Genomic DNA, 53,238 nt, shown 5'->3' with positions numbered 1-53,238 from the left:
AAGCTGTTCGACTTCGCTGCGCTCAATGAGACCCTCAGCACAAGGCAAGATATTTCCGATGACATTTGACGACACCGCGATCGACTGGCTGGCCGGCATTCTGGCCGAGGCGGCGCTGACCGAGATCATGCCGCGCTTTCGCCGGCTTGGTGAGGGCGACATCCGCCAGAAGACGTCGGCTGCCGACCTTGTGACCGAAGCCGACGTCAATGCCGAGCGGCTGATCGCCGCGCGGCTGCGCGAGCGCTATCCCCAGGCGATGATCGTCGGCGAGGAGGCCTGTTCCGACAATCCGGCACTGCTCGATGGTCTGGGCGATGCCGATCTGGCCTTCGTCATCGATCCGGTCGACGGCACTTTCAACTTCGCCTCCGGCGTGCCGCTGTTCGGCGTCATGCTGGCGGTCGTGGTCCAGGGCGAGACGGTTGCCGGCATCATCCACGATCCCGTCGGCAAGGACTGGCTGATCAGTGCCAGGGGCGCTGGCAGCCATATCCGGCATGCGCATGGCAGCCTGGAGAAGGTGCATGTCGCGGCACCTGCGCCGATCGCGCAGATGACCGGCTCCGTCTCCTGGCAATATATGGCCGAGCCGGAGCGGTCGCGGCTGGCGCGCAACCAGACGAAGATCCTGTCGCAATTCGCCTATCGCTGCGCCGCGCACGAATACCGCCTGTTGGCGAGCGGCCATGCCCACTTCGTCGTCTACAACAAGCTGATGCCGTGGGATCATCTGGCCGGCGTGCTGATCCATGCCGAGGCCGGCGGCCACGCGGCGCGCTTCGACGGCAGCACCTATCTGCCCTCGCATCTCGGCGGCGGCCTGCTTGTCGCGCCCGATCGCGAAAGCTGGGACGAATTGCGCCGCGAACTCTGGGCGCAATAGGATTAATTGCTGCGTTAGCCGAAGGAGCGATGCTATCTTACGCAAATCCGGAGGCTCTCGAATGAAACCTCGGTTCGCATTTGTCGCCACGGCTCTTGCCGCCGTCTTGTTTGCCAGTTCCCAGGAAGCAACATCGCAAGAGCGCAGCTGTCGCAGTCCGGATCCCGTCGATACGATAAAGGAGATGTCGGACGCGATCTATGCCTGCTGGAAGCCGCCACCCGGAACCGCGGGCATGTCCCTCACGTTGCGGTTCTCGCTTCGCCGCGACGGCACATTGATCGGCAAGCCTCGCGCCACATATTCCGATCTGGGCGCCGATGCCCAGCTCAGCCGGGCCTTCGTGGCCTCAATCCTCAAGGCACTGGATGAAGCTCTGCCATTGCCCTTTTCGCACAGCATGGGTGGAGCAATCGCGGGGCGCATGCTTGCTCCTCGATTCACGGCAGCTCTTGAAGGTGCCTCCTAATGCAAGTCGGTGATGTGCCCTGAAACGGGCGGGTTCTGTGGCTGGAACATCTTGCCGCGCTCGGCGATGAAGATCATCAGCAGCGCCGCGACCGAGACGCTGCAGAAGCCGGCGGCCAGCGGCGTCACCGTGCCGTTGAAGGCCTGGCCGATCAGCGTGCCGAGAATGCCGCCGAGAAACGTCTGCATGAAACCGAGGATCGACGACGCCGTGCCGGCCAGTTGGCCGAGCGGCTCCATGGCCAGCGCGTTGAAGTTCGCGCCGAGCGCACCGAACGGAAGCATGGCACAGGCAAAGAAGGTGATGAACAGCCAGAGCGGCATCTTCATTTCCAGCGAAACGACCAGCCAGGCAAGGCTGATGACCAGGAACAGCAGCAGCGCGCTCTGCGACAGGCGGCGCATGCCGATGCGGCCGACAAGGCGCGAATTCAGAAAGTTGGAGAAGGCGAGCACGCCCGCAACCCCGGCGAAGATGACCGGGAACATCTCGCCGACATGGAAGATGTCCACATAGATCTGCTGCGCCGAAGCGATGAAGCCGAACATGGCGCCGAAGATGAAGGTGCTGGCGAAGGCATAGCAGATCGCAATGCGGTTGGTGAGCACGATGCGAAACCCACCGACAATGGAGTTCACGGTCAGCGGCCGGCGATGTTCGGGATGCAGCGTTTCAGGCAGGCGCAGCAGCGACCAGGCCGAGACGAGGAGCGCACCGACGGCCATGGTGACAAAGATCCAATGCCAGGTCGCGAACAGCATGATGAACTGGCCGATGCCGGGAGCAATGACCGGTATCGCCATGAACACCATGAAGATCAGCGACATCACCTCGGCCATGCGCCGGCCGTCGAACGTATCGCGCACGATGGAGACGGCGATGACGCGGGTGGCGGCCGCACCGATGCCTTGCACGGCTCGGCACAGCAGAAGTGTTTCAAAGCTTGGCGCAATGGCGGCAGCCGCCGCCGCGGCGACATAAATCACCAGCCCGGCGACCAGCGGTGCGCGACGCCCGAAGCGATCCGAGATCGGCCCGAAGAACAACTGTCCGCCGCCGAAGCCCAGAATGTAGGCCGTTATGACGTACTGCCGGTGGTTTTCATTTTCGACGCCGAGCGAGGCGCCGATCTGCTGCAGCGCGGGCAGCATGATATCGATGGCCAGCGAGTTCAGCGCCATGAGCGCCGCGCACAGGGCTATGAACTCCCAGCGCGGAATGGGCAGTTTGCTTGCCGATTGCGGCTCTGGTTTTGACTGGTCCACGGCAAGTCCGATCTTTCAAACGAAAATGCGCCGGCGGGCCGGCGCATTGGCTCGTCTTGGTCCTGGGTTCAGGACATGAAAATTGCCGAGGTGGGCTGCTCCCGGCGCCTTTGTGCATGACCCCGAAAATCAAAATCAACCTTCGGATGGCAATATGCACAAACAGAAATCAGGCGGCGCCTTTGACGCTGACGCCCTTCTCGACGAGGAACGTCTGCAACTCACCGGCCTGGAACATCTCGCGGATGATATCGCAGCCGCCGACGAATTCGCCCTTGACGTAGAGCTGAGGGATCGTCGGCCAGTTGGAGTATTCCTTGATGCCCTGGCGCAGTTCAGCCGAGTCCAGAACGTTCACGCCTTTGTAGTCGGCGCCGATATAGTCGAGGATCTGGACGACCTGGCCGGAAAATCCGCATTGCGGGAAACCGGGCGTGCCTTTCATGAAAAGGACGACGTCGTTGCCCTTCACTTCATTGTCGATGTAGTCGTTGATACCGCTCATGGAATATCCTTTCCTGCCTGTGGGAGTCAGGCTCGAAACATATCCCTTCAAATAAACCCAACGATTGCTCGAAACAAGACGTTAGCCGTGCCGTGGCTGAAATGGCGCAAAGGATGAGCCGTGTTGGGCCAAGCGGTTCTCTCGACCCTGATCCGCGTGGTTGCGGTTGTTCCGGTGCGGCTCAGTCAGGAACGCTGGTCTGCAGCGCCAGTGCGTGCAGCACGCCACCCATATTTCCTTTCAGCGCGTCATAGACCATCTGGTGCTGCTGCACGCGGCTTTTCCCTCGAAAGCTCTCGGCCACCACCTCGGCCGCATAATGGTCGCCGTCGCCGGCGAGATCGCGGATCGTCACCTTGGCGTCCGGAATGCCGTCCTTGATCAGTTTTTCGATGTCGTGGGCATCCATTGCCATGGCAAAATCCTGTTTCGAGCGGCCGGCAGCCGGCCATAAGATGAGAGTCGGGCGAGCCTAAAGCCTTTCCGGTCCGGATTGAAGCCGTTCTGTGCCACCAACGGCAAGACGGTTCGATGGCTTCAGAGAAAGACTAGGCCGGTGGGCTTGCTTCATCCTCGGCAACGTCGTCACGTGTCGAGAAAGCACGGCCAAGGCTGAAGGCAAGTACATAGAGCGGCAAGTTGAGCACGAGGCTGACAATGGGAAGATAGCTCGTCATTTGCCAAGCCGGCGAGAAGAACGCCTGGCCGTAGCCGTCGCAGGTCAACGACGAGCCGTACTCCCACAACGCGCCTACGACCACCGCGCTGGCAAAAAGCTTGATGCAGGTGACAATGTGCCTTGCCCGTGCCGGATCCGGCGCCAGGCGGTCCCACAGAACCAGGCAGACGATCGGGACCGCGTAGATGAGATTCTGCGCGATGAGCATGGGGATGGCGCCATTGGCCGCGGCAAGGAACTCCGCGCGCGTTTCCAGCCGCATGCACACCTCGCTTGAGGTTGTCGACAGCAGGAAAAAGACGAACGGTCCCAGGAACCAGAAGAAGAACAACGACGGCCAGAAGACGACTGCAAGCAGCGCCCGGGCAGCCAGTTTCCTGTGATTGATCATGAGTTTCCCGAAAACCGTTCCCACTTTCGGGATCATGCTCTCGTCAACTGGCCTGGTCCATGAAGCGGGGGAACCAGCCTTCGTGCGCCGCGGAGAGTTCGCTGACCGGGATTGCCCTGGCGTCGCCAAGCTTCAGCGCGCTGCCCCCGGTCGAGCCGATCCACGGCGCGAAGATGCCGAGTTCGCCCTGCTGCTTGCGAATGGCGTCCCATTCGTCACCATGCGGATCGATCGACAGCGTCAGGAGATAACGGCCCTGATCCTCGCCGAACCAGACCGGGATCGGATCGGTGCCGACAAGCCCGGGAACGGCGGCGCCAATTCCGGACGCCATCGCCATCTCGGCAAGTGCAACGGCGACACCGCCATCGGAAACGTCGTGCGCCGCCGTGACGACACCGGATGCGATGAGCGCGCGCACATGGTCGCCGACGCGCTTTTCGTGATCGAGGTCGACCGGCGGCGGCGGGCCATCCGTGCGGCCGTGTATGTCCCTGAAATAGACCGATTGACCGAGATGCGTTCCCCAGGAGGCCGGCGCGCCGACCAGCAGGATCATCTGGCCCTCGGCCGCAAAGCCGGTCCGTACCATCTTCGACCAGTCGGCGATCAGCCCGACGCCGCCGATAGTCGGGGTTGGCAGGATGCCCTGGCCGTTGGTCTCGTTGTAGAGCGAGACATTGCCGGAGACGATCGGGAAGCCAAGCGCACGGCAGGCGTCGCCTATGCCTTTCACCGCGCCGACCAACTGGCCCATGATCTCGGGCCGTTCCGGATTGCCGAAATTGAGGTTGTCGGTGGCGGCCAGCGGCAGAGCGCCGGTGGCGGTCAAGTTGCGCCAGCATTCGGCCACCGCCTGCTTGCCGCCTTCATAAGGGTCGGCCTCGCAATAGCGCGGCGTCACGTCGGACGAGAAGGCGAGCGCCTTGGTCGCATGGCCTTCGACCCGGACCACGCCGGCATCGCCGCCTGGAAGCTGCAGCGAATTGCCCTGGATCAACGTGTCATACTGTTCCCACACCCAGCGCCGCGAAGACAGGTCGGGCCCGCCGAGCAGCTTCAGCAGCGCGTCGGCAACGTCGGCTTGCGGAATGTCATTGGCGGCCAGCGGCGCCGGCTTCTTCGGTTCGGTCCACGGCCGATCATATTCCGGAGCCTTGTCGCCAAGATCCTTGATCGGCAGGTTGGCGACCTCGTCGCCCTGGTGCAGAACGCGGAAGCGCAGATCGTCGGTGGTCTTGCCGACGATGGCGAAATCGAGCCCCCATTTGTGGAAGATCGCCTCGGCTTCCTTTTCCTTTTCCGGGCGCAGCACCATCAGCATGCGCTCCTGGCTTTCCGAAAGCATCATCTCGTAGGCGCTCATGCGCTCTTCGCGCACAGGAACCTTGTCGAGATCGAGCTCGATGCCGAGGTCGCCCTTGGCGCCCATTTCGACCGCCGAGCAGGTGAGGCCGGCGGCACCCATGTCCTGGATGGCGATGACGGCGCCCGAGGCCATCAGTTCGAGGCTGGCTTCCAGCAGGCACTTTTCGGTGAAGGGATCGCCGACCTGCACTGTCGGGCGCTTCTCATCGATCTTGTCGTCGAATTCAGCCGACGCCATGGTGGCGCCACCGACGCCGTCGCGGCCAGTCTTGGCGCCGAGATAGACGACCGGCAGGCCGACGCCCTTGGCTTCCGACAGGAAGATCGCATCGGTCTTGGCAAGGCCCGCCGCAAAGGCGTTGACCAGGATGTTGCCATTGTAGCGGGCGTCGAAATTGACCTCGCCACCGACTGTCGGCACGCCGAAGGCGTTGCCATAGCCGCCGACGCCGGAAACCACGCCTGAAACGAGGTGCCGGGTCTTGGGATGGTCAGGCGAGCCGAAGCGCAGCGCATTCATCGCCGCGATCGGCCGCGCGCCCATGGTGAAGACGTCGCGCAATATGCCGCCGACACCGGTCGCCGCGCCCTGGTAGGGCTCGATATAGGACGGGTGGTTGTGGCTCTCCATCTTGAAGACGACGCAGTCGCCGTCGCCGATGTCGACCACGCCGGCATTCTCGCCCGGCCCCTGGATGACTTGCGGACCGGTGGTCGGCAGCGTGCGCAGCCACTTCTTCGAGGATTTGTAGGAGCAGTGCTCATTCCACATCGCCGAGAAGATGCCGAGTTCGGTGAAGCTCGGTTCGCGCCCGACAAGATCGAGGATGCGCTGATACTCGTCGGGCTTGAGCCCGTGTGAGGCAATGAGCTCAGGGGTGATCGGCACGGAATTGGAAATGGTCATGGGCGGCGATTTATATCCGGGACGTTGGGATTTTGAGTCCCGTCTTATCGCAAGCCTCGCGGCCGATACACCCATGGATTGAGGAAAAACGACGGAAAACCGGACAAAGCCACGCAGTGTCAGGAGAAGCTGTCGTAGCCGGCGCGGCCTTCATCGAGAAGTCGCCGGATCGCCGCGACGCCTTCGGCTATGTCCTCGCGCTGTCTCGGCTGCGAAACGCCAAAGCGGACGCCATGGAAAACCTGCTCGGAGCGGCCGGCCTTGAACTCGTCCTCATCGTCGATCAGCACGCCGTGCTCAAGGCAGGCGTTCTTGAAGGTGCCGGAAAGCCAGGGGTCGGGCAGGGTCAGCCAGACAAAGGGCACCCTGTCATGCGACTTGAACGCGAAGCCGGCCAAAGTCTCGCGCACGATGGCGATGCGGGCGCCGATTTCGGCGATGCTGCGCTTGCGTATCTCATCCGCCTGACCTGACAGCACCAGCCTTGTATTCACCTCCGCCAGCAGGAAGGGCATGCCGCCGGTCATCATCTTGTGGGCGACACGGATGCGGTGGCGGTAGGCGGGCGGGCAAGAAAGCCAGCCGCCGCGTACACCGGCTGCGACCGACTTCGACAGGCCGCCCGCGACAATGGTGCGTTCAGGCGCATACTCGGCCAGCAATGGTGTCGGATCATCGGTCAGATTGCCATAGAGGTCGTCCTCGATGAGGACGACGTTGTATTCGCGTGCGACATGGGCGATCGCCTCGCGGCGCGCCGCCGACAAGGTGGCCAGCGTCGGATTCTGCGCAGTCGGCATCAGGAAGATCATCTTGGGATGCTTTTGCGCGCAGACGCGCTCGAAATCCTGCGGATCGATGCCTTCCTCGTCCGATGCCACCAGCGCGGTGCGCCTGCCGATCAGGCCGGCACTGCGGGAAATCTGCGAGTAGGTGAGGTGCTCGAAGGCAACATAGTCGCCAGGCATGGTGAGCGCCGCGATTGCCGCCATCACCGCCGCATGGGTGCCGAGCGTGGGAACGACGGTGTCGGCACTCGGACGAAACGAATTGCGCGCCAACCAGCGGGCGCCGGCTTCGTACCAGCGGTCGGGAAAATCCCGCGTGTAGCTTGAAATCTCATGTGGATGGTCCTGCGCCGTGCGCGACAGGACACCGGCGACGATGTCGCCCTGGCCGATATCGGGTGCTGCGGTGCTGTCGAAACGCAACTTGCCTTTAGGCGCATCGATATAGCGTGTGCCTTCGCCGCCGACGTCCGGAGCCGGAAAATCCGGCTTCGCGCGCTGGCCGAGCACATAGGTTCCACGCCCGACTTCGCCGCTCACCAGCCCACGCTCGCGCAGCAATTGATAGGCCCGGCCGACCGTGCCGACGGTGGTGCCGATGTCGTAGGCGAGGTCGCGTTGCGGCGGCAGCTTTGCGCCGGCATCGATCACGCCGCGATCGATGTCCGTCTCGATGGAATCCGCCAGCCGCTGATACAGCGGGCCGGAGCCGGCAGTGAGATCTGGAAGCCAATTTGTCATGGTGACAATTTTCTATATTGCACCGGCACATGAGTCAATACATATCAATCGCGTGCAAAAAAGGGTACAATTTAGACCATCGGCAGAAAGAAAATGAATACAATCGCGACAATACGTCATTCGAGCGCTGCATTATCAGGCCAATCGATACGCCCGTCGGTTCAGCGCGGCTTTGTCAGCCGCCTTGTGCGCGTGCTGAGGTCGCTGGCAAGATGGATCGACAACCTGCTGGATCGCCGCCGCAGCCGGTTGGCGCTGCTGGAGATGACCGACGACCAGCTCAAGGATATCGGCATCTCGCGCTGCGATGCCCACCGCGAGGGCATCAGGCCGTTCTGGGACTGACCGTGATCCCAAAAGTGGGAACCGGTTTTTGGGAAAGATAATGGTCCCTGGAAATGCGGACAGGACGTCCGCACAGTTCTAACGGACGCTCGATGCCCTGGTGCGAGCAATGCCATGGTCCGCAAGGACGGCGACCACGCACAGCACGAGGAAAAGTCCGGTGATGGCTGCGACCGAGATGACGACGCTGGTCGCGCCGTTCTTGGCGATGTCCAGGAAAGGGTAGGGCACCTCGCCGGCAAACGGCGCCCGCACCAGCGCATAGACCAGATAAGCGATGGGATAGATCACCCACCAGGAAATGTCGCTCCACCGCGTCCTGCCGTCAGCGCCCGATATCAACCACCACAGCACGAAGAGCACCGGCGTCACATAATGCAGCAGGACGTCGCAGAGCAGGAACAGCCCCTGCGGCTGCCAGAGTTGTGCCAGGACCGTTGCATAGATGATAAAAACCAGCGCGATCGAAGCGGCAACGCCGGCCCGCATCCGCGCGCCTGCAAAGGCCGGCAGCCAGCCATATCCGGTGGGTGACAGCAGCGACGTGTACACCAGCACCGCGCCGATGTTGGTCAAGATGGTGAAGAAGCTGAAGACGAAAATGACGGAGCCAAGCAGGCTGCGGCCTGCTTCCATCGATGCCGGAATGCTGATGCAGAACTGCAGGATGAGCCCGGCCAGACCGATGACCAGCCCCACAATCTGCAGAAAGCGGCCCATGGGCTAGGCCGTCGCGGCGCAGGCCGGATTGCCGGTCTGCCAACGAGCGATGTCCGAGCCGATGCGGGCGCCGAGCGGATCGTTCATCAGCGGTCCGAAGACGTCGACACGGCTAGAATTGCCTTGCGCCTGCACGACCAGCAGTGGTTTGCCGCCATAGTGCTTGGCCGGCACCAGCAGGAAACGCGGCGTGCCGCTGAACGAGTTCAGTTCATTGGCCATCTGATATGACTTGAAGGCCGGGTCCTTGCTGGCGATCCAGCATTTGTGGGCAGCGATCGCCACTTGTTCCATGGCCAGCAGCGCAGCACTTTTGCCTGAGGGAACAGGCGTGCTCTTTGGCGTCGACTGGCAGGATGCCAGCACAAAGCCCGCCGCGGCGACCAGCGCGATCGTCTTCGACTTGATCAAGCGGCACCCATCTCAAGCTCGGAAAGAAAAATCTTCAAACCATCGGTCATCTCGCCCCACACCCGCGACAATGCCGGGTGTTGCGAGGCGATCTGCTGGTAGGCGTCGAATTTCGGATAGGCGTCGAGCAGGTCGTGGCGTCCCGTCATAACGCGAAAATTGTTGAAGATGAACCGCGTCGGCGTCAGCCAGGCATCGGCGAAACTAATGTCGTCGCCGAGTGCGAAGGGCCCTTGCGCCATGCGGGCCTCGATCGCCGCCAGTCCATGATGTAGGCGGGCGAACTGGGCGTCGATCTCGGCATTGTTTCGCTTCGGCACGGAATGAAGCTCGAAAAGCTTCATCATCGGTGTCAGCACATCGAGATCGGTGATGCGGGCGAACATACGCACCAGCGCGCGGTCCTTGGAATCGGGCGGCAGCAGCGCCGGTTCCGGGAACCGTTCCTCGAGATATTCGGCGATGACCACCGATTCGACGATGGTTTCGCCCGAGCCGGTGATCAGAACCGGAATCCGGTTCATCGGTGAGATGGCGCGAAACTCTTCCGGGATGGGGAAACCGGGCGGCGGCGCGATGATCTTGAGTGGTACGTCCTTGACGTAGGCCAGTGCCCGCACGATCGACGAGTAGGGCGACAACGGCCGCGAATAGAGTTTCATGACCGTCTCTCTCCCCAATGAACCAGACTTGCTCCAAAGAGACAGGAATGTCCGGCTGTTTTCAAGCTGTTCGCTTCGATATCGTCAGGCGGCGATGCCGAGGGCGCTCTCGAACAGTCCGCGGCCGTCGGTGCCGCCATGGGCTGCTTCGATCAGGTTTTCCGGGTGCGGCATCAGCCCGAGCACATTGCCTTGGCTGTTGACGATGCCGGCAATGTCGTTGATCGAGCCGTTGGGGTTGGTGCCCTCGGCATAGCGGAACACCACCTGGCCTTCGCCTTCGAGACGGGCAAGCGTGTCGGCGTCGGCGAAATAATTGCCGTCATGATGCGCGACCGGCGAGCGGATGATCTGGCCCGGCTGATAGCGGCGGGTGAACATGGTGTTGGCATTGGTGATCTCGAGCTTCACCTGCCGGCAGACGAATTTCAGCGAGGTGTTGCGCATCAAGGCGCCCGGCAACAGGCCGGCCTCGACCAGGATCTGGAAACCGTTGCAGACGCCGATGACCGTAACGCCGGCGGCCGCTTTTTCGGCCACAGCCCGCATGACCGGCATGCGCGCCGCGATCGCGCCGCAGCGCAGATAGTCGCCGAAGGAAAAGCCGCCCGGAATGGCGATCAGGTCGACATCGGGGATTTCGGTGTCGGTCTGCCAGACGGTGACTGGCGGTGTTCCCGAAATCTTGGTCAACGCCGCGATCATGTCGCGGTCGCGGTTGAGGCCGGGCAGGAGGACGACGGCTGCTTTCAATTTAGGCAATCTCCACCGCGTAATTCTCAATCACCGTATTCGCCAGCAGCTTGTCGCACATGGCCTTGAGGTCGGCCTCGGCCTTGGCCTTGTCACTTTCGGCCAGTTCGACGTCGAAAACCTTGCCCTGCCGCACCGCGCCGACGCCGCCGAAGCCAAGGCCCGACAATGCGTGTTCTATCGCTTTGCCCTGCGGGTCGAGCACGCCGTTCTTGAGGGTGACGGTAATGCGGGCCTTGATCACGCTGGACATGCTCCTGTTCTGACTATCAGTTCGCAAGCCGCGATCAGTGCGGCTTGCCTTTGAGGCCGTCGGTCGAGGCGACGAGCACCGGGCCGGTCGGGCGCGGCGGCTCGTTCTCGTTCATGATGCCGAGGCGGCGGGCAACTTCCTGGTAGGCCTCGACGAGGCCGCCCATGTCGCGGCGGAAACGATCCTTGTCGAGCTTGTCCTGCGTCGCCACGTCCCACAGGCGACAGGAATCCGGCGAGATCTCGTCGGCGACGACAATGCGCATCATGTCGCCCTCGAACAGCCGGCCGCATTCGATCTTGAAGTCGACGAGCTGGATGCCGACGCCCATGAACAGGCCGGAGAGGAAGTCGTTGACGCGGATGGCCAGCGCCATGACGTCGTCGATCTCCTGCGGGCTCGCCCAGCCGAACGCAGTGATGTGCTCTTCCGACACCATCGGATCGTCAAGCGCGTCGGCCTTGTAATAGAATTCAATGATCGAGCGCGGCAGAACGGTGCCTTCCTCGATGCCGAGCCGCTTGGACAGCGAACCGGCGGCGACATTGCGCACCACCACTTCGAGCGGAATAATCTCGACTTCCTTGATCAACTGCTCGCGCATGTTCAGCCGGCGGATGAAATGGGTCGGGATCCCCATGCGGTTCAAATGGTTGAAGATGTACTCGGAAATGCGGTTGTTGAGGACGCCCTTGCCGTCGATGACTTCATGCTTCTTCTTGTTGAACGCGGTGGCGTCATCCTTGAAGAACTGGATAAGCGTGCCCGGTTCGGGTCCCTCATAGAGTATCTTGGCCTTGCCTTCATAAATGCGGCGGCGATTTTTCATCTGATTTTTCTCTGGGGTTCCGGACAGGCGGTATCAGACCATTTCCTGTCCGTCTGCCTGAAATAGTGCGGCTACGGTAGGGTTCAATGCCGGGTCTATCCCAATCACATCGTTTGCTCAATCGGCAAATCCTTCCAATCAACCGCTTTCGGGACTGAAATGCCGCAGCGCAGCATGCGATGAAGCGTATTGACCGGCCCGCGACCTTTTGGTTTGTGCTTTGGCAACGCACATATTCACCGCCAACGAATCGAATTTGACCGGAGGGACGCCATGAGCAGCATGAAAGACCGCGAAGAGGGCTTTGAGCGTAAATTCGCATTCGACGAGGAGCTTCGGTTCAAGGCCTCGGCACGCCGCAACAAGGCGCTCGGCCTGTGGGCCGCCGAAAAGCTCGGAAAGTCCGGCGCTGATGCCGACGCCTATGCCAAGGAAGTGGTTATCTCCGACATCGAGGAAGCCGGCGACCACGACGTGTTCCGCAAAATCCGCGGGGATTTCGACGCGGCCGGCGTCGAGCAGTCGGACCACCAGATCCGCCGCACCATGGACGAACTGATGGCGCAGGCGATCGAGCAGATCAAGAACACCTGATCCGGGCCATGCGCTGATCCCGGCCATACGCTGGACCAATCGACCGCCCGGCCTATCCGGGCGGTTTTTCTTTGCCTTTGTCACGATTTCCGGCTGAAACTGCCGGAGTTAACAAGGAAAGTACCCATGTCCCTGAAGTCCCGCCTCGCGGCCGACGAAACGTTGTTCACCGCATGGTCCGGCGTGCCGGATGCCTTGACCGTCGAGATCGTCGCCAAGCAGGGCTTTGATGCCGTCACGCTCGACATGCAGCATGGCGGCCATCACGAAGACAGCGTGCTGCGTGGCCTGGTGCCGGTGCTCGCTGCCGGCAAGCCGGCGCTGGTGCGCATTCCCGTTGGCCGTTTCGACATGGCAAGCCGCGCGCTCGATTTCGGCGCCGAGGCGGTCATCGCGCCGATGGTGAATTCGGTTGCCGATGCAAAATTGTTCGCCGCCGCCATGAAATACCCGCCGCTCGGCGAGCGCTCCTGGGGTCCGACCTACGCTTTTCCACGCCACGGCAAGGGCGACCAGGCCGAGTGGCTGCGCGACACCAACCAACGCACCATGGCCTTCGCCATGGTCGAGACGCGTCCGGCCCTCGATGCGCTCGACGGCATCCTCGACACGCCCGGCATCGACGGCATCTTCCTCGGCCCATCGGATTTCTCGATCGCCTGGAGCAATGGTGCGACCGTCAATTCGACGCTGGAAAGCATGATGGAGACGGTGGCATCGGTGGCCGAGCGCACCCGCAAGGCCGGCAAACATGCGGCGATCTACGTTGTCGAGCCGGCAATTGCCGGCCGGGTTGTGTCGATGGGCTATCGCCTGCTGGCCATGGGCTCCGAGCATTCGCTGATCGGGCTTGGCGCAAAAACGCTGATCAAGAGCGTCCGCGATTCGATTGGGTCCTGAAGAAACTCAGGGTTTCAAATCCGTCAGGAATTTGGCGAAGGTCATTGAACCTTCGGGCCACGGCCCGAAGCCTGAATCCGCGTTCAGATGACCGGTCTCGCCGGCATCGATGAATAGTGAGCCCCATGCACCGGCAATGTCTTCGGCGACATCGAAGGCGCAGAACGGATCGTTGCGGCTGGCGATCACGATCGAGGGAAAGGGCAGCGGCTCACGCGGGTAGGGACCGAAGGTCATCAGGTGCCTGGGCCTGATCTCGGGATTGGCGACGTCGGGAGGTGCCACGAAGAAGGCCCCGGCGATCGGCTTGCTGAATTGCGGAATGGCTTGCACCGCAGTGGTGACGCCGAGCGAATGCGCGACCAGGACGACCGGCCGCTCGGCCTCGTTGACCGCCTTGGCGACGCTCGCCGTCCAGTCCTCGCGAACCGGCTTCGACCACTCGGCCTGTTCGACGCGGCGCGCCGTCGACAGTTTCGACTGCCAGCGGCTCTGCCAATGGTCGGGGCCGGAATTGGTGTAGCCCGGCACGATGAGGATATCTGCGTCTCTGACCTTCATGGCGCTGAGATAGCGAGCGGCATCGCTTCGTGCAACCGGCGGGAACGCCACTTTTGATCACAATAGTGAACACCATGTTCGCTTCTTCGCGTCTTGTGTGAACGATGCCGATGGACGATCTGTGGTCAGGAAAAGAAACAGCCGTGCGCGGGAACCCTGACTTTGGAACTGACACGACGTACAATGATCGGCGGAGTGGGGCTTCTCGCTTTGGGAGCTTCATCGCAGGCCGGTCGAACGGAGCATTTGATGAGCGAGTTGCCTTTTGCCGCCACCACCCCAGTCAGCGTTGCCCGCGTCGGGCTGAAGGCGCGCGACGCGGAAAGCCTTGCCGCATATTACCGCGAAATTGTCGGTCTGCAGGAGTTGAGCCGTGCCGATGGTTCGATCACGCTGGGCGCCGCCAACCGTCCCTTGTTGGTGCTTGAGCAGGACGCTTCAGCTAAGCCGGATGATCCGCGCAGCGCCGGGCTGTTCCACACCGCCTTCCTGCTGCCCAGCCGCGCCGATCTCGGCCGCTGGATCAACCACGCTATATCGAACAAGATCGCGATCGAGGGCGCTTCCGACCATCTGGTCAGCGAAGCTCTGTACCTGACCGATCCCGAAGGCAATGGCATCGAGATCTATGCCGACCGCCGCCCGCAGGACTGGAAGTGGAATGGCGACAAGATTGCCATGGCAACGGAGCGGCTGAACATTCCGTCCGTCGTTGCCGAAGTGCCTGCGGGTGACGCCGGCTGGCAGGGCGCGCCGGAAAACAGCATCGTCGGCCATGTCCACCTGCGTGTCGGCAGGCCGGAAGACGCCGAAGCCTGGTGGAACCAGGAATTCGGCTTCGACACGGTGGCGAAATATGGCGGCCAGGCGGTGTTCCTGTCGTCGGGCGGCTATCACCACCACATCGGCGCCAACGCCTGGCAGAGTTCAGGCGCAGGCCGCCGCGATCCCTCCCGGTCAGGTCTGGCCTGGGTCGAGATGCGTTCGGACAAGGCATCCACCGAAACCACGCGGGAAGACCCGTGGGGCACGGTGATCCGCACCGTGCCTGGCGCTGCCGGCTAAGCGCCCGCTGCGCTCTTAAACAGAACTGGCGGCGTAACCGGTCAGCAATCCGTGTGCCCAACTGTCGAAGCCGGCCGCCGTCGCGCGGCTGGATGCTTCGGCCCAGTCATAACTGACCGCGTGATGGCTGAACGACCATTCTCCGCGCTTGTGCGTGGCGAGGGCGTAGCGGGCATGCGGGCTGCCGGTCACGGTAAGGCCGGGAAACGCCTGAACACCGACGCTGCCGGGATTTAGGATCGTCTGGCGGTCGGAAAGCCGCACGGCGCGCGGCGTATGGGTGTGGCCGCACAAGGTCAGCCCGGCATCGATGCTGCCGAGCTTGTGTCTGATTTCTTTTTGATTGGATGGATAGAAGTGATTGCCGCCGTCTTCCTCGAGCAGGAACGTCTCGTCGTCGCTGGGGCTGCCGTGGCAGAGCAGAATTTCAGGGGCGAGCGTCAGGGCAATCGGCAATGCCAAAAGCCAAGCCAATGACGTCTGGGAGAGGCAATGGTGGGTAAAGGCATCGACGTCTTCCAGCCCGGAAGCCGGCGGCTCGATCAGCACACGGTCGTGATTGCCGCGCACGGTCGGCCAGTTCTGTGCAATCAAATATTGCGCGGTTTCTTCGGCCATAGCGGCCCGGAGAGACAATCACCCAGATTGACGATGATGTCGGGAGAATTGTCCTTGATCCGCGCATGAACCGCTTCAAGCGCGCGCAGATTCCCGTGAATGTCGGAAAGGACAGCCAGTCGCATGGAAATCCTATCCGAACACCCGCTTGAAGATCGTGTCGACATGCTTGGTGTGATAGCCCAGGTCGAATTTCTCGCGGATCTCGGCTTCCGGCAGCGCTGCGGTCACTTCCTTGTCGGACAGTAATTCCTCAAGAAAATCAGCGCCTTGCTCCCACACTCTCATGGCGTTGCGCTGCACCAGCCGGTAGGAGTCTTCGCGCGACAGGCCCGCCTGCGTCAGCGCCAGCATGACGCGCTGCGAATGCACGAGGCCGCGGAACTTGTTCATGTTCTTCAGCATGTTGTCGGGATAGACGAGCAGCTTGTCGATGACGCCGGTCAGCCGTGACAGCGCGAAATCGAGCGTCACGGTGGCGTCCGGGCCGATCATGCGCTCGACCGAGGAGTGCGAGATGTCGCGCTCGTGCCAGAGCGCCACATTCTCCATCGCCGGCAGCGCCATCGAACGCACCATGCGGGCAAGGCCGGTGAGGTTCTCGGTCAGCACCGGGTTGCGCTTGTGCGGCATGGCCGACGAGCCTTTCTGGCCCGGCGAAAAATACTCTTCCGCCTCCAGCACCTCGGTGCGCTGCAGATGCCGGATCTCGATCGACAGCCGCTCGACCGAGGAGGCGATGACGCCGAGCGTGGCAAAGAACATCGCATGGCGGTCGCGCGGGATCACTTGCGTCGACACCGGCTCGGGCTTCAGGCCGAGCTTCGCCGCGACATGCTCCTCGACATAGGGATCGATGTTGGCGAAGGTGCCGACTGCGCCCGAAACGGCGCAGGTGGCGATGTCTTCGCGCGCGTGCACCAGCCGCTCGCGGCAGCGCGAGAACTCGGCATAGGCCTGCGCCAGCTTGACGCCGAAGGTGGTCGGCTCGGCATGGATGCCATGGCTGCGGCCGATGGTGACCGTGTCCTTGTGCTCGAAGGCGCGGCGCTTGAGCGCTGCAAGCAGACCATCGATGTCGGCGAGCAGGATGTCGCTGGCGCGGGTAAGCTGCACCGCAAAGCAGGTGTCGAGAACGTCGGACGAGGTCATGCCCTGATGGATGAAGCGGGCGTCCGGCCCGACGAATTCGGCAAGATGGGTGAGGAAGGCGATCACGTCATGCTTGGTAACGCGCTCGATCTCGTCGATCGCCTCGACATCGAATTTTGCCGCCCCGCCCTTTTCCCAGATGGTTTTTGCCGCTTCCCTGGGGATGACGCCGAGTTCGGCCAGCGCGTCGCATGCATAGGCTTCGATCTCGAACCAGATGCGGAACCGGGTTTCTGGCGACCAGATGGCGACCATTTCCGGCCGGGAATAGCGAGGGATCATCGGTCAGTCCTGACATATCGAGAAGTTTGCCCGCGTCCTAACAGAGGCGAGCAAAATGCTCAACGCCGCTGGCGCGCAAACCAGACGCCCGCGGCAAACAGAGCGATGAAACCAACTGGAAAATAGAGCCGGATGCCCAGCACCACGAACTGATAAAGCGCAATCAACGTCGTGAAGACGAACTGGAGGACCCAGGTGCGGGTGAAAGCAGGCGCATGCCACTCGGCATAGTAGGAGCGGTACTGCAGGGCAAACAGCCCGGCGGTCAGGCCGATCGTCGCCGCGGCTAGGCACACGAAGGCCGCGGCAAAGGCGACTTCCCAGCGTCTTCCCTGCGAAACCAGCCGCGCCGCGAACAGGCCGATAGGAAAGGCCAGCGCAGCTCCCAACGCGAACAGTACGGTGACAATGCGGATTTTCGCCGGCGTCTCCCAGTCGTCCAACAACAGGGTGACGAGCGCACTGGCGCCCATCGTCGTGGCCCATAGCAAGGCGCCATAAAACGCAGTGCGCGGCGTCGGTATAGCGCGGCGAAGGCGGTTCAGCGAACGATCGCGCGGGGCGGGTGGGACAAGCGGTGTCACAGGCGGCCGGTCACCGCGATCCAGCGAAAGTCCGGGCCTTCAAAGCCGTACTGGCGCACCGCGATCAGCACGGCATAGGCGCTGAGACTGTCCATCGAAAAGGTCTGCACGGCGCCGATGCGGTAGCCGTTCGGGCAACCCCGGCTTTTCGGTATCGCCTTATCCTCGTGCAGCAGCTTGGTGGTGCCACCATCCTGCGCCTCGATGCGCAGCAGCCGGAAGCCGTTGATCTCGCCCTGGCTCTCGCAGCCCTTGGTGTTGTTCATGCCGATCTCGTCGAGCCGGAACTCGAGCGGTGGGTCGACCGGCGAAAAGATCGGGCGCGGATTGACCGCCATCCGGTGCGGATCCGCCGAAAGCTCGGTCACCGGGTTGAAACCCGCGGTGATGCCGCGATTGGCGCTCAGCTCGGCCTGACTGACAATGGCTTCGCCTTTTTGCCGGGCCTGAAGGCGCGCCGCATCCAGTTTGGCATTCTCGTCCTCAAGCCGGACCCGGATCGGCGTGCCCTTGAGAAAGCTGTCGGTGCTGGTGTCGATGTAGTAGCGGTTGGCATAGGGAAAACCCGATCCATCCTGCACGCCATATTCCTCGAAAGCAAAGACGCTGCCGTCCTTGGTGAAGCCGAGGATTTCAAGTTCGGCGACATCGCCGGCATGAGCCGCGATCGAGGTGGCAAACTGTGCAAGCAGGCCAACGGCAAACAGAAAGAGCATTCGCATCGGTCTTCACCCCCGTGATCGTCTCAATCCCCTAGCACGCCGAAATCAAAACGTCGTGCGGTGCGAAAGCCGATGCATCCAATCGGCCCGTCATTTGTTATGGTCGGCAGTCCCAATGGAGAACCACCATGACCGACACCAGCAAAATTCGCGAGCATATGGAAGTTGTCGGCGCCGACGGCGTGCATGTCGGCACTGTCGACAAGGTCGATGGCCAGCGCATCAAGCTGACCAAGGCCGATAGCGGCGAGGGCGCTCACAAGGGCCATCATCACTATATTCCCCTGAGCCTGATTGCCGAAGTCGACGGGAAGAAGGTCTGGCTGTCGGCGAATTCCGATGTTGCGGTGACGTTCGAGGAAGAAAAGTCCGATCGGGTCTGATTGATCGCTTCACCTCAGGCGTGACGACCAGACCGGAAACAGATCGTTTTCGGCAGGCGTTGCCGCATAGACGCCGCGACTGATGGCGCGCGCCATGGTGGCGCCGGCGGCGGCGTAGAGATCGATTGCCGCATCGGCGGAGAGTTCGATACCGCTCGTGCCGGTCGCCAGCGCGAATACAAGATCGCCATCGGCCGGTGTGTGCGTCGGCCATATGGCGCGCACGAACCCGTCATGCGCCGATATTGCCAGGCGCTTGGCGGCAGCTTTTGTGAGCACCGCATCGGTGGCAATGACGGCGATGGTGGTGTTGCCGCCGGTCTCCATCGGCCTTCCCATATGCTTGTCGCGGTATTTCAAAAGAATCCTTTTCGCGTCGTCCGGCATCGGCGAGGGATAGCCAAGCCCACCGAATTCGTCGCCGATTTCGAATGGTGCTGCCCAGAAATGGCGGGTTCGGCTGACGGTTACCGAGCCCGTCGGATTGACGGCGGCCAGCGCGCCGATGGTGACGCCACTTTCCAGCAGCGTCGAGGCGGAGCCGAGGCCGCCCTTTAGCCCCGAGGTCAGCGCACCGGTGCCGGCACCGATCGTGCCGAGTTGGAAATCGGCGGTGGCGGTTTGCGCCGCCTCATAGCCAAGCTCACGGTAGGGCGGATAACGGCCCCAATCCTTGTCGCCGCCATTGCGCAGGTCGAACAGGATCGCCGATGGCACGATCGGCACGCGAAACCCACCGACCTCGAGGCCGATGCCGCGTTCGCGCAACGCCGCCTGCACGCCGGATGCCGCGTCGAGGCCGAAAGCCGAACCGCCTGAAAGCACGACGGCGTGCACCACATCGACCGAATTGTGCGGTTCGAGCAGGTCTGTCTCGCGCGTGCCCGGCGCGCCGCCCAGGATCTGAACGCCAGCCACCGTCGGCGCATCGCAAAGCACGGTCGTCACCCCGGATTTCAGCCTGGCGTCGGACGCATTGCCGACGCGCAGGCCGGCAACGTCGGTGATCAGGTTGCGTGGGCCGGTGCGAAACATCAGTTGCTTTCCAAGGGCGCAAAGCGCGTGCCGTCGAAACGGAAGACGCGGTAGGGGCTCTGGCTGAGGTCGCCTTTTGCATCAAAGCGGATCGGCCCGATCGCCGTGGTGAAATCCTGCCCGGTCAGGGCTTCAGCCAATGGCTTGCCCGAGCTTTCGGACAAGCTTGATGCCGCCTTGGCGATTTCGACCGCGGCGTAGGCGGGCAGCGCATAGCCGTCGGGCACGATCTTCCTAGCGTCAAATGCCGCCAGCACTTTTGGATCGGCGACATCGGCCCATTCAGGCGGTGCGATCATCAGCGTGCCCACGGCATAGGGCACGTCGCCCGGCGGTGTGCGGAGATTTTCGCCGCCGGCAAAGACGATGCCAGCCTGAAGCTGTGCGGCATCGCGGCCCATGATGGCGATGTCGTCGCCGTCGCCGCCAGCAAAGACATGCGTCGCGCCGGCCTTCTTCAGCCGGCCGATCATGCCGATCTGGTTGTCGAGCTGTGGCCGGAACGTGTCTGTGAATACCGGCCTCAGCGCTGCCTGTTCGGCCGCTGCCCGCAACGTCTCGGCGATCTCACGGCCGTAGATGGTGCCGTCGTCGATAATGGCGAACAGCTCGTTCTGCCACAGATGGGTGAGGGCAGAAGCGACGGTGTTGCGCTCATCGTCGCCGCGTAGTCCGAGGCGATAGACCGGCCAGCCAGTCTTGGCGCGGCGGTCGGTTAGGCTTTCGGTCCGCACGCCAACGGTGATGACCGGAATGCCGGCGTCCTTCAGGATCGGCATCGCCGCCTCGATCGCCTCGGTGCAGAGGAAGCCGACCACGATATTGACCTTGGCGGCGGCAAATTCCCTGGCCGCGGCAGCGCCGCCATCGGCGGTGCAGGCATCATCCACCGTCTTGAGTTCGATGCCGTTCGCCTCGGCGGCCAGACCGGTGCCGGCCTCGATCTGCTTGCCGAGAATGGCCGATGGTCCCGACAGGGGCGCTGAGACGCCGACGAGCAGCGTCTGGGCATCCGCGGCACTGGCCAGAAACAGCCAGAACAGCGCCGCTATTGTTCTTGTCCTGGGTCGCATTCGAGCGATGGGTCCCTCCGTGCCGGCTCTATGCTCCCGGCACTATTACCGCCAAGACCTAAAGGCTGCCCGGCCTTGGTGCAACACGCGAATTTCGGGATATGGCTCAGGCACTTCGCTTGTGGCGGGCTATGTCTGGCCATATATGTCGGTAGGATCCTGACCATGGAAAATTTACGGTGCTGAAGAAGAACGACATTGGGCCGCAGGCCTATCGCGACGCGATGAGCCACTTTGCCGGCCACGTCCATGTGGTCACCACCGACGGGCCGGCCGGCAAGCGCGGCACGACGGTGATCGCCGCCTGTTCGGTGTCGGACACGCCGCCGACCATCCTGGTCTGTCTCAACCGCGAAAATGCCAAGAATGAGCTGTTCGTGAAAAACGGCAGGTTTGCCCTGAACACGCTGGCCTCGCACCAGGAGCCACTGTCGGTCGGCTTTTCCGGCATCACCGGCCTGCCGGTCGAGGAACGTTTCGCGCTTGGCGAATGGGATGTGATCTCTACCGGCGCACCGACGCTGAAAGGCGCGCTCGCCGTGTTCGACTGTGAATTGATCGACACCAAGGATCTGGCCACCCATCGTGTGCTTTTTGGCAAGGTGACAGGTCTGCGTATGGGCGATAATTTGCGGCCGCTGATCTACCACGCCCGCGGCTACCACGTACTGGAAAGCGGAGCGGCGGCGTTCACGGAGAAAGAATGACCGAGCTGAAACCGCGCGCCGCGCCACGGACGATCGACGAGACGCTCGATCTCCTGACCGGTGCGGACTATGTGGCGGACCGGTCGCTGGCGACCGTGCTGTTCCTGTCGTTGCGTATGAAGCGGCCGCTTTTCCTTGAGGGCGAGGCCGGCGTCGGCAAGACCGAGATCGCCAAGGTGTTGGCACAGGCGCTCGGCCGCCGGCTGATCCGCCTGCAGTGCTACGAAGGCCTTGACGTTTCCTCTGCCGTCTACGAGTGGAACTACGCCGCGCAGATGATCGAGATCCGCATGGAGGAGGCGGCCGGCAAGGTCGAGCGCTCCGCCATGGAGCGCAACGTCTTCTCCGAAAAATACCTGATCCGCCGCCCGGTGCTCGATGCGCTGACCGGCAAGACGGGCGCTGCCCCGGTCTTCCTGATCGATGAGCTCGACCGCACCGACGAGGCCTTCGAGGCCTTCCTGCTCGAAATCCTGTCCGATTTCCAGGTGACGGTGCCCGAACTCGGCACCATCAAGGCGGAAGAACCACCGATCGTCATCATCACCACCAATCGCACCCGCGAAATCCACGATGCGCTGAAGCGGCGCTGCCTTTATCACTGGGTCGACTATCCCAATGCCGAGCGCGAGCTGGAGATCGTGCGCCGCAAGGTGCCGCAGGCCAACCAGCGCCTTTCGGCCGAAGTGGTCTCCTTCATCCAGAAGCTGCGCCAGATCGAGCTGTTCAAGGTGCCGGGCGTCGCCGAAACCATCGACTGGGCCGGCGCGCTGACCGAGCTCGACAAGGTGGCGCTCGATCCTGAAACCGTCTCCGACACGATCGGCGTGCTGTTGAAATACCAGGACGACATTGCCCGCATCGAACAGGGCGAAGGCCGGCGCATCCTCAACGAGGTGAAGGCCGAGCTTTCGGCGGCGGAGTAGGCGATGCTGCGCCCCGAGCCAAAAGAGGCCATGCCGCACGGGCGAATCGCCGACAACATCGTCTATTTTGCCCGCACCTTGCGCAAGGCGGGCATGCGGGTCGGGCCGGCCTCGGTCAAGGACGCCATCGAGGCGGTGCTGGTCGCCGGCATCGGCTCGCGTGACGATTTCTACTGGACGCTGCACGCCGTGCTGGTGTCCAGGCACGAGGATCACGCCATTTTCGATGAAGCCTTCCGGCTATTCTGGAAATCGCGCGAGCTGATCGAAAAGATGTTGGCGATGTTTTCGCCGGTCGCACCTGACAACAGGGAAAAGCAGAAGCCCCGTGCTGCCGAGAACCGCGTCAGCCAGGCGATGTTCGAAGGCCACCAGAAGAACCAGCCGCGCCAGGAAATTCCCGAGATCGAAGTCGACGCCCGTTTCACCTTCTCCGGCAACGAGGTGCTGCGGGCTAAGGACTTTGCCCAGATGAATGCCGCCGAAATGGCCGACGCCAAAAAGGCGATCGCGCAGTTGCGGCTGCCTTTCGACATGGTGCGCACCCGGCGCTTCAAGGCCGATGCGCATGGCCGCCGCATCGATCCGCGCGCCATGATGCGTTCGGCTGCGCGCACCGGCGGTGAACTGATCCTGCCGAAGTTCCGTTCGCCGCGCGAGGTTCACCCGCCGCTGGTGGTGCTGGCCGACATTTCCGGGTCGATGAGCCAGTACACGCGGATTTTCCTGCATTTCTTGCATGCACTGACGGAAAAAAGGCGTCGCGTGCATACCTTCGTCTTCGGCACCCGGCTCACCAACCTGACCCGGCAAATGCGCCATCGCGACCCGGATGCAGCGCTTGCCGACTGTTCGGCGGCGGTCAAGGACTGGTCGGGCGGCACCCGCATCGGCGACACACTTGCCGAGTTCAACCTGATCTGGTCGCGGCGCGTGCTGGGGCAGGGCGCGGTCGTGCTTCTGATCACCGATGGGCTGGAGCGCGACGATGTCGGCGGCCTTTCGGAAGAAATGGAGCGCCTGCACAAATCCTGCCGGCGGCTGATCTGGCTGAACCCGTTGCTGCGTTTCGACGGCTTCCAGGCGCGTGCTCGCGGCGTCAAGGCGATGCTGCCGCATGTCGACGAGTTCCGCTCGGTGCACAATCTCGATGCGCTCGCCGATCTCTGCGCGTCGCTGGACAAGAAGTCGGCACAATCCGTCGATCCCCGCCGATGGCTGGAAGCTGGCGCGAGGCACGCCGCATAACCATATCTTTCCCATCCGGAAAACAGATCCCGAGAAAAACAGACTTCTGGAGAAACGGTCATGGAAAACAGCATTTATCTGGATGAGGCCCGCGACCCGCTGATCATTGCGGAGGGCTGGATGAAGGACGGCAAGGACGTGGCCATCGCGACAGTGGTCGAGACCTGGGGGTCGGCGCCTCGACCTGTAGGCAGCCATCTGGTCATCGACGCCGACGGCAATTTCCACGGCTCCGTCTCGGGCGGCTGCGTCGAAGGCGCTGTGGTCAGCGAGGCCATCGACGTCATCGACAGCGGCAAGGCCAGGATGCTGGAATTCGGCGTTGCCGATGAAACCGCCTGGCAGGTCGGCTTGTCCTGTGGCGGCCGCATCAAGGTGTACGTGGAAAGACTGGGCTAGAGCATGATCCCAAAAAGTGGGACCCGGTTTTTGGACAACGTCATGCTCGGACAAGAGATTTTCTGATGGATACCTACACCTTAAAAACTTTGAACGCCGAACGACGCGCTCGTCGTGCGGCGATCATTGTCACCGATCTCGGTGACGGCCGCGACCGCATCGTACGCGAGGGCGATCAGGTCGCCGGCGATCTCGGCGCCGCGATCGCCAAGGCGTTCCGCACAGGCAACTCCGGTTCGGTCGAAGCAGAGGGGCGAACCTTCTTTCTCAACGCGCATCTGCCGCAGCCGCGTCTGGTCGTGATTGGCGCTGTCCATATCAGCCAGGCGCTGGCGCCGATGGCGAAGATCGCCGGCTATCCCGTGGAGATCATCGACCCCCGCACCGCCTTCGCCACGCCGGACCGCTTTCCCGATGTGGCGCTTCACGCCGAATGGCCGGAGGATGTGCTGAAGCGTCAGCCGCTGGACAGCTACACCGCACTTGCCGCCGTCACCCATGATCCGAAGGTCGATGATTTCGCGCTGAAGGCCGCGCTCGACGCCAACTGCTTCTATGTCGGGGCGCTCGGTAGCAGGAAGACGCATGCCAAGCGGGTCGAACGCCTGCTGGCGCTGGGCGCGAGCGCCGATCAGATCGCCCGTATCCATGCGCCGATCGGGCTCGACATCGGTGCTGCCAGCCCGGGAGAGATCGCCGTTGCAGTGTTGGCCCAGGCGATCCACGCCTTCCGCTCGCGCGGGCTCGATGCCTCCGCATCGGCTCCAAAATCGAAATCGATTTTGGAAAAGCACGATGCGTAGATTCAAAATAGCAGAGCGTCCGTTGCGCGTCCAAAAGGACGCGCGGCGTTCTGCGGGCGCGGCGGCGTGAAATTCGGCCCGATCCCGATTGAGACGGCGGAAGGCGCGGTGCTGGCGCACTCGACCACCGCCGGTGAACGCCGCTTCCGCAAGGCGCACAGGCTCAGCGCCGAAGATGTGGCGCTGCTGCGGGCTGCCGGTGTTTCCGAGGTCGTTGCGGCTGTGCTGGCTGAGGACGACCTCGGCGAGGATGCGGCCGCGCAAACGATTGCCGAGAGCATGGCCTTTCGCGGCATCGAGGCCAGGCCGGCCGCGACCGGGCGGGTCAACCTCCACGCCAAGGCGCCGGGCATCTTCACGGTCGATGCCGCTGTCATCGATGCCATCAATGCCATCGATCCCGCCATCACCATCGCCACGCTGGCGCAGCATGCGCCGGTGGAGAAAGGCCAGATGGTCGCGACCGTGAAGATCATCCCCTTCGCGGTCAGTGCAGCGCTGGTCGGCGCCGCGACAGAAATCTGCGCCGCAGGCGAGATCTTTGCCGTCAATGCCTACCGGCCCGTGCGTGTCGGCGTCATCCAGACGGTTCTACCCGGCATCAAGCCTTCCGTGCTCGACAAGACGCTGCGCGTCACCGAAGCGCGGCTGGCGCGTACGGGCGGCAGATTGACGGCCGAGCGCCGCACGCCGCATGAGATCGCGCCGGTGGCGGAGGCCACGGCTTCGCTGGCACGCGACAATGACATGGTGGTGATCTTCGGCGCCTCGGCGATGAGCGATTTCGCCGATGTCATTCCCGCGGCGATCGAGAGGGCGGGTGGTGCAGTCATCCGCGCGGGCATGCCGGTCGATCCCGGCAATCTGCTGGTGCTGGGCACGCTCGGCGGTAAGCACGTCATCGGCGCGCCCGGCTGCGCCCGCAGCCCCAAGGAGAATGGTTTCGACTGGGTGCTGGACCGGTTGATCGCCGGTATCGACGTGACCGCCAGGGATATTGCCGGCATGGGGGTCGGCGGGCTGTTGATGGAAATCCCGACACGGCCGCAGCCGCGCGAACCGCTGCCGGCCAAATCTCAGCTCAAGGTCGGCATCGTGCTGCTGGCGGCCGGCCGGTCGAGCCGCATGGGCGGGCCGAACAAGCTGCTGGCGCTGTTCGACGGCAAGCCGCTGGTGCGCCGCACCGCTGAGCGGGCGCTTGGCTCGAAGGCGTCCAGCACTGTCGTCGTCACCGGCCACCAGCGCGAGCGGGTGCGCGCGGCACTGGCGGGCCTCGACGTGACCTTCGCCGACAATCCCGATTTTGCCGAGGGCCTGTCCACCTCGCTGAAAGCCGGCATCGCCTATCTGCCGGAAGATTCCGCCGGCGTGATGATCGTTCTCGGTGACATGCCTGATATCACGTCCGACGACCTCGACAGATTGATCGATGCTTTCCGCAAGGCCGGCGGCAATGCGGTGGTCCGCGCCTCGCATGACGGCAAGCGCGGCAATCCGGTGCTGTTGCCGCGTTCGCTGTTTCCCGCGATCGCCCATCTCGAAGGCGACACCGGCGCGCGCCATCTGGTCGAGACCGAAGGGCTCGATGTCATCGATGTCGAGATCGGCGCGGCGGCATCTGTCGATGTCGACACGCGCGAGGCGCTGGAAGGCGCCGGCGGCGTGCTGCAGGATTGACAAACCCAAGCTGAATTACGCATGCCTTGGACATGTCTATTCGCCGCCAAATTTTCTGTGCCTTTGCAGTCGCGACCGCGTTGCTGTCTTCGGCCGCGCAAAGTCAGGCGTTGTCCCTAAAACCCTTCAAGGACGATCTCTTCGCCTATCCAGCCACGCTGTCGTCCGACACCAATGGCGCCTACACGGTCATCGATTACCGCGAGATGCGCGACATCAACCAGCGTGACCAGGTGCCCGAGCGGCGGGTGAACGCCCAATATACCGACGCCAGCGTGCGCAAGGTGCAGCAGGATCTGTTGCTGAAGACCGATGCCGGCGATGTCAGGCATGTCGCCGTCGGCAAGACCGAGGGCGCCGGCATCATCGTGCTTTACCTGCACGGGCAGGGCGGCAGCCGCAAGCAGGGTGTCGACGACTTCACTTTCGGCGGCAATTTCAACCGGCTCAAGAACCTCATGGCCAGCAATGGCGGCCTCTATCTCAGTCCTGATTTCCCCGATTTCGGCGATACGGGAGCGGCGCAGGTGGCGGCGCTGATCGGTCATTATGCCGAACAGTCGCCCGGCGCGAAGATCTTCGTCGCCTGCGGCTCGATGGGCGGCGCGCTGTGCTGGGAGCTGGCCGCGCGCAAGGACACGGGCGGACGCATCAATGGTCTGCTGCTGCTCGGTTCGCTGTGGGATGAGAGCTTTTTCACCAGCCCGGCCTTCAAGCGCCGCGTGCCGGTCTTCTTCGGCCAGGGCAGCCACGACGTGGTCTACCCCGTGGCAAAGCAGGAGGCGTTCTTTCGCTCGATCCTGGCCAAATCGAAGACCTATCCGACCCGCTTCGTCCGTTTCGAGACCGGCACCCATGGCACGCCGATTCGCATGACCGACTGGCGCGGCACACTCAACTGGATGCTGTCGAAGGCGCCCTGATCGATCAGCCTGCAAGCTCGTGTGAGGCTCAGGGCGCGGTGTTGTAGTCGACGACAGTCTCGGGGTTTTGCTCCCCGTCATAGGACGCATCGACGTCGTACTGGACCAGCGAGAAATTGCCGTTGCGAAACAGGTACGTCCCCGCGTCGGACGCATCGCCGATGCCGCGCCACTTGTTGAACGTGGTGATCGTGTGGGCGGCTTCGTCATAGTCGGAATTGACTGCCCAGCCGGACGTCTGGAAACCGACGATGGTCATGCCCAGCAATTTGCCGTTGCTGTCATTGTTCTCGTAGCGGATATCCATTTTGGGTTCGGCGAACTGCAATTGCTGCACGCCCGATGTCTCGTCGGTCATGTAGTAGACCGAGCTTTCATTGTAGGCGGCGGCCGAGCAGGAAAAATGGAACAGTCGCGTTTCCTTGTCGGGATCGCCGGGCTGCGCATCCTTGTCCTTGTATTTGATCGAAAAAACGGTCGGATCATTGGCGAGGAACTGCTTGTCGCACTGGTCGCCATAGGTTGCCAGAAAGGCCTTCTTGGCCTGCTCCAGTGCGGTGTCTTTCTTTGGCGGTGGCGGGCCATCGCCGCAGCTTGGCGGCAGCGCCTCCTCGAAATCGGCAGTGGAGGGCTTCAGTGCCCCTTTCTCGATGTGGATCGGATCGAAGGGTGGCTCCACTTGTGTCTGGGCATTCACCTGGCGCAGCGTGTAGCACCCGGCAAAGACCTTTTTGCCGCCGCTCTTGTCGGTGGCGCGGACGGCGACGGGGACGTTGTAGAAAATGCTGCCGGCCGCACCTTCGTCGGAAACAGCCCCGGTCTGGACTTCGACCTTGTCGGTGCCATCATAGCCCTTGACGAAACTGTCGAAATCCTTTGCCGGCTTTGTATCGCCGAAATAACCCCAGGCGCGGGCGAATTCGTGCCGGCTGATGGCGCTGTACAGCGAACGGACAACCGCATCGGCGCTTGACCGATCGTCGATATAGGGCGCTTCGGAGGCATCGTCGGCAGCCAATACCGTCTGGCCGATCGGTGCCAGGGAGAGAAGGGCAGTCGCTGCGAAAAGGGCGCGTCTCATCGGGAACCTCCGCTCGATAGAGGATTCTACGACGGCGATTGCGGCAACGTGGTGACGCAGCGTCGGCGGTCTTGAAAAATCGTGCGCGAAGGCGCTACGTCGCGTCCGCCGGCGTTCGGCCGGACAGGAGATTTGACGTGACGATATCGATGTATGAGGCATCCGTGCCGGTGTTTGCAGCCAGGCTGAAAGCGCTTTCCAATGTGCTGGCGACCGCCGAACAGAATGCGCTTGACCGCAAGATCGATCCGCAGGTGTTTCTGACGTCGCGGCTGGCGCCAGACATGTTCGCCTTGACCAGGCAGGTGCAGATCGCCACCGATCATGCCAAGGGCGCGCCGTCGCGGCTCGCCGGCCGCGAAGTGCCGAAATACGAAGACAATGAGGCGAGTTTCGCCGATGTCCAGGCTCGCATCACGAAAACCCTGGACCTTCTGGCGTCATTTTCGGCTGCCGAGTTCGACGGCTCCGACGACAAGATCATCGAATTGAAGCTCGGCGGGCGCGAAAGCTCTATGCCCGGCATGCAGTATCTGCTGCATGTGGCCATGCCCAACTTCTATTTCCATCTCACCACGCTAAGGAATTGAGTTTTTTGGAGATGTCCCGGATCGATCCGGGACATCTCCGGAAGTACCTAGCGAATGGACATTTCGCGGGCGATGCGGGGGAAGTCGGCCGGCTTGATCCCGATGTCGGCGCGGTCGGCATTGCTCATCGAATGAAGCAGCGCGAGCGCCGAGCGGTATCTCAGATGTTCCTGCGGCCGAGGCCGGGCGAACATTTCAGTGAAGAAACCCATGATTCAAGCCCCAAATTGGTCCTCCACGCCAGCCAATATAGGTGAATCGTGACAATTGTGCAGTGCAGCATTTGCATACCTGCCATGTCTTGGCGAATTTTTGCCTTGGCGAATCTTTCGCCATTTTCTGCAACCCGGTGAAACTTTTGGCCGACGCGCACCGTAGCCTCGAATGCTGGCTACATGGCCGGTTTTTCCTCGCCACTCCTGGCGAATTCCGGACTGCGTGAAAATGCAGTCCGGCTTTTGTTTTTGGGATTGCGGTGGGTCAAGCGGTAGACGAGGCGAAGGCTAAATTCGTTAAGATCGGTGCCATGCATTTTTAACGAGCCGGTTCTATGCTTTGATACCCGAATGGTCGGGCGAGGGGGAGGCTGACATCGCTACTGGCGCCAAGCGGGATTTCGCTTCGTTGCTCGACGACCTCTTCATCGCCCCCGACAAGAATGGCGAGGGCGAAGAGGCCGGCGCTCGTCCATCCATCCCGTTCGACTATCTTTCGGTGGCCGATGAACTCCATTCCGGCCGCATCAAGGTTTCCGCTGCCGAATATCGCGAGGCGGGCGCGGATCTGGCGACGGAATTCGCCGCCTTGCTCGATCATGCCAGGCTGGCTCTCGCCGGCGAAGAGCCAAAGCCCGAGGAAAAGCTGCCGCCGATCGATCCCGAAGCCATCGCCATGGAACTCGGCCTCAATCAGCCCAAGCAGGTCGCCGACTTCAGCCGCATGCGCCGCAGCTTTGCCTTTGCCAACCATCCCGACCGTGTCGCCCCGCATCTGCGCCAGCGCGCCATGATCCGCATGCAAGTGGCCAACATGCTGATCGACGAGGCCAAGCGCCGTGCACTGGCCGGTGCTCGCCGCTAACCCGGCTGGTTCACGCAAAGGTCGGTCTGGCGAGGCTTGGAGAGCGGCTCTGCTTTGCCTATAGATGCGGCTTCCTCCGCGCAGTCGCGCCAGCCTTCCTCCGGAGCCGAATTTCATGCACAAACGCCGTCTCGGTCGGACCGATCTTCTTGTTACCCAGATCTGCCTGGGCTCCATGACCTGGGGCCAGCAGAACACCGAGGCGGAAGGCCACGCCCAGATGGACCTGGCCTTTTCCCGCGGCGTTAATTTCATCGACACCGCCGAGCTCTACCCGATCCCGCCCAAGGCGGAGACGCAAGGGCGAACCGAAAAGATCATCGGCAGCTGGATAAAGGCCAACCGCAACCGCGACAAGGTGATCCTGGCCTCGAAGGTCGTCGGCCGCACGGCCAACAGCTGGTTTCGCGGCGACAGGCCGTCGCAACTGGTGCGAGCCGATATCTTTGACGCCATCGACAAGTCGCTGGCCAAGCTCGGCACCGACTACATCGACCTCTATCAGATCCACTGGCCGGAGCGGGATATCCCCTGGGGCGCCAACCCGACGCGCGTCGGCGCCGTATCGCCGCGCGCCGATTCTGTCGGCGCACCGGCCGACGAAACATCGATCGCCGAGACGCTTGCCGTGTTCGACGAGTTGGTGAAGGCAGGAAAGATCCGCCATTTCGGCCTATCGAACGAGAGTTCCTGGGGCGTGATGCAGTTCCTTGCCGAAGCCGACAAGGGCATCGGGCCGCGCGTCGCGTCGATCCAGAATGCCTACAATCTCGTCAACCGCACCTTTGAGGTGAACCTCGCCGAGGTCTGCGAGCGCGAGCAAGTGTCGCTGCTGCCCTATTCGCCGCTGGCACAGGGATACCTGACTGGCAAATACGACCATGGCGCGCGGCCTCAGGGCTCGCGCACGCAGCTATTCAACCGCGGCCAGCGCTACGAGACGCCAGGTGCTGCCGAAGCACAACTTGAATACAATGAGCTGGCGCGCTCCTTTGACCTGGAGCCGGCACTGTTTGCCAATGCCTATGTCTCAAGCCGGCCGTTCGTAACCTCCAACATCGTCGGCGCAACGACGCTTTCGCAGCTCGACATGGCGCTGTCTTCCGTCGATGTCGTCTGGACCGAAGAAATGCAGAAGGCGGTGGATGCGATCCATCAGCGGGTCGGTAATCCCTGTCCTTGAACGGGGATTGGCCGCTGGCCGAATCCAATGATTACAATGGGAGAAGGGCAACAATGAATTTTCCGATCGAGCTGGTCCGCGAAAGATTTCCCGCTCTCTCCCTGACCGACAAGGGCCGTCGCCGCATCTATCTCGACAATCCGGCCGGCACGCAGGTGCCGCAAGTCGTCGCAGACGCCGTGTCGCGCTGTCTTTTGACTACCAACGCCAACCTTGGCGGCTATTTCGAAACGACGATTGCCGCGCAGGCCGTCGTCGATGAGGCGCATCGGGCAATGGCCGATTTCCTTGGTGCGGCGAGCCCGGAAGAAATCATCATCGGCGCCAACATGACGACGCTGACCTATCACATGTCGCGCACGCTCGGCCGCACGATGAAGCCCGGCGACGAGATCATCCTCACCCGCATGGACCATGAGGGCAATGTGTCGCCCTGGCTGCAGCTGGCCGAGGATCTCGGCCTCGTCGTGCGCTGGCTGCCGTTCGACGAAAAGAGCTGGCAGGTCGAAGAGGCGACGCTCGCCGGGTTGCTATCCGACAGGACCCGGCTGGTCGCGTTGAACTATGCCAGCAACCTGACTGGTTCCATCAACCGGGTGAAGGCGCTGAGCGCCATCGCCAGGAACGCCGGCGCGCTGGTCTATGTCGATGCCGTGCAGTTCGCCCCGCACGGCCTGATCGACGTTCAGGAGCTCGGCTGCGATTTCTTGATCTGTTCGGCCTACAAATTCTTCGGCCCGCATATGGGCATTTTGTGGGGCCGGCATGATGTCATCGATGATCTGAAACCCTACAAGTGCCGCTGTTCATCCAACGGCCTGCCGGAGCGGTTCGAGCTGGGCACGCCGCAGATCGAACTGATGGCCGGCCTCACGGCCGCGGTCGATTACTTCGCCAACCTTGGCGCGGCAGCGGGCGAGGGTGGATCGCGAAGGCAGAAGATCGCCAAGGCGTTCGCGGTGTCGATCGCCTATGAAAACCCGCTGGCGCAACAGCTGATCGACGGTCTGTCCGATATCGAGGGTCTGACCATCCACGGCATCACCGATCCGAAGCGGATTGGCGAGCGCGTGCCGACGGTGTCCTTCACCGTCGACGGCATCGTGCCGGAGACGATCGTACGGCAGATGAACGCCGAGAACATCTTCCTGTGGTCGGGGCACAACTATGCCTGGGAGATCGTCCATCAACTCGGCATCCCGGCCGAGTATGGCGTCGTGCGCATCGGCATCGCTCACTACAACACATCTGCCGAAATCGACGAGACGCTGGAGAGCGTGCACCGGGTCATCGCCATGCTCAGGCAGCAGCGCTCCTGACACTGGCTTGAGTACTCACCGCATCTTGCCGCCGAAGCCGGTGAGGAACGCGGTGAGATTGTCGCCGAGTTCGTCGCAGAGGTAGCCGCCCTCCTGGACGATGACCGTCGGCAGGTCGAGCTTTGCGATGGCCTCGCCGATGCGCGAGAAACCCGGCGTCGTCACCGAAAGTCCGCCGAACGGATCGCCCTCGAACGCATCGAGCCCGAGCGCCACGACCAGCGCGTCGGGCGAAAAGGCACGGATGCGCTGGAACGCTACCTCGAGCGCTTCGAGAAACGCCGCGTCGGCAGATTTGCGTGGCAGCGGCAGGTTGAAATTGTAGCCGAGGCCTGGCCCTTCGCCGCGCTCGTCGGCATGGCCCCAGAAGAACGGGTAGAAACGCACGGGATCGGCATGCAGCGAGACGGTCAGCACATCCGGTCGTGCATAGAAGATGCCTTGCGTGCCGTTGCCGTGATGCAGGTCGACATCGAGGATCGCCACCCGTGCGGCCTGTTTACGCAGAGCCTGTGCGGCGACGGCCGAATTGTTGATGAAACAGAAGCCGCCGGCGACATCGGCAAAGGCGTGGTGACCGGGCGGGCGGCATAGCGCGTAGGCGGCCGGTACGCCTGACATCACCGCCTCGGCCGCATCGACCGCGCTCCAGACGCTCCACAGCGCGCTTTGCCAAGTCTCGCCCGAGATCGGGCAAGCAGTATCGGCCATGTGGTAGCCGGCCTGCCCGACTGCCGAGGCCGGGTAGGAGCCGTTGCGCGCGATCGGATGGATGTTGGGGATCACTTCGGCCGAAGCGCCCTCGATGCGCTGCCAGCGCGCGTAGATATGCTCGAGGAAATCCAGATATTCGGGCGTATGCACAGCCGCGACCGGGCCGAGCCCATGATCCCGAGACCGCTCGATCGTGCAACCGGCGGATAATGCGCCGGCTAACAATCTTTCGACGCGCTCCGGCTTTTCCGGATTGGGCTGCGCCGCACCGCTTGACAGAAAGGCCTTGGGGTCGTGACGCTTCTGTTCCTCGGCGTAGAAGGCTTTCATTCCTGCTCCTCATTCTCGGCCGTGTCGACGAAGGCAAAGAAGGCATCGCCGATGATCTTCTGGGTCTGTTCGTAGCTCGACCAGGCGATGCCCAGCCTTTCATAAAAGGCCTTGGCGCCCTCATTGTCGGTGTCGACGGATAGCCTCAGATACACGCCGCCTTCTTTCCGGCACTGCGCCGCAACGTGCCTCAGCAGCCGCTCGCCGATCTTGCGGCCGCGAAAACGATCCTCGACATAGAGGTCCTGCACATAGACGCCAGGCCGCCCCATCCAGGTTGAAAAGATCGGAAAATGCAGGCAAAGCCCGGCAAATTCCCCGCCGACTTCGGCGATCAGGGTGGAGAAGGATGGCTTTTCACCAAAGCCGTAGGTGCGCAGATCATCCGCTGTCGAAATGATCTCCTCGGGCGCACCGATATGCGTGCCGAGTTTCAGGATCGCCGTGTGGATGGTTTCGACGTCATCGAGAGTGCCGGGGCGGAGGACGATTTTGGGCGGTTGGTTCACGGCAGGCAGGGCGCCCAGGCACCCCCCTCTGTCCTGCCGGACATCTCCCCCGCAAGGGGGGAGATTGGCAGTTTTGATACTACCGCCCATCCTGCAACGTTGGAAGTTGGCGAAAGCCGAAATGACATCCGATCTCCCCCCTTGCGGGGGAGATGTCCGGCAGGACAGAGGGGGGTGCGAAGGAACGCAATCATTTCAGATTGTCTCCCTTTCAAACGCCAGCATCTCAAAACGCCACCCGGTCGCCGCCCTTGAGCGCCAGCATGTCGCGCGCTTCGGTGGGGGTTGCAACCTCCAGCGACAGCCCATCGAGAATGCCACGGATGCGGCGCACCTGATCGGCATTGGATTTCGCCAGCTGGCGTCCGTCATAGAGACTGTCTTCCAGCCCGACGCGGACATTGCCGCCCATTGCCGCGGCGATCGAAATCAGCGGCATCTGCTGGCGGCCGGCGGCCAGCACCGAGAACTGGTAGCTGTCGCCGAACAATTTGTCGGCGATCCGCTTCATGTGGACGAGATTGTCCGGGTCGGCGCCAATGCCGCCCAGAATGCCCAGCACGAACTGGATGAACAGCGGTCCCGACACCAGTCCCCGGTCGCGGAAATGCGCCAGCGAATAGAGATGGCCGACATCGTAGCATTCGAACTCGAAGCGCGTGCCGCAGCCCTTGCCCAGCCTCTCCAGCACGCCCTCCATGTCCGCGAAGGTGTTCTTGAAGATCGTGTCGCGGGTGGCTTCCAGCAGCTTCGGCTCCCACTCGTGCTGCCATTCCCTCGGCTTGTCGAGCATCGGGAACAGCGCGAAATTCATCGAACCCATGTTGAGCGAGCACATTTCGGGCTCGGCTCTGAGCGGTGCCGCCAGCCGCTGGTCCAGGGTCATCAACGACGAGCCGCCGGTGGTGATGTTGATCACTGCATCGGTCGCCTGTTTGATGCGCGGCAGGAACTGCATGTAGACGTCCGGATCGGCGGTCGGGCGGCCGTCACTCGGATCGCGGGCGTGCAGATGCAGGATCGAAGCACCGGCTTCTGCGGCGGCGATCGCGTCGGCGGCGATCTGGTCCGGCGTCACCGGCAGATAGGGCGACATCGACGGCGTGTGCACCGAGCCGGTGACAGCGCAGGTGATGATGACTTTTCTAGGCGCCATCTTTGTCGCCTCAGCCTTCGACCGGTAGATCGAGTTCGGAGGCCAGAACGTCCAGCGAGTCGCCGATGATGGAGACGATCTCGCCGACCTGCTCCCTGGTGACGATCATCGGCGGCGCGACCATGAAATTGTCGCCGTCGACGCCGCCCTTGACCCTGCGGCCATAGATGATCAGCCCGCGCTGATAGGCGAGGTCGAGCAGCCGTTGCGTGGCTTTCTTGGTCTGGTCGATCGGTCGGAGCGTCTCGGGATCGGCAACCATCTGGGCGCCGGTGAGCAGGCCCTTGCCGCGCACGTCGGCAATGAACGGAAACCGCTTCGCCAGCCCCTTCAGCCCGTCCATCAGCACGTCGCCCATGGCAGCCGCATTGGCGATCAGGTTGAGCCGGTCCATTTCACCGAGCACAGCCAGCCCGGCGGCGCAGGCCAGCGGGTTGCCGGCATAGGTGTGGCCGTGCTGGAAGCCGCCGGCGTCAAGCAGCGGCTGCACCAGCCGCATCGGGGCGGTGAGCGCGCCAAGCGGCGCATAGCCCGAACCCAGCCCCTTCGACAGCGCGACGATGTCGGGCTTGCAGTTCCAATGGTCGCCGCCGAGGAATTTGCCGGTGCGACCGGCCCCGCTCATCACCTCGTCGTGGATGAGCAGGATTCCGTAGCGGTCGCAGATCTCGCGGATGCGCGGATAGTAGCTGTCGGGCGCCACCAGGGCTGAGGTCGCCGCGCCACCGATCGGCTCCATGATGAAGGCCACCACGCTCTCAGGCCCTTCGGCCAGGATCTTTTCTTCCAGCATGTCGGCATAGCGGATGCCGCGCTGTTCCATCGAGAGATTGTCGCGGTCGCGCCAGGCGTTCGGCGCCGGCACGGTCGGCATCACCCGCATCATCGGCTCGAACGTTTCGGCCAGCGCATCGTCGCCGGTGATCGAGAGCGAACCCAGCGTGCCGCCATGATAGGAGGGGAAGCGCGTGATCACCTTCCAGCGGCTGGCCTGTCCGGTGGCAACGGCCCATTGCCGCGCCAGCTTGATGCAGGATTCCGTCGCCTCCGAGCCGCCCGAGACGAAGAAGATGCGGTCCATGCCTTCCGGCAGCTTGCCGGCCAGTTCGCGTGCCAACTCCTCGGCCGGCTCGTTCTCGAAATGCAGCCGATAGGCGAAGGTGGCGCGGTCCATCTGCCGCTTCATGGCATCCAGCACGTTGCGGTTGGAATGGCCGATATTGGCGACCATCGGGCCGCTCGAGCCGTCGATAAAGCGGCGGCCGTCCTGCGTCCACATATAGATGCCCTCGGCACGGTCGATCAGCGGCCGGCGCAGGCTGGACAGATAGAACAGATGCGAGTCTCGCCGGACTTCGGTTTCTTCAACGGCGGATTGGATTTTCGACATATCAGGGCTTTCCGAGGTAACGATCGAGGACATTTTTTGTGACGCGTTCGACCATCGGGTCCTGTCTTAGCAGGCCGGCGACCCATTCGCAGCTTCCGGCGTGGAACACCTCGCCCTTGCCGCGCGGGAAATTGACGATCATGCCATTGCCGCGTTTGACCTTTTCCAGATTGGCGTCGCTCGCCTCTCCGAACAGTGTTTCGGCGGTGAAGCGACCGTCTTCGTCGGTGAGGAACTGATCCTCGATCGGAATGTCGGCGCTTTCCTCGACCTGGGATGCCATGCCGACCGCGAGAACCTGCAGGCCGTCTGGCGCGCCGCTGGTCGCTGTGGGGTAGGGCAGGCCGCCGCGTATCTCGAAGTCGAGCCCATCGACTTCATAGCCATAGACATGGCTGTCGGAGCCCAGCAGGTCACCATAATAGATGCCGGTGCCGGCAAAGGCCCAGTGCTCCGGCCGGTAGACCGGAAAGCCACGCACGCCGCGCGGCGCGCAACCGCCCCAACCGGTATAAACCCCGCGCGTGGCGTTGAGCCCGAAGGTCGCCGAACCCGGCCGGCCGATTTCCGGCGCTTCCCAGGAGTTGGTGGCGCGGGTGATGTCGCCGCCTGGGAGATAGGCGGGGTCTTCGGCACGCGCGCGATATTTGTAGCAGACCTGCCGGCGGGCCTCGTCTTCCAGCCGCGTCTGCCACATGAAATTGCCGGCAAAGCGCGCCGCATGGCCGCCGCGCTCGACATAGGCGTCGACGGCATCGCGCATTTCCCAGGTCCAGTATTCGTCATGGCCGACGAAGACGGCACAGTCGTAGCCGTCGAGAATTTCGGACGAAAAATGCAGATCGTGCTGGCTGATGAGATCGACGCCATAGCCGGCCTGTTCGGCGAAGCGGAAGAAATGGCTGTCATAGCTGGCCCAGCCCGAAGAGGCGTATTTCTTCGAATGGCCTGTGGCGAGCGCCCATTCCATATGCGGATAGCGGGGAATCGTCTTGGGTGGCACGGCGACTTCCAGCGGCACGCGCGGCGCGTCTTTCGGCAGCACGACGAAGCCGCGGCACCAGGGGCGTTGCGTCGACACGATGGGCGAATACTGGTTGCGATCCGGCCCGGTGATGCCCTGGTAGTGGTTGGAGCCGCCCCAGGTGTTGTAGGCCAGCCATGTGCCTGTCGCAGCCACCTGCAGCACACGGCCGGGTTTACGGCCCGGCTGCGGGCTGACGATGAAAAGATGATGGGATTGGATCGGTTTGCCGTCGCGGCCGTCGGCGGTCAGCGTGACCCGATAGGCGCCGGACGGCCAGTCCGCCCCGACGCGAAATTCGAAGGATACGTCCCAGCCGCAGCCTTCAACCGAACACTGGTCAGGTGTGTCCTGCCGGCGTGCCGCGATGCCCGATTTTTCGAACGCTTTGGTCTCGCTGCCGCCATCCCGGGTGATTGTCATGCCGAAGTTCGGAGCTGTCGAACTGACATGCAACGCCACCGTTTCGCCGGCGCGATAGGAAAAGCGGTCGCTGTAGCACCAGATCTCGCCGCGCTCGCCATCCATCCCCGGCCATTCGTAGTAATGGCCACGCACCGCGTGGCGGCGCTGCTCCGGCGTCAGTCCGAAATCGGGGAATTCGGTCGGCAGATGGGTCATGAACACCTGAAAGGTCGAAGGCCGCCATTTCGGCGATCTGCTGTCGTTGCGTCAAATGGAAACGATCGGACCAGCATTCGTTAGCCGCACCCTTGGCCGCCTCCATCAAACGGACTATCTCAGGGCAGGCGGCGTTTCCGCCACGGGGGTCGGAATGCTCAGAGTGCAAAAGGTCAAAGTCGACGAGATCTACGTGCCGACAGCGCGCAAGAAGACGCTGCATCCCGAGACCGTCCGCCATCTGGCCGAGGACATTCTGGAAAACGGCATGAAGACGCCGATCCAGGTCCGCCATGACGGCAAACGCCACATCCTCGTCGAAGGCCTGCACCGGCTGGAAGCGGCAAAGTGGCTCGGCGAGACCGAAATCGAGGCTTATCTGGTGCAAGCCAAGCGCCACTGACACTCCTTCGTTCCCCACGGACCGACGCGGAGCAGGGACGTCATCGCAAAATTTTCGCGGACGATGTCGGTTTGCGGTTCATCGGCTCGTCCTTGGGACGGAAGCAGATCAAACGCAGGACGCCATCATGACCATCAAGCTCGACATCGCCCCCACCAACGACCGTGAACTGGTTCTTGCCCGCATCATCGATGCGCCGCGTGAGAACGTCTATCGCTGCTGGACCGATCCGAAACTGATCACGCGCTGGTTCTCGCCAAAGCCGTGGACGACGCCGCGCGCCGAGATGGATGTGCGCACCGGCGGCTCGAGCCTTGTCGTCATGGCTAGCCCGGACGGCAACGAATTCCCCAACCCGGGAGTCTTCCTCGAAGCCGTTCCCGGCAGGAAGATCGTCTTCACCGACGCCTACACAGAGGCTTGGCAGCCTTCGGAGAAGCCGTTCATGACCGTCGTGCTGACCTTCGAGGACGAGGGCAACGGCAAGACGCGCTACATCGCTCGGGTCAGGCACTGGAGCGTCGCCGACCGCGAACAGCATGAGAAGATGGGTTTCCACGAGGGTTGGGGACAGTGCGCCGACCAGCTCGAAGAACTCGCCAAAACGCTTTGATCCGCATGACGCTCTGATACCGGCAGGACGAGAGGAGATCGATATGTCCAAAACCCTGTTTTTCGCCATTCTTGCTTCGGTTGTAGCGCTCGTTGGCTGCCCAGGCACCACCAATGCGGAGGAGACAAAACCCGCCATGACGACTGAGACGAACGCACTGCCGAAGCCGGAAAAGTCTGGCCTGCTGCCGATCAACGGCCTGAATTATTATTATGCCATCTATGGCAAGGGCGAGCCGCTGCTTCTGCTGCATGGCGGTCTCGGCACCACGGATATGTTCGCGCCGATCCTGCCGAAACTTGCCGAAAACCGCACCGTCATCGGCGTCGACCTGCAGGGTCACGGTCGCACCGCGCTGGGTGACCGACCATTCACCGTGGAAGCGATGGGCGACGACATGGCCGCCATCGTCAAGGCGCTCGGTTACGACCAGGTCGATGTCATGGGCTATTCGCTGGGCGGCGGCGTCGCCTTCCGCATGGCCGTCCAGCATCCCGAAGCGGTGCGCCGCCTCGTCCTGGTATCGACCGGCTACGCCACGGACGGCTTCTATGACGAGATGCGTCCCCAGCAGGCACAGGTGAGCGCGGCTGCGGCTGAGTTCATGAAGGACACGCCGATGTACAAATCCTACGTCGCGGTGGCGCCGCATCCGGAGGAGTTCCCGAAGCTCCTCGATGCGCTGGGCGGCTTCATGCGTCAGAACCGCGACTACTCGGCCGACGTCGCCAAGCTGAAGATGCCTGTCCTGCTGGTCTATGGCGACAGCGATATGTACAAGCCCGAACACGAGATCAAGTTCTATCAGATGCTCGGCGGCGGGCTGAAGGACGCCGGCTGGATGCGCGAGAACCTGTCGCAGAACCGCCTGGCGATCCTGCCCAACCGCACCCACTACGACACTTTCTTCGCCCCCGAACTGACGGCCGCCGCGCTGCCGTTCCTCAACGGCCAGACCAAGGTCAAAACCTGGGACGAGGTCGTGGGCGAAACGGAGTGAAAGCCAAAGCCGCCGGCTGTTGGCAGGCAGCCGGCATTCCATGGCAGCCATGACGGCTTTCGGCGTCATGGCTTCCTCCACTCGCATCAACGTAAGCGATGGCGTTGTATCAAAGGTTTTCAATTGACCCAATCGGCTCCGCCGATACCTTGCGCGCCTATTCTCCCCACCAGTGGATCGATCCAGACAATGGCAAGATATGAGGGCGGATGCCTGTGCAAGGCGGTGCGCTACCGCGCGGACGCGGCCCCCATCAACGAACGCGTCTGCCACTGCCGGGTTTGCCAGAAGGCGATCGGCGCCGCATTCAACGCACGCGTCCTGTTTCGCATCGACGACGTCACGATCGACGGGCCGCTGGCGACGATAAACTCTTCGCCGGATCTCAAGCGCGGCTTTTGCCCGATCGACGCGCTACGCCAGCGAGAAGGAAGAACGCAACCATGGCCAAAATTTAATCCAAATCGACACGAGGTAGCCGGCAAAGCGTCATTGGCGGGCCATCATTGTCTCCCTATTTATGGGTCGCGGGTACGGCATTCGAGGAGACGACGGATGAACGACAGCATCAGCACCCTGGACGAGCTTTTGAGCGATCCGATGGTCCTGCTTGTGATGGAGCGCGATCGTGTGCGCCCCGAACAGGTGCGCATGCTGCTCGAACGGGCTCGCCGGCCTTCGACCGATGAGCCCGAAGTGCCGCCGGCGCATGTGATCGCCAGGACATGCCAGAAACTCTGGCTCTGCCCGTAGTCGCTTTGCGATTTTCCCTGTGTATCTCAAGCCGGCTCCAAGGTGGGCCGGTTTTCGAACGGCGTGCACTTCGGCACGCCAGCTTACAAATCCGTAAATTGATTATCCGGCCCATGACGATAAGGCTTGTCGGGGATTGACCGGTGGTCGGTCCACGCAACTCTGATCTCTCATGCACGGAATTCGATTTTGGCCGACATCTGCACACAAGGCCTGGACACGGGCTTCGTCGGGCTGGGGTTCGCCAAGGTGGCGTTCCTCGGCGTGGTGCAAGGCATCACCGAACTGTTGCCGATTTCCTCGACCGCCCATATGCGCATCGTGCCGGCCGTGCTCGGCTGGCAGGATCCTGGCTCCGCCTTCTCCGCCGCCATGCAACTCGCGGCTCTTGCCGCGGTGGTCAGCTATTTCTGGAGTGATGTCAGGAATATCCTGTTTGGTTCGTTCGACGCTCTGGCGCGACGCGATTTCGCCGACCGGCATTTCAAGCTGGCGCTCTGGATCGTGCTGGCGACGATCCCGATCGTCATCGCCGGCGTGGCGCTGTCGGGCGTGCTCAACGCCTGCAATTCGCCGCTACGCAGCCTAACGGTGATCGGCTGGGCCTGCATCGCAATGGCGATCTTGCTGGCGCTGGCCGAGATCTTTGCCCGTCACCGGCGCAGCATGGGCGGTGCGTCGCTGACCGATGCGCTGCTCGTCGGTGTTGCCCAGATCGGCGCGCTTGTCCCCGGCGTCTCGCGCTCGGGCTCGACCCTGACGGCGGCACTGGGGCTCGGCTTCAAGCGGGCCGAGGCGGCGCGCTTCTCGTTCCTGCTCGGGTTGCCGGCGATTGCACTCGCCGGCCTTAAGGAACTCTGGGAACTGCACAAGGTCCATCTCGACGCCCATGGGTGGTCGGTCCTTGCCGTCGGGCTGGTCGTCGCCTCGATCTCCGCCTTCTTCGCCATATGGGGGCTGATGCACGTGCTGGAGCGTTTCTCGGCCTGGCCGTTCGTCATTTATCGCGGCCTGCTCGGTGTCGTCCTGCTGCTGGGCGTGGCGATGGGATGGCTCGTCTAAGGCAAGTTCCACAGTATCGCTTGAAACGGGCTATATCCGTACCGGACCTCGAACTTCGATTCCGGTACGCACATGGATTTTTTGACCCTCCTGCAATCACTGCCGTTGCTGCTGGCGTTGGCCAAGGGCGCACTGCCGTCGGTGGCGGCATTTGGCCAGTGGGCCGCTTCACTGCCGCCATGCCGGGACTTCACCTTCGAGGCGACCAGCTATCTCGTTTGCGAGGTCGATCCGAAACGATACCAGCTCGAGCTGTTCTGGAAGGATGCGGCGGGCAAGCCGTTTCAGTCGCTGCACAATCTGCATGCCGCGCAACAGGCGATCGGGCGCACGATGGTGTTCGGCATCAATGCCGGCATGTATCACCCTAACCTCGCGCCGGTCGGCCTCTATGTCGAGCGTGGCCAGGAGATGGCCTCGGTGAAAACGGGATCGGGAAGCGGCAATTTTTCCCTGCAGCCGAACGGCATTTTCTACCTGCGCGACGGCAAGGCCGCGGTTCGTGCCACTCGGGATTTCGTGAAAAGGCGCCCGACCGTCGACTATGCGACGCAATCGGGGCCGATGCTGGTGATCGACGGCAAGCTGCATCCAAAATTCCAGGCTGACGGCACTTCGCGGAAAACCCGCGACGGTGTCGGGGTGCGAAAGGACGGCGTCGCGGTCTTTGCGATTTCGAACGGCACAGTGACCTTCCATGCCTTCGCCCGGCTTTTCCGCGACGCGCTTGGCTGCGACAACGCGCTGTTCCTCGACGGCACGATATCAAGCTTGTTTGCGCCTGCCATCGGCCGCAAAGACGACTACTGGAATCTCGGGCCGATGATCGGCGTTTTCAGGAAATCCTAGCCGGTTTTCCACCGCGCTTACCCACACGCGGTATGGGCGAAAAAAATTGATTCAAACTTTATTGGTAATTTCTCATTCATAACTGATCCGGTTTGTCCGTCGGCTGTCGTTTTGCCCTCGGTCTGTTGTGTTTTGAGTACAGGTCCAGATGCGGATTCCGGGCGTCGTCAGTTTTTTGATCGCATCGCTATGCCTTGCCGGCTGCTCTTCAACGGCCGGCGTCGACGCGCTGGATTTGCAGAAACCGTCCAACGAGACCACCAGTTCCGTGATTCGGCCGCCGGCACCGATCGCCGCTGCTCCGGCGGCAAGGGGCAACAGGGCGGCAAGGGCCGAATTGGCCCCCATGTCTGACAACGGTCCGAGGCGCCCGTTTGGTTTGGCGGAGGAGGAAGAGACGGGGGTGTTTGCCGCACCTGATGTGCCTGATCCCCAAGTGCCTGATGTCGGCGGGTTGCCGGTCGAGCCGGCAGCCTTGGTGTCGCCGCCCAAGCTGTTGACCCGCGCGGCACCGGCCATGCTTGCCGGGCCGCTCACCCGTTACGGTTTTCGTGATGCCAAGCCTATCAATTTCGGCAAGGCTTCGCCTCGCCGCCTTGCAGTGCACGGCGTCGACGTCTCGCGTTGGCAAGGCAACGTGAATTGGGACAAGCTGCGCGCCCAGGGCGCCAACTTCGCCTACATCAAGGCGACCGACGGTGGCGACCACCTCGATCCGATGTTCATGAAAAACTGGCGCAACGCCGACGCCGCCGGCTTGAAGCGCGGCGCCTATCATTTCTTCTACTGGTGCCGCACGGCCGGCGAGCAGGCGGACTGGTTCATCCGCAACGTGCCCAGGGTCGAAGGCGCACTGCCGCCGGTGATAGACGTCGAGTGGAACGGCGAGTCCAGCTGCAAGCGCCGGCCGTCGCGCGAAAAGGTGCTGGAAAAGATGCAGGTGTTCATGGACAAGCTGGAGCGCCATTACGGCCAGCGTCCCATCATCTACACCGCGCCCGATTTCTACCGCGACAATCTCAGGGGCGAATTCCTCGACTATCCGTTCTGGCTGCGTGCCGTGGCCCAGCATCCGTCAAAGGTCTATCCCGGCCGCAAATGGCTCTTCTGGCAGTATTCCGGCTCCGGCCTGTCGCACGGCGTCACCGGCCGTATAGACCTCAATGTCTTCCATGGCGACGAACGGCAATGGCGCGCCTGGGCCGGGGGCCGGCAGACGGTAGCCGACGCCAACTGAGACAGTCGTCAGTCCCGGCGCGCTTCGCTCTGCCTGATGCCCGCGGTCTGGGCAAGCGCGATATCGGACTGCTCGATGGACACGCTTCCGCCGGCAGCATTCGCTGAGGAAAGTGTCCGGCTCTTTGACCGACATGGACGCATGGGAGGAAAAGATGGGTGTGTCATCGGAGGCTCTGGCGCAGAGCCGTCAAACGATCAGCGCCTACGAGGATTATGCCGAACAATATGATGCCACCGTGCGCCATGTTCCCAACGAGAGGGAGCAGGCATCGCTGAAGCGCCTGGTGGCAATCGCCGGTGCAGGCGGCCGGATTTTGGAAGTCGGGTCCGGAGCCGGATATGACGCGGATTTTCTGGAGACTTTGGGTGTCAAAGTCCGGCGCACCGACGCAACCAAGCGGTTTCTGGAACTGCAGGCCGCGCGTGGCAAGCATGGCGAGTTGCTCGATCTCATCACCGATGATCTCGGCGGCCCCTACGACGCAGTCCTGGCCCTATGCGTCCTCATCCATGTGCCTCGCGACGAGACCGACCAGGTACTTGCCAAGATAGCCGGGTCGCTGCGGCCGGGCGGCGCCTTCCTCGTCTCGATGCGCAATGGCGACGGCGAGACATCAGGCGAATATCACATGGTCTACTGGCGCAGGGACGACTTCGCGGCCCGTCTCGAAGGCGCCGGGCTCGTCCTCATCAGGGACGATTTCAACGTCGGCCGCGATAGCGAAGAATGGAACACGTTCCTGGCCGTCAAGCCTGCATGACCCGCCGAACGCTGTCGCTGTTTGCGCTGCTCAGCCTTTTCAGATTTCGCGAATAAGCAAGACATTGCCGCAGCCTTGCTGTCTATGTGAAGTTCCTGCACTCCTGGGGGAGACGAGTTGGAACTCAAGATCATGCTTGTCGGCTTTGCCTGCGTGGTCGCGGGCGCGCTGTCGTTCATCACCTTCATGAAATAGCGAGAGGTGAAAGCGCTCAGCCGCTGGCTGCCGGCGCCGGGAAAGATCATTTCCTCGCGCGTCGAGGCACGTGAAGTGAGAAACTCGGGCGTTGGCTCGGACAGCAGCGATACCACCGAAATGCGGAATTTTCCGGCGATCACCTTCGAATACAAGGTCGGCGGCAAGAAATTTCAAAGCTCGCGCCACAGCGTGAAGGAGAATTTGGGGAATTTCGAAGTCGCTGAAACCCTTGCCCAGTTTCCCCGCGGCGCGGAGGTGACTGTCTTCTACAATCCGGCCGATCCGAGCAAAGCGGTGATCGAGCGCACACTGCCGGACGGCGCCTTCAAGTTCATGGTCCAACTTTTGGCAGGATTGGTGATCGGGGCGGTTGTGCTGGTGTTTTCCGTCGGCGGTGTTCTGGAAGCGATCGGGCCGCATTTGCCCAAGCCGCAGAATCTCGGTGCCGCGGCGTTGCTGCTTTTTATGAGCTTGTTCATCCTGCGCATGGGTTTTGCCCAGAAATCGTTGGCCGAACAGGCGGCAAAATGGCCGATCGCGGCCGGCCGCATCGAAACCTCAGGCCTGCAGGCGCTCCGAAACCATTCAGGCTATGGTCGCTGGCGCACCGTCTTCAAATCCCGCATCGTCTACTCCTATGACGTAGCCGGCCAGCGCTACAGCGCCGATCGTGTGACCTTCGGCGGAACCGTAACGGCTTCGTTGCCCGGCCTCGTCGGCGGCCAGGCACGGCAGTATGTCGAAGGCAGCAAGGTCGACGTGCACCATGACCCCGCCAACCCCGGCTCGGCGGTGCTCGAATGCCGGGTACGGGGACTTTGGTTGCTATGGGTCTGCTCTTGCGCCTTTCTCGGCGGCGCTGCCTTTCTGGTCGGGCTGGTATGACACTGGTCAGGCGGATTCGGTCACGGCACCGATCCGCCGGTAGACGAATGATTCTTCTCTGGAAGGAGCTGTGGCAATGCGCTTGGCTTCGTCGATCAGCATCGCCATGCGAGCATGGATCGGTGATTTCGCGCAAGCCGGGTCCGTTGCAGCGGCATCGCCGGCGATCGCCATCGCCTGACAGCGGCAACCGCCCCAGTCGATCTCGCGCCGCTCACAGCTGCGGCACGGCTCCTGCATCCAGTCCGTGCCGCGAAAGGCATTGAACGCCGGCGAATCGGCCCAGATCGAGGACAGTCTGCGTGGTTCGAAACGCTCGAAGCTGAGCGACGGGATCGTCTGTGCGGCATGGCAGGGCAGTACGGTGCCGTCAGGCGTCACCATGAAGGCGTCACGCGCCCAGCCGCCCATGCACGGTTTGGGATAGATCGCGAAATAGTCCGGCGTCACAAAATCGATGTTGATGATGCCGGCCAACCGCTCCTGTGCCTCCGCGACGATCTCCGCCTGCCTGTCGACCGCTTCACGCTCGGGCATCAGTTGATCGCGATTGGTCAACGCCCAGCCGGCATACTGCACATTGGCGATCTCAAGCCTCTCCGCGCCCAGCGAAAGGGCGAGATCGATGAATTCCGGCACTTCCTCGATGTTATGGCGATGGATCGGTGCGTTGATGGTAAGAGGCAGACCGGCAGCGCGCGCGCGGCGTGCCGTTTCCAGCTTCTTTTCGTGAGCGCCCTTGTGGTTACCGATGCGATCGGTGGTCGCCGGCCGCGCGCCCTGAAAGCTCAGTTGCAGATGGTCGAGACCGGCTTCGGCAAATGCCTCGATACGGCCCTCGACGATGCCAACGCCCGCGGTAATCAGATTGGTGTAGACGCCGCGCCCCGCAAGCCCGGCGATCAATTGCTCGAGGTCGCGGCGCAGTGTCGGCTCGCCACCGGACAGATGCACCTGGAGCACTCCGAGATCGGCGGCCTCCGAGAACAGGGCGAGCCAGGTCTCTGTGTCGAGTTCGCGATTGGCCTTCAGCAGTTCGAGCGGATTGGAGCAATAAGGGCATTGCAGCGGGCAGCGATGCGTCAGTTCCGCCAGCATGCCGATTGGAGGGAGGAGGGGCGTGCTCATAGCCTCACCAGCAGCTTGTCCGACCATTCCTGCAGGAAGGCGATGACGTCGGTCGCCACGGCCTCCTGTTCAGCCTCGTAATCCGCGGCAAGGCCGGCAATGATGTCACCTGCCGTTGCCCGTCCATCGCAGCGGCGCAATATGTCGAGACTGACATCGTTCGGCCAGAATATCTTTTCCGGTGAAAGCACGGCGAATGCCTGCCGCACGGAGTCGTATTGTATGCGCACGTGCTTCGGCAGCGAAGGTACCGACCGCAGCGACACCACGGCTCTTTCGCGCAGCGCCATCATAGGGCTGCCTCAGGCTGGAAGGCGCCGGGCGGTATGTTTCCCTGCTCGCCATAGGCGTGTTGAAGCGCGTCAAGCATGGCCCAGAGTATATCGCATTTGAACACCAGTGCATCGATTGCCTGCTGCTGGCGCTCCGCCGTATCGGCGTGGCTGAGCACGTAGGCGAGGGCGAAGTCGGCGTCACGCGAGGCCTGTTCGGGCCGTTGCTTGAAATAGGCCAGCGTATCCTCGGTGATGTAGTCGTATTTGGCCAGCATTGCCGGCACCCGCTCGCCGATGATGAGTGGCGAGAACATCTCGGTCAGCGACGACGCGACCGCCTCGAACAGCGTCCGGTTTGTACAAAAGGAAAGGTAAGCGCCCACCGCGAAGCGCGTCGCCGGCAGCGCCAGCCTTTCGCTCTTCACGGCCTCAGCGTCCAGGCCGAGCGAAGTTGCCAGATGCAGCCAGCGCGCGATACCGCCGCTCCAGCCGTCCTCGCCGTCATGATCCTCGATCCGCTTGCGCCACGCGGCGCGAAACGCTGGATCCTCGGCATGTACGAGTATCATGGCATCCTTGCGTGGGATGACCGCCTGATAACAATAGCGGTTCAGCGCCCAGGCCTTCATCTCGGCCTTCGACAACGCGCCGCTGGTCATCCTGTGGTGAAAGGGATGGCGATTGTGATAGCGCTCGGCGCCAACCTGCCTCAATACGGCTTCGAGAGCGCTCGTGGAGAGTCCGCCTTTGGCTGCATCGCGGAAGTCGCTCAAAATTCCATCTCCATACCGTCGCTTGCGATTTCCCAGCCTGCCGCCTTGACCGCCGCGTGCTCGGCGGAATTCTCGTCAAGGATGGGATTGGTGTTGTTGATGTGGACGAACACACGGCGGCTAACCTTCACATCGGCCAAGCCGGCGATCGAACCCAATTCTCCCGAGATCGCCAGATGCCCCATGCGCGCGCCGGTTTTCTGACCGACGCCGGCGACGATCATCTCGTCGTCGGTATAGACCGTGCCGTCGAACAGAAGACAGGCGGCATCGGCGAGACGCGCGCGTAAGCGCGCATCGATGCGCGCGCAGCCCGGAATATAGAAGACGGAGCCGCGGCTGCCGATGCCGGCGATTCGGACTCCGATCGTATCACCTGCGTCGGAGCTGAAATTGGCATCCGGATGGTCTCTATCCTCCAGATAGAGTGCTATCTTCCCGGGCACCGGAAAGGGCTCGATCATCACGCCGGTCTCGCGGCTTTCTGCATCGCAGATGGCCAATTCTTTCGTCGGCGGCAGGATGCGCCGCGGCACAAGCGCTGGATCGAGAACGTTGAAAATCGAATTCGCCTCCAGCGTCGCCAGAACCTGCGCCGTTGCATAGATGGCGAAAGGCTGCCGTTCGCGCAGGCTGAGCAGTCCGGCGATATGATCGACATCGGCATTGGTCAGCACCACCGCGCGAATAGGCGTCGAGCGCAGCGGCGCATCGCCCGCAGGCTGCAGTTCAGGTGTTGCAGCGATTTGTTGGCGAATGTCGGGCGAGGCATTGAAAAGAACCCAGCCGAACCCGTCCGCAGAGGCGGCGACACTTGACTGGGTTCGTGAATGTACGCCGGCCATGCCGGTGCGAGCCGCACGACTCAGACGGTAGTTGCAGTTCCATTGCGGAAAGCCGCCGCCCGCCGCCGATCCGATGATCTTTAAATGCATGAAAATGCCCGCGCGGCGGCTTCTCTGACCTGCAGGCAATTTGCAGTCACAAAAAACGCTTCGCACGCTTTGCGTGCGTCAAAATCTTTCACGAAAATCCCATGCGGCGAGGGGATGCGCGCCCCTGTCGCCAGGGACGCGCACCTCTGCGGCCTACTTCTTGGGAGTAATTTCAGCAGGCAGATACCGTGAAATTTCGAAGCCAGCGGCAACCTGACACATGGTCGGTTTTTTCCAGTTCTTCTTCATGACATTTCTCCTCTTATACCAGCCCGAAGGGACCGATCCTGTCGTTAGCCAACCATTGCAGGGCACCGACGCAATGGCTCGTCCATCAAGTCTCAAAATGGACAAATGAAACAATAGGTTTTGAAAAATTGAAAACAAACTATCGAGAATAATTGCAGTCCTTACTTCAATTGGTCGTGGCGTAGGGTTTTTTCTCCTCCAGTGGCAGGTTTGCATCTTCCCACCCATCAGCGCCAAGCGGATACCAGATTACTGAACTGTAGCCCCACTCGACGGCGCGTTTCGCCGCATTCCACGACATCCAGCAATTCGTCATGCAGTAGAACAGAATCGCGCGCGACTTGTCCGTCCCGGCCTTGGCCGTGAGGCCTCGGCGAAAATAGCTGGCGGTCTCCTGCGAAATAGCGCCGTATCCCACATTGGCCAGCCATGTGCTGCCTGGAATGTCCTTTCTGACCTTGTCCCTCCATATGGTTCCTGCCGGCAAATTGGCCGGCTTGGGCGTGTCCGGCATCACGTCGAAGAAGATCGCCTTTTTCGCTCGCCACAGCGCTTCCGCTTCCACCGTCGTCACCACCCTCGCGCCTTGCAGCGTCCGCGGCACCGGCGCCCGATAGTCGTCCATCCGGAAACCGCTGGGTTCGACGACATCGCCAGCCCATGTCGGCTCGGTCAGACACAGAAGGCTCGCGGCGACCAGCAAGAAAATAGTCTCCCCTCCATTCATTGGGTAATCAGGTTGTCGTGTTCGTCGATCAGCGGCACGTTATAGCTCAGCAGGATCCTGGTGATCTCCGCCTGGTTTTCCCTGATCACCCGGTTGAGCGTCCGCTTCCATTCCTGGTCGGACGGACGTACGCCCATGGTGATGCGGTAAGACATGCGCGAGCCGGTTTTTTCCTTCACCAGTGGAACGATCGTCACATCAGCTCCGAGTTCCCTTGCATAGTAACCTGCCATCGGTCCCCACAGCACCGCCGCATCGATCTTGTGTGCCAGCATGTCCTTGATCATGACCTCTCCCATGGATGGGGTGACGCGCGTATCCACCGCAAGCGGATAGATCTTGGCGGTCCGCAGAAGCTTGTTGGCGGCCATGTTGGCGGTTGGCGGCGTGCTTTCAACCACGCCGATCGTCTTGCCCATGAGTCTGGGATCCTCGATCGTTTCCACACCTTCCATATCGTGGCTTTTTGGATGCACCAGCACATAGGCGGAGCGATAGTAGGCGTTGGTGTTCTGCACCAGCTCATCGCCTTGGGCATAGCCCATGATGATGTCGCATCGGTTGGCCCCCAACGTATTGCGCACGAAGCCGGTGATCGTGGGAAACCAGGTGTAGGAGACGGACTTGCGCCCGGTTTTCGCGGCAACCAGCTCGGCCAGCTTGTTTTCGAAGCCTTCGCCGCTCTTGTCGGTGAAGGGCATATTCGAGGGATCGGCGCAGACGCGCAGAATGTCGGGATCGACCAGTTCTCCCGCCGCGCCAAGGCCGGCGCTTTGCGCATGCGCGTTCGACGGCAGCAAGGCGAGTGTGCCGAGGATCGGCAGAACGACGCGCAGCTTCAATGCATCGCGGCCAATCATGTCATCCACCCATGCAGGATGCTTCGGCATCCTTCGCCGCCTGGGCCTTGTCTTCGTGCTTGGGCGGCCGTCCGCGGGGCGCCGCGCCATCCGCGCGCGCGCGCAGGTAGATGTAGAGGTCGTCCATGTAGCAATAGACATTCTTGTTGTCGCCAAAGGCAGGCATGACGTTTTCCTTGCCGCCGCCGACATTCTTGCGGCCTTCGGCGACGATCGAGAGGAATGTGGGGTAATCCATGGTTTTCAGGCTGTTGACCAAAGCCGGCGCATAGCTCGAACCTGTCGCGTCCTGTCCGTGGCAGACATGGCAATCGGAGTGATACCGGCGGTAGCCGCTGAACGTGTACCAATCGACGGTTCCGTTTTCGATCTTGTAGGTCGGATTTCCATCCGCATCCAAATACTTGCCGCCTTCTTCCTTTACCGCCTTGGCTTTTTCCATGCTGTCGTCGGCCTGGGCGACGCCTGAGCTTGCCAGAGGCAGCAGAGCCAGGACCAAAGCCGAAATTACAATGCGAACGGACATTCAAACGCTTCCTTCATTTGCCAATGGACACGGTTTTGCTGTCGCGACCGGCCTTGATCGGTGTTTTTGGGTGCGTAACCGAATCGAGAGCCCGGACATGGCTTCCGGATGATCCGGGCTCTCGTTCTTCAAGCCTTTGGTCTCACAAGACCCGAGGCGTGCTCAAGGTTCCCGGCGCATCAATCCGGGAGACCGAAGACGGTGAGCTGACCGCCCAGCGTCGTGTAGTCGGCAAGTGCCGCGTAGCCGCCGACGGCACCAAGACCAGCGGTGCCAACGACCGCGGCCTCGTCGCCTTGGGCACGGCCCTGATCGACGGCGCCATGCCAGGCAGCGGCGTTATCAGGCGAAAGCAGGCCGCCTGCCAGGCCGATACCTGCCCAGCCACCGACGCCGGACAGAACGGCGATGTACTGCTTGCCGCCCTGCTCGTAGGTCGTGATGTTGCCGATGATGCCGGACGGGGTCTTGAACTTGTAGAGTTCCTTGCCGTCCTTATCGACCGCCTTGATGTAGCCTTCGAGTGTACCGTAGAAGACGACGTCGCCATCTGTCGCCAACGCACCCGACCACACCGAGAACTGCTCGGGCTTCGACCAGACGATCTCACCCTTGGCCGCATCCCAGGCAATGAAGTTGCCCATGTTGCCGTCGCCGCCAGGTGCGGGATACATCGACACGGTGGCGCCAACATAAGGCTGACCGGCGGTGTAGCTCACCTTGTAAGGCTCATAGTCCATGCAGACATGGTTGGTCGGGACATAGAACAGCCCGGTCTTCGGCGAATAGGCCGCCGGCTGCTGGTCCTTCGTTCCAAGCGCCGCCGGGCAGATGCCCGTCGAGTTGGTGTCTTCGCCGTTCTGCTGGGTCGAATATTTCGCCACGACCTGCGGGCGACCATATTGTTCGCTCTTGGGGTCCATGACGACTTCCGTCGCCCAGTTCACGGCCGGATCGTATTTCTTGGCGACGAGAAGGTCGCCGGTGGCGCGATCCATGGTGTAGGCAAAACCATTGCGATCGAAATGGACCAGCACGTCGTGCTTGGCGCCGTTGACCTCCATGCCATCGACGAGGATCATCTCGTTGATGCCGTCATAGTCCCATTCGTCATGCGGGGTCATCTGGTAGAGCCATTTGGCAACACCCGTATCCGCATCGCGGGCCATGATCGTCATCGACCAGCGATTGTCGCCGGGGCGTTGTACCGGGTTCCACGTCGAGGGATTGCCGGTGCCATAGTAGACCAGGTTCAGCTTGGGATCATAGGAATACCATCCCCATGTCGTGCCGCCGCCTGTCTTCCACTGCTCGCCTTCCCAGGTGTTCGTGCCGGAATCCTTGCCCACCGGCTTGCCGAGATGCGTGGTCTTCTCGGGAT

The 53,238-nt window shown here is 62.3% G+C and carries 65 protein-coding genes and 1 pseudogene (2 of these 66 cut by a window edge); 29 read left to right on the top strand and 37 right to left on the bottom strand.

The features are described 5' to 3' along the window. From ttcA to NKK51_RS10810, 3 genes are all read left to right on the top strand, one after another. Nucleotides 1–69, top strand: the end of a protein-coding gene (ttcA, locus tag NKK51_RS10820) for a tRNA 2-thiocytidine(32) synthetase TtcA (RefSeq protein WP_352552726.1). The gene continues 816 nt to the left of window position 1, outside the view; only the last 69 of its 885 coding nucleotides appear in the window; its start codon lies beyond the left edge, outside the window; it ends in the stop codon at nucleotides 67–69. After that, entirely contained in the window at nucleotides 59–886 is an 828-nt protein-coding gene (locus NKK51_RS10815) for an inositol monophosphatase family protein (protein WP_023810331.1), read from the top strand. The genes ttcA and NKK51_RS10815 overlap by 11 nt, the downstream gene beginning before the upstream one ends. Nucleotides 887–947: 61 nt before the next feature. Beyond that, nucleotides 948–1,355: a UCP034077 family protein gene (locus tag NKK51_RS10810; RefSeq protein ID WP_023810332.1), complete on the top strand. Its 408-nt coding sequence runs from the start codon at nucleotides 948–950 to the stop codon at nucleotides 1,353–1,355. On the opposite strand, the gene NKK51_RS10805 is transcribed toward NKK51_RS10810, so the two are convergent. The 6 genes from NKK51_RS10805 to NKK51_RS10780 all read right to left on the bottom strand — a co-directional run bounded on the left by NKK51_RS10805 (nucleotide 1,352) and on the right by NKK51_RS10780 (nucleotide 7,999). Further along, nucleotides 1,352–2,536, bottom strand: a complete 1,185-nt coding sequence (locus NKK51_RS10805; protein WP_245486115.1) for a multidrug effflux MFS transporter — start codon at nucleotides 2,534–2,536, stop codon at nucleotides 1,352–1,354. The genes NKK51_RS10810 and NKK51_RS10805 overlap by 4 nt on opposite strands. Before the next feature lie 253 nt (nucleotides 2,537–2,789). Then, entirely contained in the window at nucleotides 2,790–3,125 is a 336-nt protein-coding gene (gene grxD / locus NKK51_RS10800) for a Grx4 family monothiol glutaredoxin (protein ID WP_006332883.1), read from the bottom strand. 181 nt (nucleotides 3,126–3,306) lie between these two features. Next, a complete protein-coding gene (locus NKK51_RS10795) occupies nucleotides 3,307–3,540 on the bottom strand; it encodes a BolA/IbaG family iron-sulfur metabolism protein (RefSeq protein WP_010909092.1) in 234 nt (77 codons plus the stop codon). A gap of 133 nt (nucleotides 3,541–3,673) precedes the next feature. After that, on the bottom strand, nucleotides 3,674–4,195 hold the full coding sequence (locus tag NKK51_RS10790) for a hypothetical protein (protein ID WP_352552724.1): 522 nt from the start codon (nucleotides 4,193–4,195) through the stop codon (nucleotides 3,674–3,676). Between the two features lie 43 nt (nucleotides 4,196–4,238). Then, nucleotides 4,239–6,470, bottom strand: a complete 2,232-nt coding sequence (gene purL, locus NKK51_RS10785; RefSeq protein ID WP_352552722.1) for a phosphoribosylformylglycinamidine synthase subunit PurL — start codon at nucleotides 6,468–6,470, stop codon at nucleotides 4,239–4,241. A 119-nt stretch (nucleotides 6,471–6,589) separates the two neighbouring features. After that, on the bottom strand, nucleotides 6,590–7,999 hold the full coding sequence (locus tag NKK51_RS10780) for an aminotransferase-like domain-containing protein (protein WP_352552720.1): 1,410 nt from the start codon (nucleotides 7,997–7,999) through the stop codon (nucleotides 6,590–6,592). Between the two features lie 93 nt (nucleotides 8,000–8,092). Here NKK51_RS10780 and NKK51_RS10775 point away from each other — a divergent pair, with 93 nt between their 5' ends. Then, complete coding sequence (locus NKK51_RS10775) at nucleotides 8,093–8,344, top strand: DUF1127 domain-containing protein (RefSeq protein WP_128303279.1); 252 nt, start codon at nucleotides 8,093–8,095, stop codon at nucleotides 8,342–8,344. Nucleotides 8,345–8,422: 78 nt separating this feature from the next. Here the strand turns inward: NKK51_RS10775 and NKK51_RS10770 are convergent, their stop codons facing one another. The 6 genes from NKK51_RS10770 to purC form a co-directional block, all read right to left on the bottom strand. After that, nucleotides 8,423–9,064 carry a Pr6Pr family membrane protein gene (locus NKK51_RS10770; RefSeq protein WP_352552718.1) on the bottom strand — a complete coding sequence of 214 codons (642 nt, stop codon included), beginning with the start codon at nucleotides 9,062–9,064 and terminating at the stop codon, nucleotides 8,423–8,425. A 3-nt stretch (nucleotides 9,065–9,067) separates the two neighbouring features. Then, nucleotides 9,068–9,475, bottom strand: a complete 408-nt coding sequence (locus NKK51_RS10765; protein WP_352552716.1) for a hypothetical protein — start codon at nucleotides 9,473–9,475, stop codon at nucleotides 9,068–9,070. Then, nucleotides 9,472–10,137: a glutathione S-transferase family protein gene (locus tag NKK51_RS10760; RefSeq protein WP_352552715.1), complete on the bottom strand. Its 666-nt coding sequence runs from the start codon at nucleotides 10,135–10,137 to the stop codon at nucleotides 9,472–9,474. The genes NKK51_RS10765 and NKK51_RS10760 overlap by 4 nt, the downstream gene beginning before the upstream one ends. 84 nt (nucleotides 10,138–10,221) lie before the next feature. Beyond that, on the bottom strand, nucleotides 10,222–10,890 hold the full coding sequence (gene purQ / locus NKK51_RS10755; protein ID WP_023810341.1) for a phosphoribosylformylglycinamidine synthase subunit PurQ: 669 nt from the start codon (nucleotides 10,888–10,890) through the stop codon (nucleotides 10,222–10,224). A 1-nt stretch (nucleotide 10,891) separates the two neighbouring features. Then, nucleotides 10,892–11,134: a phosphoribosylformylglycinamidine synthase subunit PurS gene (gene purS / locus NKK51_RS10750; RefSeq protein ID WP_023810342.1), complete on the bottom strand. Its 243-nt coding sequence runs from the start codon at nucleotides 11,132–11,134 to the stop codon at nucleotides 10,892–10,894. A 43-nt stretch (nucleotides 11,135–11,177) separates the two neighbouring features. Continuing rightward, nucleotides 11,178–11,972: a phosphoribosylaminoimidazolesuccinocarboxamide synthase gene (gene purC / locus NKK51_RS10745; RefSeq protein WP_013532127.1), complete on the bottom strand. Its 795-nt coding sequence runs from the start codon at nucleotides 11,970–11,972 to the stop codon at nucleotides 11,178–11,180. 273 nt (nucleotides 11,973–12,245) lie between these two features. Between purC and NKK51_RS10740 the strand changes: the two genes are divergently transcribed. Continuing rightward, nucleotides 12,246–12,566 (top strand): DUF1476 domain-containing protein, encoded by a 321-nt coding sequence (locus NKK51_RS10740; RefSeq protein WP_013532126.1) that lies wholly within the window; start codon nucleotides 12,246–12,248, stop codon nucleotides 12,564–12,566. Between the two features lie 126 nt (nucleotides 12,567–12,692). Next, nucleotides 12,693–13,466, top strand: a complete 774-nt coding sequence (locus NKK51_RS10735; RefSeq protein ID WP_023810343.1) for an HpcH/HpaI aldolase family protein — start codon at nucleotides 12,693–12,695, stop codon at nucleotides 13,464–13,466. A gap of 6 nt (nucleotides 13,467–13,472) precedes the next feature. Here NKK51_RS10735 and NKK51_RS10730 read toward each other — a convergent pair whose 3' ends face one another. Continuing rightward, entirely contained in the window at nucleotides 13,473–14,027 is a 555-nt protein-coding gene (locus NKK51_RS10730; protein WP_352552854.1) for an RBBP9/YdeN family alpha/beta hydrolase, read from the bottom strand. A gap of 249 nt (nucleotides 14,028–14,276) precedes the next feature. Here NKK51_RS10730 and NKK51_RS10725 point away from each other — a divergent pair, with 249 nt between their 5' ends. Further along, on the top strand, nucleotides 14,277–15,092 hold the full coding sequence (locus tag NKK51_RS10725) for a VOC family protein (protein ID WP_023810345.1): 816 nt from the start codon (nucleotides 14,277–14,279) through the stop codon (nucleotides 15,090–15,092). Between the two features lie 15 nt (nucleotides 15,093–15,107). On the opposite strand, the gene NKK51_RS10720 is transcribed toward NKK51_RS10725, so the two are convergent. The 5 genes from NKK51_RS10720 to NKK51_RS10700 form a co-directional block, all read right to left on the bottom strand. Continuing rightward, entirely contained in the window at nucleotides 15,108–15,710 is a 603-nt protein-coding gene (locus NKK51_RS10720) for a metallophosphoesterase family protein (RefSeq protein WP_352552712.1), read from the bottom strand. Further along, a complete protein-coding gene (locus NKK51_RS10715; RefSeq protein ID WP_352552711.1) occupies nucleotides 15,683–15,835 on the bottom strand; it encodes a metallophosphoesterase family protein in 153 nt (50 codons plus the stop codon). The genes NKK51_RS10720 and NKK51_RS10715 overlap by 28 nt, the downstream gene beginning before the upstream one ends. A 7-nt stretch (nucleotides 15,836–15,842) precedes the next feature. Then, on the bottom strand, nucleotides 15,843–17,144 hold the full coding sequence (gene purB, locus NKK51_RS10710; RefSeq protein ID WP_352552709.1) for an adenylosuccinate lyase: 1,302 nt from the start codon (nucleotides 17,142–17,144) through the stop codon (nucleotides 15,843–15,845). A gap of 59 nt (nucleotides 17,145–17,203) precedes the next feature. Then, entirely contained in the window at nucleotides 17,204–17,617 is a 414-nt protein-coding gene (locus NKK51_RS10705; protein ID WP_352552707.1) for a hypothetical protein, read from the bottom strand. Between the two features lie 107 nt (nucleotides 17,618–17,724). After that, the gene (locus NKK51_RS10700) at nucleotides 17,725–18,450 is read right to left on the bottom strand and encodes a DUF2259 domain-containing protein (RefSeq protein WP_128303288.1); all 726 of its coding nucleotides are present in this window, start codon (nucleotides 18,448–18,450) and stop codon (nucleotides 17,725–17,727) included. Between the two features lie 128 nt (nucleotides 18,451–18,578). Here NKK51_RS10700 and NKK51_RS10695 point away from each other — a divergent pair, with 128 nt between their 5' ends. Next, a complete protein-coding gene (locus tag NKK51_RS10695) occupies nucleotides 18,579–18,833 on the top strand; it encodes a DUF2171 domain-containing protein (protein ID WP_127269889.1) in 255 nt (84 codons plus the stop codon). Nucleotides 18,834–18,842: 9 nt separating this feature from the next. On the opposite strand, the gene NKK51_RS10690 is transcribed toward NKK51_RS10695, so the two are convergent. Then, the gene (locus NKK51_RS10690) at nucleotides 18,843–19,868 is read right to left on the bottom strand and encodes a P1 family peptidase (RefSeq protein WP_352440159.1); all 1,026 of its coding nucleotides are present in this window, start codon (nucleotides 19,866–19,868) and stop codon (nucleotides 18,843–18,845) included. Next, a complete protein-coding gene (locus NKK51_RS10685; protein WP_023810352.1) occupies nucleotides 19,868–20,941 on the bottom strand; it encodes a branched-chain amino acid ABC transporter substrate-binding protein in 1,074 nt (357 codons plus the stop codon). The genes NKK51_RS10690 and NKK51_RS10685 overlap by 1 nt, the downstream gene beginning before the upstream one ends. Nucleotides 20,942–21,120: 179 nt before the next feature. On the opposite strand from NKK51_RS10685, the gene NKK51_RS10680 reads away from it, so the two are divergent. The 7 genes from NKK51_RS10680 to NKK51_RS10650 all read left to right on the top strand — a co-directional run bounded on the left by NKK51_RS10680 (nucleotide 21,121) and on the right by NKK51_RS10650 (nucleotide 27,624). Next, nucleotides 21,121–21,648, top strand: coding sequence for a flavin reductase (locus NKK51_RS10680; protein WP_027036962.1), 528 nt, complete (start codon nucleotides 21,121–21,123; stop codon nucleotides 21,646–21,648). Next, nucleotides 21,645–22,574 (top strand): AAA family ATPase, encoded by a 930-nt coding sequence (locus NKK51_RS10675; RefSeq protein ID WP_023810354.1) that lies wholly within the window; start codon nucleotides 21,645–21,647, stop codon nucleotides 22,572–22,574. The genes NKK51_RS10680 and NKK51_RS10675 overlap by 4 nt, the downstream gene beginning before the upstream one ends. A gap of 3 nt (nucleotides 22,575–22,577) precedes the next feature. Then, a complete protein-coding gene (locus NKK51_RS10670) occupies nucleotides 22,578–23,822 on the top strand; it encodes a vWA domain-containing protein (protein ID WP_352552705.1) in 1,245 nt (414 codons plus the stop codon). Between the two features lie 60 nt (nucleotides 23,823–23,882). Next, complete coding sequence (locus tag NKK51_RS10665) at nucleotides 23,883–24,221, top strand: XdhC family protein (protein WP_013532112.1); 339 nt, start codon at nucleotides 23,883–23,885, stop codon at nucleotides 24,219–24,221. A 65-nt stretch (nucleotides 24,222–24,286) separates the two neighbouring features. Next, nucleotides 24,287–25,024 (top strand): XdhC family protein, encoded by a 738-nt coding sequence (locus NKK51_RS10660; protein ID WP_352552703.1) that lies wholly within the window; start codon nucleotides 24,287–24,289, stop codon nucleotides 25,022–25,024. A gap of 66 nt (nucleotides 25,025–25,090) precedes the next feature. After that, on the top strand, nucleotides 25,091–26,701 hold the full coding sequence (locus NKK51_RS10655; RefSeq protein WP_352552701.1) for an NTP transferase domain-containing protein: 1,611 nt from the start codon (nucleotides 25,091–25,093) through the stop codon (nucleotides 26,699–26,701). Nucleotides 26,702–26,733: 32 nt separating this feature from the next. Beyond that, nucleotides 26,734–27,624 (top strand): alpha/beta hydrolase, encoded by an 891-nt coding sequence (locus NKK51_RS10650; protein ID WP_352552699.1) that lies wholly within the window; start codon nucleotides 26,734–26,736, stop codon nucleotides 27,622–27,624. 28 nt (nucleotides 27,625–27,652) lie between these two features. Here the strand turns inward: NKK51_RS10650 and NKK51_RS10645 are convergent, their stop codons facing one another. Next, complete coding sequence (locus NKK51_RS10645; protein WP_352552698.1) at nucleotides 27,653–28,705, bottom strand: DUF1176 domain-containing protein; 1,053 nt, start codon at nucleotides 28,703–28,705, stop codon at nucleotides 27,653–27,655. 137 nt (nucleotides 28,706–28,842) lie between these two features. Here NKK51_RS10645 and NKK51_RS10640 point away from each other — a divergent pair, with 137 nt between their 5' ends. Then, the gene (locus tag NKK51_RS10640) at nucleotides 28,843–29,295 is read left to right on the top strand and encodes a DUF1993 domain-containing protein (protein ID WP_352552696.1); all 453 of its coding nucleotides are present in this window, start codon (nucleotides 28,843–28,845) and stop codon (nucleotides 29,293–29,295) included. A gap of 47 nt (nucleotides 29,296–29,342) precedes the next feature. Here NKK51_RS10640 and NKK51_RS10635 read toward each other — a convergent pair whose 3' ends face one another. Further along, a complete protein-coding gene (locus NKK51_RS10635) occupies nucleotides 29,343–29,507 on the bottom strand; it encodes a hypothetical protein (protein ID WP_023810361.1) in 165 nt (54 codons plus the stop codon). A 412-nt stretch (nucleotides 29,508–29,919) separates the two neighbouring features. Between NKK51_RS10635 and NKK51_RS10630 the strand changes: the two genes are divergently transcribed. From NKK51_RS10630 to NKK51_RS10620, 3 genes are all read left to right on the top strand, one after another. Next, on the top strand, nucleotides 29,920–30,375 hold the full coding sequence (locus NKK51_RS10630; protein WP_352552695.1) for a hypothetical protein: 456 nt from the start codon (nucleotides 29,920–29,922) through the stop codon (nucleotides 30,373–30,375). Nucleotides 30,376–30,490: 115 nt separating this feature from the next. Next, entirely contained in the window at nucleotides 30,491–31,558 is a 1,068-nt protein-coding gene (locus NKK51_RS10625; protein WP_352552694.1) for an aldo/keto reductase, read from the top strand. Between the two features lie 53 nt (nucleotides 31,559–31,611). Next, complete coding sequence (locus tag NKK51_RS10620; protein WP_352552692.1) at nucleotides 31,612–32,877, top strand: cysteine desulfurase-like protein; 1,266 nt, start codon at nucleotides 31,612–31,614, stop codon at nucleotides 32,875–32,877. Nucleotides 32,878–32,892: 15 nt separating this feature from the next. Here NKK51_RS10620 and NKK51_RS10615 read toward each other — a convergent pair whose 3' ends face one another. From NKK51_RS10615 to NKK51_RS10595, 5 genes are all read right to left on the bottom strand, one after another. Next, entirely contained in the window at nucleotides 32,893–33,921 is a 1,029-nt protein-coding gene (locus tag NKK51_RS10615; RefSeq protein ID WP_128303302.1) for a histone deacetylase family protein, read from the bottom strand. Beyond that, nucleotides 33,918–34,430, bottom strand: coding sequence for a GNAT family N-acetyltransferase (locus NKK51_RS10610; protein WP_352552691.1), 513 nt, complete (start codon nucleotides 34,428–34,430; stop codon nucleotides 33,918–33,920). Before NKK51_RS10610 ends, NKK51_RS10615 begins: the two co-directional genes overlap by 4 nt. A gap of 226 nt (nucleotides 34,431–34,656) precedes the next feature. After that, on the bottom strand, nucleotides 34,657–35,586 hold the full coding sequence (gene kce / locus NKK51_RS10605; RefSeq protein WP_352552689.1) for a 3,5-dioxohexanoate:acetyl-CoA acetone transferase: 930 nt from the start codon (nucleotides 35,584–35,586) through the stop codon (nucleotides 34,657–34,659). 10 nt (nucleotides 35,587–35,596) lie between these two features. Continuing rightward, the gene (locus NKK51_RS10600) at nucleotides 35,597–36,976 is read right to left on the bottom strand and encodes an aminotransferase family protein (RefSeq protein ID WP_352552687.1); all 1,380 of its coding nucleotides are present in this window, start codon (nucleotides 36,974–36,976) and stop codon (nucleotides 35,597–35,599) included. A 1-nt stretch (nucleotide 36,977) separates the two neighbouring features. Next, nucleotides 36,978–38,621 (bottom strand): N,N-dimethylformamidase beta subunit family domain-containing protein, encoded by a 1,644-nt coding sequence (locus tag NKK51_RS10595; protein ID WP_023810369.1) that lies wholly within the window; start codon nucleotides 38,619–38,621, stop codon nucleotides 36,978–36,980. A gap of 154 nt (nucleotides 38,622–38,775) precedes the next feature. On the opposite strand from NKK51_RS10595, the gene NKK51_RS10590 reads away from it, so the two are divergent. The 7 genes and pseudogenes from NKK51_RS10590 (at nucleotide 38,776) to NKK51_RS10560 (ending at nucleotide 43,301) form a co-directional block, all read left to right on the top strand. Next, a complete protein-coding gene (locus tag NKK51_RS10590) occupies nucleotides 38,776–39,024 on the top strand; it encodes a ParB N-terminal domain-containing protein (protein WP_013532091.1) in 249 nt (82 codons plus the stop codon). Nucleotides 39,025–39,151: 127 nt separating this feature from the next. Then, the gene (locus NKK51_RS10585; RefSeq protein WP_352552685.1) at nucleotides 39,152–39,637 is read left to right on the top strand and encodes an SRPBCC family protein; all 486 of its coding nucleotides are present in this window, start codon (nucleotides 39,152–39,154) and stop codon (nucleotides 39,635–39,637) included. Nucleotides 39,638–39,680: 43 nt separating this feature from the next. Beyond that, nucleotides 39,681–40,637, top strand: coding sequence for an alpha/beta fold hydrolase (locus tag NKK51_RS10580; RefSeq protein WP_352552684.1), 957 nt, complete (start codon nucleotides 39,681–39,683; stop codon nucleotides 40,635–40,637). A gap of 189 nt (nucleotides 40,638–40,826) precedes the next feature. Continuing rightward, nucleotides 40,827–41,042, top strand: a pseudogene (locus NKK51_RS10575) (GFA family protein); the annotation flags it as partial. Nucleotides 41,043–41,192: 150 nt separating this feature from the next. After that, nucleotides 41,193–41,390 carry a hypothetical protein gene (locus NKK51_RS10570; RefSeq protein WP_013532087.1) on the top strand — a complete coding sequence of 66 codons (198 nt, stop codon included), beginning with the start codon at nucleotides 41,193–41,195 and terminating at the stop codon, nucleotides 41,388–41,390. A 189-nt stretch (nucleotides 41,391–41,579) separates the two neighbouring features. Further along, nucleotides 41,580–42,452: an undecaprenyl-diphosphate phosphatase gene (locus NKK51_RS10565; RefSeq protein ID WP_023810374.1), complete on the top strand. Its 873-nt coding sequence runs from the start codon at nucleotides 41,580–41,582 to the stop codon at nucleotides 42,450–42,452. Between the two features lie 72 nt (nucleotides 42,453–42,524). Continuing rightward, nucleotides 42,525–43,301, top strand: coding sequence for a phosphodiester glycosidase family protein (locus NKK51_RS10560; protein WP_128303307.1), 777 nt, complete (start codon nucleotides 42,525–42,527; stop codon nucleotides 43,299–43,301). Nucleotides 43,302–43,373: 72 nt separating this feature from the next. Here the strand turns inward: NKK51_RS10560 and NKK51_RS10555 are convergent, their stop codons facing one another. Beyond that, nucleotides 43,374–43,649 carry a hypothetical protein gene (locus NKK51_RS10555; protein WP_245490376.1) on the bottom strand — a complete coding sequence of 92 codons (276 nt, stop codon included), beginning with the start codon at nucleotides 43,647–43,649 and terminating at the stop codon, nucleotides 43,374–43,376. Here NKK51_RS10555 and NKK51_RS10550 point away from each other — a divergent pair. From NKK51_RS10550 to NKK51_RS10540, 3 genes are all read left to right on the top strand, one after another. After that, complete coding sequence (locus NKK51_RS10550; protein ID WP_502895807.1) at nucleotides 43,537–44,538, top strand: glycoside hydrolase family 25 protein; 1,002 nt, start codon at nucleotides 43,537–43,539, stop codon at nucleotides 44,536–44,538. The genes NKK51_RS10555 and NKK51_RS10550 overlap by 113 nt on opposite strands. A gap of 154 nt (nucleotides 44,539–44,692) precedes the next feature. Continuing rightward, entirely contained in the window at nucleotides 44,693–45,301 is a 609-nt protein-coding gene (locus NKK51_RS10545) for a class I SAM-dependent DNA methyltransferase (RefSeq protein ID WP_352440177.1), read from the top strand. A gap of 201 nt (nucleotides 45,302–45,502) precedes the next feature. Further along, nucleotides 45,503–46,384, top strand: coding sequence for a DUF3592 domain-containing protein (locus NKK51_RS10540; RefSeq protein WP_352552682.1), 882 nt, complete (start codon nucleotides 45,503–45,505; stop codon nucleotides 46,382–46,384). 6 nt (nucleotides 46,385–46,390) lie between these two features. On the opposite strand, the gene pqqE is transcribed toward NKK51_RS10540, so the two are convergent. The 9 genes from pqqE to NKK51_RS10500 form a co-directional block, all read right to left on the bottom strand. Further along, entirely contained in the window at nucleotides 46,391–47,512 is a 1,122-nt protein-coding gene (gene pqqE, locus NKK51_RS10535) for a pyrroloquinoline quinone biosynthesis protein PqqE (protein WP_352552680.1), read from the bottom strand. Further along, on the bottom strand, nucleotides 47,509–47,805 hold the full coding sequence (pqqD, locus tag NKK51_RS10530) for a pyrroloquinoline quinone biosynthesis peptide chaperone PqqD (protein ID WP_128303310.1): 297 nt from the start codon (nucleotides 47,803–47,805) through the stop codon (nucleotides 47,509–47,511). Before pqqD ends, pqqE begins: the two co-directional genes overlap by 4 nt. After that, complete coding sequence (gene pqqC, locus NKK51_RS10525) at nucleotides 47,802–48,560, bottom strand: pyrroloquinoline-quinone synthase PqqC (protein ID WP_013532076.1); 759 nt, start codon at nucleotides 48,558–48,560, stop codon at nucleotides 47,802–47,804. Before pqqC ends, pqqD begins: the two co-directional genes overlap by 4 nt. Next, on the bottom strand, nucleotides 48,557–49,495 hold the full coding sequence (gene pqqB / locus NKK51_RS10520; protein ID WP_352552852.1) for a pyrroloquinoline quinone biosynthesis protein PqqB: 939 nt from the start codon (nucleotides 49,493–49,495) through the stop codon (nucleotides 48,557–48,559). The genes pqqC and pqqB overlap by 4 nt, the downstream gene beginning before the upstream one ends. A 153-nt stretch (nucleotides 49,496–49,648) precedes the next feature. Next, the gene (locus NKK51_RS32410) at nucleotides 49,649–49,744 is read right to left on the bottom strand and encodes a coenzyme PQQ biosynthesis protein A (protein ID WP_013532074.1); all 96 of its coding nucleotides are present in this window, start codon (nucleotides 49,742–49,744) and stop codon (nucleotides 49,649–49,651) included. Nucleotides 49,745–49,910: 166 nt separating this feature from the next. Beyond that, a complete protein-coding gene (locus NKK51_RS10515) occupies nucleotides 49,911–50,471 on the bottom strand; it encodes a PQQ-dependent catabolism-associated CXXCW motif protein (RefSeq protein ID WP_352552678.1) in 561 nt (186 codons plus the stop codon). After that, nucleotides 50,468–51,361 (bottom strand): quinoprotein dehydrogenase-associated putative ABC transporter substrate-binding protein, encoded by an 894-nt coding sequence (locus tag NKK51_RS10510; protein WP_352552676.1) that lies wholly within the window; start codon nucleotides 51,359–51,361, stop codon nucleotides 50,468–50,470. Before NKK51_RS10510 ends, NKK51_RS10515 begins: the two co-directional genes overlap by 4 nt. Continuing rightward, entirely contained in the window at nucleotides 51,333–51,857 is a 525-nt protein-coding gene (locus tag NKK51_RS10505; RefSeq protein ID WP_352552674.1) for a c-type cytochrome, methanol metabolism-related, read from the bottom strand. Before NKK51_RS10505 ends, NKK51_RS10510 begins: the two co-directional genes overlap by 29 nt. Before the next feature lie 179 nt (nucleotides 51,858–52,036). Beyond that, nucleotides 52,037–53,238, bottom strand: the 3' portion of a protein-coding gene (locus tag NKK51_RS10500; RefSeq protein ID WP_127293373.1) for a methanol/ethanol family PQQ-dependent dehydrogenase. The gene runs 700 nt beyond the window's last position; 1,202 of the gene's 1,902 nt are visible here — the last part of the coding sequence; the start codon falls outside the window, past its right edge; its stop codon occupies nucleotides 52,037–52,039.

It is taken from the genome of Mesorhizobium sp. M0011 (genome assembly GCF_040324155.1).
Taxonomy (GTDB): domain Bacteria; phylum Pseudomonadota; class Alphaproteobacteria; order Rhizobiales; family Rhizobiaceae; genus Mesorhizobium.
The sequence above is the reverse complement of the archived record's forward strand: the minus strand, read 5'-3'. Positions and strand labels throughout refer to the sequence as shown.

What these genes read in the sequence shown, in the direction of transcription:
- NKK51_RS10730 (WP_352552854.1), bottom strand. Translation starts at nt 14,027, where the DNA reads ATGAAGGTCAGAGACGCAGATATCCTCATCGTGCCGGGCTACACCAAT.
- NKK51_RS10690 (WP_352440159.1), bottom strand. Translation starts at nt 19,868, where the DNA reads ATGTTTCGCACCGGCCCACGCAACCTGATCACCGACGTTGCCGGCCTG.
- NKK51_RS10585 (WP_352552685.1), top strand. Translation starts at nt 39,152, where the DNA reads ATGACCATCAAGCTCGACATCGCCCCCACCAACGACCGTGAACTGGTT.
- NKK51_RS10790 (WP_352552724.1), bottom strand. Translation starts at nt 4,195, where the DNA reads ATGATCAATCACAGGAAACTGGCTGCCCGGGCGCTGCTTGCAGTCGTC.
- NKK51_RS10675 (WP_023810354.1), top strand. Translation starts at nt 21,645, where the DNA reads ATGACCGAGCTGAAACCGCGCGCCGCGCCACGGACGATCGACGAGACG.
- NKK51_RS10665 (WP_013532112.1), top strand. Translation starts at nt 23,883, where the DNA reads ATGGAAAACAGCATTTATCTGGATGAGGCCCGCGACCCGCTGATCATT.
- NKK51_RS10670 (WP_352552705.1), top strand. Translation starts at nt 22,578, where the DNA reads ATGCTGCGCCCCGAGCCAAAAGAGGCCATGCCGCACGGGCGAATCGCC.
- NKK51_RS10590 (WP_013532091.1), top strand. Translation starts at nt 38,776, where the DNA reads ATGCTCAGAGTGCAAAAGGTCAAAGTCGACGAGATCTACGTGCCGACA.
- NKK51_RS10735 (WP_023810343.1), top strand. Translation starts at nt 12,693, where the DNA reads ATGTCCCTGAAGTCCCGCCTCGCGGCCGACGAAACGTTGTTCACCGCA.
- NKK51_RS32410 (WP_013532074.1), bottom strand. Translation starts at nt 49,744, where the DNA reads ATGAAGAAGAACTGGAAAAAACCGACCATGTGTCAGGTTGCCGCTGGC.
- NKK51_RS10810 (WP_023810332.1), top strand. Translation starts at nt 948, where the DNA reads ATGAAACCTCGGTTCGCATTTGTCGCCACGGCTCTTGCCGCCGTCTTG.
- pqqD (WP_128303310.1), bottom strand. Translation starts at nt 47,805, where the DNA reads ATGATGGCGCTGCGCGAAAGAGCCGTGGTGTCGCTGCGGTCGGTACCT.
- NKK51_RS10620 (WP_352552692.1), top strand. Translation starts at nt 31,612, where the DNA reads ATGAATTTTCCGATCGAGCTGGTCCGCGAAAGATTTCCCGCTCTCTCC.
- NKK51_RS10705 (WP_352552707.1), bottom strand. Translation starts at nt 17,617, where the DNA reads ATGGGCGCCAGTGCGCTCGTCACCCTGTTGTTGGACGACTGGGAGACG.
- pqqB (WP_352552852.1), bottom strand. Translation starts at nt 49,495, where the DNA reads ATGCATTTAAAGATCATCGGATCGGCGGCGGGCGGCGGCTTTCCGCAA.
- pqqE (WP_352552680.1), bottom strand. Translation starts at nt 47,512, where the DNA reads ATGAGCACGCCCCTCCTCCCTCCAATCGGCATGCTGGCGGAACTGACG.
- NKK51_RS10725 (WP_023810345.1), top strand. Translation starts at nt 14,277, where the DNA reads ATGAGCGAGTTGCCTTTTGCCGCCACCACCCCAGTCAGCGTTGCCCGC.
- NKK51_RS10600 (WP_352552687.1), bottom strand. Translation starts at nt 36,976, where the DNA reads ATGTCGAAAATCCAATCCGCCGTTGAAGAAACCGAAGTCCGGCGAGAC.
- NKK51_RS10570 (WP_013532087.1), top strand. Translation starts at nt 41,193, where the DNA reads ATGAACGACAGCATCAGCACCCTGGACGAGCTTTTGAGCGATCCGATG.
- NKK51_RS10715 (WP_352552711.1), bottom strand. Translation starts at nt 15,835, where the DNA reads ATGCGACTGGCTGTCCTTTCCGACATTCACGGGAATCTGCGCGCGCTT.
- NKK51_RS10560 (WP_128303307.1), top strand. Translation starts at nt 42,525, where the DNA reads ATGGATTTTTTGACCCTCCTGCAATCACTGCCGTTGCTGCTGGCGTTG.
- NKK51_RS10795 (WP_010909092.1), bottom strand. Translation starts at nt 3,540, where the DNA reads ATGGCAATGGATGCCCACGACATCGAAAAACTGATCAAGGACGGCATT.
- NKK51_RS10660 (WP_352552703.1), top strand. Translation starts at nt 24,287, where the DNA reads ATGGATACCTACACCTTAAAAACTTTGAACGCCGAACGACGCGCTCGT.
- NKK51_RS10635 (WP_023810361.1), bottom strand. Translation starts at nt 29,507, where the DNA reads ATGGGTTTCTTCACTGAAATGTTCGCCCGGCCTCGGCCGCAGGAACAT.
- NKK51_RS10580 (WP_352552684.1), top strand. Translation starts at nt 39,681, where the DNA reads ATGTCCAAAACCCTGTTTTTCGCCATTCTTGCTTCGGTTGTAGCGCTC.
- NKK51_RS10650 (WP_352552699.1), top strand. Translation starts at nt 26,734, where the DNA reads ATGTCTATTCGCCGCCAAATTTTCTGTGCCTTTGCAGTCGCGACCGCG.
- NKK51_RS10545 (WP_352440177.1), top strand. Translation starts at nt 44,693, where the DNA reads ATGGGTGTGTCATCGGAGGCTCTGGCGCAGAGCCGTCAAACGATCAGC.
- NKK51_RS10625 (WP_352552694.1), top strand. Translation starts at nt 30,491, where the DNA reads ATGCACAAACGCCGTCTCGGTCGGACCGATCTTCTTGTTACCCAGATC.
- NKK51_RS10515 (WP_352552678.1), bottom strand. Translation starts at nt 50,471, where the DNA reads ATGAATGGAGGGGAGACTATTTTCTTGCTGGTCGCCGCGAGCCTTCTG.
- NKK51_RS10555 (WP_245490376.1), bottom strand. Translation starts at nt 43,649, where the DNA reads ATGGGGGCCAATTCGGCCCTTGCCGCCCTGTTGCCCCTTGCCGCCGGA.
- NKK51_RS10615 (WP_128303302.1), bottom strand. Translation starts at nt 33,921, where the DNA reads ATGAAAGCCTTCTACGCCGAGGAACAGAAGCGTCACGACCCCAAGGCC.
- NKK51_RS10815 (WP_023810331.1), top strand. Translation starts at nt 59, where the DNA reads ATGACATTTGACGACACCGCGATCGACTGGCTGGCCGGCATTCTGGCC.
- purC (WP_013532127.1), bottom strand. Translation starts at nt 11,972, where the DNA reads ATGAAAAATCGCCGCCGCATTTATGAAGGCAAGGCCAAGATACTCTAT.
- NKK51_RS10760 (WP_352552715.1), bottom strand. Translation starts at nt 10,137, where the DNA reads ATGAAACTCTATTCGCGGCCGTTGTCGCCCTACTCGTCGATCGTGCGG.
- NKK51_RS10695 (WP_127269889.1), top strand. Translation starts at nt 18,579, where the DNA reads ATGACCGACACCAGCAAAATTCGCGAGCATATGGAAGTTGTCGGCGCC.
- NKK51_RS10805 (WP_245486115.1), bottom strand. Translation starts at nt 2,536, where the DNA reads ATGGCGCTGAACTCGCTGGCCATCGATATCATGCTGCCCGCGCTGCAG.
- NKK51_RS10775 (WP_128303279.1), top strand. Translation starts at nt 8,093, where the DNA reads ATGAATACAATCGCGACAATACGTCATTCGAGCGCTGCATTATCAGGC.
- purL (WP_352552722.1), bottom strand. Translation starts at nt 6,470, where the DNA reads ATGACCATTTCCAATTCCGTGCCGATCACCCCTGAGCTCATTGCCTCA.
- kce (WP_352552689.1), bottom strand. Translation starts at nt 35,586, where the DNA reads ATGGCGCCTAGAAAAGTCATCATCACCTGCGCTGTCACCGGCTCGGTG.
- NKK51_RS10780 (WP_352552720.1), bottom strand. Translation starts at nt 7,999, where the DNA reads ATGACAAATTGGCTTCCAGATCTCACTGCCGGCTCCGGCCCGCTGTAT.
- NKK51_RS10595 (WP_023810369.1), bottom strand. Translation starts at nt 38,621, where the DNA reads ATGACCCATCTGCCGACCGAATTCCCCGATTTCGGACTGACGCCGGAG.
- grxD (WP_006332883.1), bottom strand. Translation starts at nt 3,125, where the DNA reads ATGAGCGGTATCAACGACTACATCGACAATGAAGTGAAGGGCAACGAC.
- NKK51_RS10700 (WP_128303288.1), bottom strand. Translation starts at nt 18,450, where the DNA reads ATGCGAATGCTCTTTCTGTTTGCCGTTGGCCTGCTTGCACAGTTTGCC.
- NKK51_RS10505 (WP_352552674.1), bottom strand. Translation starts at nt 51,857, where the DNA reads ATGTCCGTTCGCATTGTAATTTCGGCTTTGGTCCTGGCTCTGCTGCCT.
- purB (WP_352552709.1), bottom strand. Translation starts at nt 17,144, where the DNA reads ATGATCCCTCGCTATTCCCGGCCGGAAATGGTCGCCATCTGGTCGCCA.
- NKK51_RS10740 (WP_013532126.1), top strand. Translation starts at nt 12,246, where the DNA reads ATGAGCAGCATGAAAGACCGCGAAGAGGGCTTTGAGCGTAAATTCGCA.
- NKK51_RS10645 (WP_352552698.1), bottom strand. Translation starts at nt 28,705, where the DNA reads ATGAGACGCGCCCTTTTCGCAGCGACTGCCCTTCTCTCCCTGGCACCG.
- NKK51_RS10720 (WP_352552712.1), bottom strand. Translation starts at nt 15,710, where the DNA reads ATGGCCGAAGAAACCGCGCAATATTTGATTGCACAGAACTGGCCGACC.
- NKK51_RS10770 (WP_352552718.1), bottom strand. Translation starts at nt 9,064, where the DNA reads ATGGGCCGCTTTCTGCAGATTGTGGGGCTGGTCATCGGTCTGGCCGGG.
- NKK51_RS10685 (WP_023810352.1), bottom strand. Translation starts at nt 20,941, where the DNA reads ATGCGACCCAGGACAAGAACAATAGCGGCGCTGTTCTGGCTGTTTCTG.
- NKK51_RS10510 (WP_352552676.1), bottom strand. Translation starts at nt 51,361, where the DNA reads ATGCCGAAGCATCCTGCATGGGTGGATGACATGATTGGCCGCGATGCA.